General features: G+C 38.4%; 50 protein-coding genes and 1 riboswitch (1 of these 51 running past the window's edge). Of the genes, 40 read left to right on the top strand and 10 right to left on the bottom strand.

Features of this window, described 5'->3' with window-relative positions; translation table 11 throughout:
• Positions 1 to 95 precede the first annotated feature (95 nt).
• Positions 96 to 180, top strand: a riboswitch (cyclic di-GMP riboswitch).
• 42 nt (positions 181 to 222) lie between these two features.
• The 7 genes from ACTWQM_RS02335 to ACTWQM_RS02305 all read left to right on the top strand — a co-directional run bounded on the left by ACTWQM_RS02335 (position 223) and on the right by ACTWQM_RS02305 (position 8,150).
• On the top strand, positions 223 to 399 hold the full coding sequence (locus ACTWQM_RS02335) for a hypothetical protein (RefSeq protein WP_443256554.1): 177 nt from the start codon (positions 223 to 225) through the stop codon (positions 397 to 399).
• A gap of 267 nt (positions 400 to 666) precedes the next feature.
• Entirely contained in the window at positions 667 to 2,403 is a 1,737-nt protein-coding gene (locus ACTWQM_RS02330) for a PrpR N-terminal domain-containing protein (RefSeq protein ID WP_443256553.1), read from the top strand.
• 202 nt (positions 2,404 to 2,605) lie between these two features.
• Positions 2,606 to 3,589 (top strand): 2-keto-3-deoxygluconate permease, encoded by a 984-nt coding sequence (locus ACTWQM_RS02325; protein ID WP_443256552.1) that lies wholly within the window; start codon positions 2,606 to 2,608, stop codon positions 3,587 to 3,589.
• A 30-nt stretch (positions 3,590 to 3,619) separates the two neighbouring features.
• Complete coding sequence (locus tag ACTWQM_RS02320) at positions 3,620 to 4,924, top strand: four-carbon acid sugar kinase family protein (protein WP_443256551.1); 1,305 nt, start codon at positions 3,620 to 3,622, stop codon at positions 4,922 to 4,924.
• Entirely contained in the window at positions 4,914 to 5,909 is a 996-nt protein-coding gene (pdxA, locus tag ACTWQM_RS02315) for a 4-hydroxythreonine-4-phosphate dehydrogenase PdxA (protein ID WP_443256550.1), read from the top strand. Before ACTWQM_RS02320 ends, pdxA begins: the two co-directional genes overlap by 11 nt.
• A 266-nt stretch (positions 5,910 to 6,175) precedes the next feature.
• The gene (locus tag ACTWQM_RS02310) at positions 6,176 to 7,123 is read left to right on the top strand and encodes an LCP family glycopolymer transferase (RefSeq protein ID WP_443256549.1); all 948 of its coding nucleotides are present in this window, start codon (positions 6,176 to 6,178) and stop codon (positions 7,121 to 7,123) included.
• 268 nt (positions 7,124 to 7,391) lie between these two features.
• Complete coding sequence (locus ACTWQM_RS02305; protein WP_443256548.1) at positions 7,392 to 8,150, top strand: transposase; 759 nt, start codon at positions 7,392 to 7,394, stop codon at positions 8,148 to 8,150.
• A gap of 45 nt (positions 8,151 to 8,195) precedes the next feature.
• Here ACTWQM_RS02305 and ACTWQM_RS02300 read toward each other — a convergent pair whose 3' ends face one another.
• From ACTWQM_RS02300 to ACTWQM_RS02285, 4 genes are all read right to left on the bottom strand, one after another.
• Positions 8,196 to 9,377, bottom strand: a complete 1,182-nt coding sequence (locus ACTWQM_RS02300) for a cation:proton antiporter (RefSeq protein WP_443256547.1) — start codon at positions 9,375 to 9,377, stop codon at positions 8,196 to 8,198.
• Positions 9,378 to 9,808: 431 nt separating this feature from the next.
• A complete protein-coding gene (locus ACTWQM_RS02295) occupies positions 9,809 to 10,180 on the bottom strand; it encodes a carboxymuconolactone decarboxylase family protein (RefSeq protein WP_443256546.1) in 372 nt (123 codons plus the stop codon).
• Between the two features lies 1 nt (position 10,181).
• Entirely contained in the window at positions 10,182 to 11,816 is a 1,635-nt protein-coding gene (locus ACTWQM_RS02290; protein ID WP_443256545.1) for a thiamine pyrophosphate-binding protein, read from the bottom strand.
• The gene (locus ACTWQM_RS02285) at positions 11,813 to 14,074 is read right to left on the bottom strand and encodes an EAL domain-containing protein (RefSeq protein ID WP_443256544.1); all 2,262 of its coding nucleotides are present in this window, start codon (positions 14,072 to 14,074) and stop codon (positions 11,813 to 11,815) included. The genes ACTWQM_RS02290 and ACTWQM_RS02285 overlap by 4 nt, the downstream gene beginning before the upstream one ends.
• A 406-nt stretch (positions 14,075 to 14,480) precedes the next feature.
• Here ACTWQM_RS02285 and ACTWQM_RS02280 point away from each other — a divergent pair, with 406 nt between their 5' ends.
• Positions 14,481 to 15,140: a hypothetical protein gene (locus ACTWQM_RS02280; protein WP_443256543.1), complete on the top strand. Its 660-nt coding sequence runs from the start codon at positions 14,481 to 14,483 to the stop codon at positions 15,138 to 15,140.
• Between the two features lie 115 nt (positions 15,141 to 15,255).
• On the top strand, positions 15,256 to 15,597 hold the full coding sequence (locus tag ACTWQM_RS02275) for an ASCH domain-containing protein (protein ID WP_443256542.1): 342 nt from the start codon (positions 15,256 to 15,258) through the stop codon (positions 15,595 to 15,597).
• Positions 15,598 to 15,662: 65 nt separating this feature from the next.
• On the opposite strand, the gene ACTWQM_RS02270 is transcribed toward ACTWQM_RS02275, so the two are convergent.
• Positions 15,663 to 16,082 (bottom strand): hypothetical protein, encoded by a 420-nt coding sequence (locus ACTWQM_RS02270; RefSeq protein ID WP_443256541.1) that lies wholly within the window; start codon positions 16,080 to 16,082, stop codon positions 15,663 to 15,665.
• A gap of 369 nt (positions 16,083 to 16,451) precedes the next feature.
• Complete coding sequence (gene htpX, locus ACTWQM_RS02265; protein WP_443256540.1) at positions 16,452 to 17,366, bottom strand: protease HtpX; 915 nt, start codon at positions 17,364 to 17,366, stop codon at positions 16,452 to 16,454.
• A gap of 652 nt (positions 17,367 to 18,018) precedes the next feature.
• On the opposite strand from htpX, the gene ACTWQM_RS02260 reads away from it, so the two are divergent.
• The 5 genes from ACTWQM_RS02260 (at position 18,019) to arcC (ending at position 24,433) form a co-directional block, all read left to right on the top strand.
• Positions 18,019 to 19,359 carry a uracil/xanthine transporter gene (locus tag ACTWQM_RS02260; RefSeq protein ID WP_443256539.1) on the top strand — a complete coding sequence of 447 codons (1,341 nt, stop codon included), beginning with the start codon at positions 18,019 to 18,021 and terminating at the stop codon, positions 19,357 to 19,359.
• Between the two features lie 182 nt (positions 19,360 to 19,541).
• Positions 19,542 to 21,284, top strand: a complete 1,743-nt coding sequence (gene fdrA / locus ACTWQM_RS02255) for an acyl-CoA synthetase FdrA (protein ID WP_443256538.1) — start codon at positions 19,542 to 19,544, stop codon at positions 21,282 to 21,284.
• 49 nt (positions 21,285 to 21,333) lie between these two features.
• Positions 21,334 to 22,596 (top strand): DUF1116 domain-containing protein, encoded by a 1,263-nt coding sequence (locus ACTWQM_RS02250; protein ID WP_443256537.1) that lies wholly within the window; start codon positions 21,334 to 21,336, stop codon positions 22,594 to 22,596.
• Positions 22,597 to 23,502 (top strand): DUF2877 domain-containing protein, encoded by a 906-nt coding sequence (locus ACTWQM_RS02245; protein WP_443256536.1) that lies wholly within the window; start codon positions 22,597 to 22,599, stop codon positions 23,500 to 23,502.
• Positions 23,495 to 24,433: a carbamate kinase gene (gene arcC / locus ACTWQM_RS02240; protein ID WP_443256535.1), complete on the top strand. Its 939-nt coding sequence runs from the start codon at positions 23,495 to 23,497 to the stop codon at positions 24,431 to 24,433. Before ACTWQM_RS02245 ends, arcC begins: the two co-directional genes overlap by 8 nt.
• A gap of 600 nt (positions 24,434 to 25,033) precedes the next feature.
• Here arcC and ACTWQM_RS02235 read toward each other — a convergent pair.
• Positions 25,034 to 25,885: an alpha/beta hydrolase gene (locus tag ACTWQM_RS02235; protein ID WP_443256534.1), complete on the bottom strand. Its 852-nt coding sequence runs from the start codon at positions 25,883 to 25,885 to the stop codon at positions 25,034 to 25,036.
• An 80-nt stretch (positions 25,886 to 25,965) separates the two neighbouring features.
• Here ACTWQM_RS02235 and ACTWQM_RS02230 point away from each other — a divergent pair, with 80 nt between their 5' ends.
• Positions 25,966 to 26,346, top strand: a complete 381-nt coding sequence (locus ACTWQM_RS02230; RefSeq protein ID WP_443256533.1) for a RidA family protein — start codon at positions 25,966 to 25,968, stop codon at positions 26,344 to 26,346.
• Positions 26,347 to 26,428: 82 nt separating this feature from the next.
• Here ACTWQM_RS02230 and ACTWQM_RS02225 read toward each other — a convergent pair whose 3' ends face one another.
• Complete coding sequence (locus ACTWQM_RS02225; RefSeq protein ID WP_443256532.1) at positions 26,429 to 27,760, bottom strand: allantoinase; 1,332 nt, start codon at positions 27,758 to 27,760, stop codon at positions 26,429 to 26,431.
• A 399-nt stretch (positions 27,761 to 28,159) separates the two neighbouring features.
• On the opposite strand from ACTWQM_RS02225, the gene ACTWQM_RS02220 reads away from it, so the two are divergent.
• From ACTWQM_RS02220 to ACTWQM_RS02110, 23 genes are all read left to right on the top strand, one after another.
• Positions 28,160 to 29,845, top strand: a complete 1,686-nt coding sequence (locus tag ACTWQM_RS02220) for a PucR family transcriptional regulator (RefSeq protein ID WP_443256531.1) — start codon at positions 28,160 to 28,162, stop codon at positions 29,843 to 29,845.
• A gap of 542 nt (positions 29,846 to 30,387) precedes the next feature.
• A complete protein-coding gene (gene allC / locus ACTWQM_RS02215) occupies positions 30,388 to 31,623 on the top strand; it encodes an allantoate deiminase (protein ID WP_443256530.1) in 1,236 nt (411 codons plus the stop codon).
• A gap of 121 nt (positions 31,624 to 31,744) precedes the next feature.
• Positions 31,745 to 32,515 carry a (S)-ureidoglycine aminohydrolase gene (allE, locus tag ACTWQM_RS02210; RefSeq protein ID WP_443256529.1) on the top strand — a complete coding sequence of 257 codons (771 nt, stop codon included), beginning with the start codon at positions 31,745 to 31,747 and terminating at the stop codon, positions 32,513 to 32,515.
• A gap of 33 nt (positions 32,516 to 32,548) precedes the next feature.
• Positions 32,549 to 33,598 carry an ureidoglycolate dehydrogenase gene (gene allD, locus ACTWQM_RS02205; RefSeq protein ID WP_443256528.1) on the top strand — a complete coding sequence of 350 codons (1,050 nt, stop codon included), beginning with the start codon at positions 32,549 to 32,551 and terminating at the stop codon, positions 33,596 to 33,598.
• Between the two features lie 232 nt (positions 33,599 to 33,830).
• The gene (allD, locus tag ACTWQM_RS02200) at positions 33,831 to 34,874 is read left to right on the top strand and encodes an ureidoglycolate dehydrogenase (RefSeq protein WP_443256527.1); all 1,044 of its coding nucleotides are present in this window, start codon (positions 33,831 to 33,833) and stop codon (positions 34,872 to 34,874) included.
• Between the two features lie 428 nt (positions 34,875 to 35,302).
• Positions 35,303 to 36,658 carry an allantoinase AllB gene (gene allB, locus ACTWQM_RS02195; RefSeq protein ID WP_443256526.1) on the top strand — a complete coding sequence of 452 codons (1,356 nt, stop codon included), beginning with the start codon at positions 35,303 to 35,305 and terminating at the stop codon, positions 36,656 to 36,658.
• Between the two features lie 64 nt (positions 36,659 to 36,722).
• Entirely contained in the window at positions 36,723 to 38,117 is a 1,395-nt protein-coding gene (locus ACTWQM_RS02190) for an NCS1 family transporter (RefSeq protein ID WP_443256525.1), read from the top strand.
• Positions 38,118 to 38,776: 659 nt separating this feature from the next.
• The gene (locus ACTWQM_RS02185; RefSeq protein ID WP_443256524.1) at positions 38,777 to 39,520 is read left to right on the top strand and encodes an SDR family oxidoreductase; all 744 of its coding nucleotides are present in this window, start codon (positions 38,777 to 38,779) and stop codon (positions 39,518 to 39,520) included.
• 126 nt (positions 39,521 to 39,646) lie between these two features.
• Positions 39,647 to 40,651, top strand: a complete 1,005-nt coding sequence (locus tag ACTWQM_RS02180; protein WP_443256523.1) for an NADP-dependent oxidoreductase — start codon at positions 39,647 to 39,649, stop codon at positions 40,649 to 40,651.
• A gap of 167 nt (positions 40,652 to 40,818) precedes the next feature.
• Positions 40,819 to 41,532, top strand: a complete 714-nt coding sequence (locus ACTWQM_RS02175) for an FAD-dependent oxidoreductase (RefSeq protein ID WP_443256522.1) — start codon at positions 40,819 to 40,821, stop codon at positions 41,530 to 41,532.
• A gap of 149 nt (positions 41,533 to 41,681) precedes the next feature.
• Entirely contained in the window at positions 41,682 to 42,554 is an 873-nt protein-coding gene (locus ACTWQM_RS02170) for an NAD(P)-dependent oxidoreductase (protein WP_443256521.1), read from the top strand.
• A gap of 4 nt (positions 42,555 to 42,558) precedes the next feature.
• Positions 42,559 to 43,287 carry a copper homeostasis protein CutC gene (locus ACTWQM_RS02165; protein ID WP_443256520.1) on the top strand — a complete coding sequence of 243 codons (729 nt, stop codon included), beginning with the start codon at positions 42,559 to 42,561 and terminating at the stop codon, positions 43,285 to 43,287.
• Between the two features lie 478 nt (positions 43,288 to 43,765).
• Positions 43,766 to 44,662 (top strand): phosphogluconate dehydrogenase (NAD(+)-dependent, decarboxylating), encoded by an 897-nt coding sequence (gene gnd, locus ACTWQM_RS02160; RefSeq protein ID WP_443256519.1) that lies wholly within the window; start codon positions 43,766 to 43,768, stop codon positions 44,660 to 44,662.
• 24 nt (positions 44,663 to 44,686) lie between these two features.
• Positions 44,687 to 45,775 (top strand): TRAP transporter substrate-binding protein, encoded by a 1,089-nt coding sequence (locus tag ACTWQM_RS02155; protein ID WP_443256518.1) that lies wholly within the window; start codon positions 44,687 to 44,689, stop codon positions 45,773 to 45,775.
• Positions 45,776 to 46,021: 246 nt separating this feature from the next.
• Positions 46,022 to 46,558, top strand: coding sequence for a TRAP transporter small permease (locus ACTWQM_RS02150; protein WP_443256517.1), 537 nt, complete (start codon positions 46,022 to 46,024; stop codon positions 46,556 to 46,558).
• 18 nt (positions 46,559 to 46,576) lie between these two features.
• A complete protein-coding gene (locus ACTWQM_RS02145; protein WP_443256516.1) occupies positions 46,577 to 47,857 on the top strand; it encodes a TRAP transporter large permease in 1,281 nt (426 codons plus the stop codon).
• A 1-nt stretch (position 47,858) separates the two neighbouring features.
• The gene (locus tag ACTWQM_RS02140) at positions 47,859 to 48,827 is read left to right on the top strand and encodes a sugar kinase (protein WP_443256515.1); all 969 of its coding nucleotides are present in this window, start codon (positions 47,859 to 47,861) and stop codon (positions 48,825 to 48,827) included.
• 26 nt (positions 48,828 to 48,853) lie between these two features.
• Entirely contained in the window at positions 48,854 to 49,498 is a 645-nt protein-coding gene (locus ACTWQM_RS02135) for a bifunctional 4-hydroxy-2-oxoglutarate aldolase/2-dehydro-3-deoxy-phosphogluconate aldolase (protein ID WP_443256514.1), read from the top strand.
• Between the two features lie 15 nt (positions 49,499 to 49,513).
• Positions 49,514 to 50,662 (top strand): galactonate dehydratase, encoded by a 1,149-nt coding sequence (gene dgoD / locus ACTWQM_RS02130; RefSeq protein WP_443256513.1) that lies wholly within the window; start codon positions 49,514 to 49,516, stop codon positions 50,660 to 50,662.
• Positions 50,663 to 50,714: 52 nt separating this feature from the next.
• Positions 50,715 to 51,707, top strand: a complete 993-nt coding sequence (locus tag ACTWQM_RS02125; protein ID WP_443256512.1) for a C-terminal binding protein — start codon at positions 50,715 to 50,717, stop codon at positions 51,705 to 51,707.
• 18 nt (positions 51,708 to 51,725) lie between these two features.
• A complete protein-coding gene (locus ACTWQM_RS02120; protein WP_443256511.1) occupies positions 51,726 to 51,983 on the top strand; it encodes an HPr family phosphocarrier protein in 258 nt (85 codons plus the stop codon).
• 27 nt (positions 51,984 to 52,010) lie between these two features.
• A complete protein-coding gene (locus ACTWQM_RS02115; protein WP_443256510.1) occupies positions 52,011 to 53,120 on the top strand; it encodes a molybdopterin-dependent oxidoreductase in 1,110 nt (369 codons plus the stop codon).
• Entirely contained in the window at positions 53,107 to 53,826 is a 720-nt protein-coding gene (locus ACTWQM_RS02110; RefSeq protein WP_443256509.1) for a hypothetical protein, read from the top strand. The genes ACTWQM_RS02115 and ACTWQM_RS02110 overlap by 14 nt, the downstream gene beginning before the upstream one ends.
• Before the next feature lie 16 nt (positions 53,827 to 53,842).
• Here ACTWQM_RS02110 and ACTWQM_RS02105 read toward each other — a convergent pair whose 3' ends face one another.
• The gene (locus ACTWQM_RS02105) at positions 53,843 to 55,345 is read right to left on the bottom strand and encodes a gluconokinase (protein WP_443256508.1); all 1,503 of its coding nucleotides are present in this window, start codon (positions 55,343 to 55,345) and stop codon (positions 53,843 to 53,845) included.
• Between the two features lie 149 nt (positions 55,346 to 55,494).
• The gene (locus ACTWQM_RS02100; RefSeq protein ID WP_443257075.1) at positions 55,495 to 56,346 is read right to left on the bottom strand and encodes a MurR/RpiR family transcriptional regulator; all 852 of its coding nucleotides are present in this window, start codon (positions 56,344 to 56,346) and stop codon (positions 55,495 to 55,497) included.
• Between the two features lie 220 nt (positions 56,347 to 56,566).
• Between ACTWQM_RS02100 and ACTWQM_RS02095 the strand changes: the two genes are divergently transcribed.
• Positions 56,567 to 57,328, top strand: coding sequence for a glucose 1-dehydrogenase (locus tag ACTWQM_RS02095; RefSeq protein WP_443256507.1), 762 nt, complete (start codon positions 56,567 to 56,569; stop codon positions 57,326 to 57,328).
• Positions 57,329 to 57,351: 23 nt separating this feature from the next.
• A protein-coding gene (gene rpiA / locus ACTWQM_RS02090; RefSeq protein ID WP_443256506.1) for a ribose 5-phosphate isomerase A crosses the window boundary here: on the top strand, positions 57,352 to 57,671 show its start. Its footprint extends 397 nt past the window's final position; 320 of the gene's 717 nt are visible here — the first part of the coding sequence; its start codon is at positions 57,352 to 57,354; its stop codon lies beyond the right edge, outside the window.

Raw genomic sequence — 57,671 nt, 5'->3', positions numbered from 1 at the left:
TATTGTTCCACAAAGAACCAGATTCTTACAAATAGGTATAAAGAACTATTCAAAACCATGACTATATACACGATAATACAACTAACAACATAAATCGTACGAAAGGGCAAAATCGTTGAAAAACGATGACGCAAAACTACAGGGGCTAAAGTCGGATGACAATGCTTGCCAGATATCGAATACGACCTCCGTCGATTTATGGAATTGCAAGGAGGAATATGTTTGAAAAAATTTTACTATCGTGGTAGATTTTTTTGGCATCAATTAAGACTTAGGGAATTATCAACTATCGTTTCCGATTGTCTTGATGAAAGATTTAAACATAAGCTCAAAAAGAAAATTAATTACCATGAAGAAGCAGCAATGAACTACATAGTGAAAGACAAAAAAAGCGCCTGAATGGTGCTTTTTTTGTTTTTGCCCGCACTTAACATATCCATTGGGGTGTCATGAAAGCTAGAGCGATCTTAACCCGAAACTCGAGTGAGTAGACCGCAGACTCGAGCGAGCAACCTCAGAACTCGAGCGAGCAACCTCAGAACTCGAGCGAGTAGACCTCAAAACTAGAGCGAGCAGCCCCAAAACTCGAAAGTATTTCACATGACATTCAGTCGTCTATATGTAATAATGAAAGTGTTGAAATATGCAACAAGTGAGGGATGTAAGATGATAAAAACACTCCTGATTGCCCCATATCAAGGTCTGGCAGAAACGGCTAAAAAAGTGGATACTCCAGAAGATATAGATCTAAATGTGACAATTGCCAACCTTGAGGAAGGTGTGAAGGCGGCGAAATTAGCAGAGAAACAAGGGTATGAGTTAATTATCAGTCGCGGTGGGACTGCCACAATGATCCAGAATGAAGTTTCGATACCGGTGGTTCATATCGATATTACCGGCTATGATATGCTGCGTGTATTTACACTCATCCGTGGAATAAAAAAAGGAGTTGCGCTCGTTGGCTATGCGAATATTTCTCAAGGTGCAGCTACAATATGTAATATTTTAGAATTTGATGTAAAGATGATCACCATTAAATCCCGAACTGAAGTGAGAGGTCACTTGGAGGAACTCAAGCAACAGGGATTTGGAGTGGTGATTGGCGATGTTATCACGGTTCAGGTTGCTGAGCAGGTTGGATTGCGTGGGGTTCTGATTACGTCCGGAAAAGAAGCCGTTACAGATGCTTTTGAAGAAGGAAAAAGAGTATATAACTTCTTTCGCAGGGTAAACGGGCAATTCTATTATTTTCAGGAAACTTTCAATTCAATGCCTTTCCCGGTTATTTTATTGAATAAAAATGCAAATGTAATTGAGAAAAACTTAATGTACGAACAAAATAGTCAGTGTCATGAGATATTAGAGTCACCTGATCTCTCGAAGGTAATAAAGAGGGTATTGGAAAACGAAACAAATCAGTGGTCTGAAGTAGAAGGTGAACATACTGTATACGAAATACAAGCCTTTCTGGTAAGTAAGTCAGAAGGTATCATAGGAATAACTGTTCATTCCTCACAGGTGAAATCCGAAAATAGAGCGGTTAGAATTATCGGTTCCCCTGTGCATATCCCGATTATTGGAGAGAGTGGAGAAGCCAAGCGTTTACGAGATAATATACAGCAATTTGCACGCGCTGATGAAATGCTGTGTATTATCGGCGAGCCGGGTACAGGTAAATATACGGTTGCGCAAGAATTACATTTTGAAAAATTTGGGCAGGAGTCTCCTATAGTTGTTTTAGAAGGAAGTCACTTAGCGAGTGGAGATAAGATACTATCAAAGCTTACGGCTATAAAGCACGGAACAGTTGTTATAAAAGACATTGAAACACTGTCTGCTGGTATGCAGGATGCTATTAAAAACTTATTACGAAATGTACCAAATACCATGCAAGTTATTGTGCTAGCTAATGAATCGCTGGATCATCTTGTGCACAAAAGAGCATTTGATGAAGAGCTCTATCAGGAAATTTCTGATCATGTCATGCATCTTTCACCATTAAGAGAGAGAAAAAAAGATATTGGGGCTTTTGTTGATTATTTCTTAGCTGAATTTCATGCTGAAAATGGCAATGAAACAATCGGAATGAAACATGATGCGATTGAATATCTTTTGCAGTTTGAATGGCTGGGAAATCTGTCACAGTTAAAAAAGACAATCAGAGAATTGGGCAGGATGACGACGGCAAATTATATAGAACTTTTCCATGTAAAAGAATTGATGAATACATACAAACAAATGTTGACAGCTCATGATAAAAAACTCCCTCTTGATGGAACTTTGGAAGAAATAGAACAACAAGTAATCAGGCAGGTATTGGAAGAAGAAGGAAACAATCAATCAAAAGCAGCAAAAAGACTGAATATTAATCGTTCAACATTATGGCGGAAGTTGAAGCAGTAATTTAATGGAATCCTAGGCAGGGTTCTCTTTTTTTGTGAATTTGTTACAAAATGCAACAATTCATAAGTTTTTTTTGAAATAAATAAAATTTTGATGAAATATGTTGCATTTTATATCATGATATCTTATTATAATATGTGAAAACGCTTTACTTTTTATTTTATGTTTAATTATTAAACAATATATTATGAGGGGGATAAACATGAGAATTAAAGCATCAATAGAAAAAGTTCCTGGAGGTATGATGGTAGTACCATTGTTGCTTGCTGCAACACTTAATACCGTCGCACCTGATTTACTAAGGATTGGTAATTTCACACAGGCATTATTCGTAGATGGGGCAGGCACGCTTATCGCACTATTCCTATTATGTACAGGAGCGCAAATTAATTTGAAAAATGTCGGGGTTAGTCTTGGTAAAGGTGCAACATTGCTGACGACCAAGTGGATAGTAGGTGCAACATTCGGTCTTATTGCATATATGCTGGCTGGTGAAAATGGTCTTTGGTTAGGCTTAGCGCCGATTGCGATTATTGCTGCAATGACTAACAGTAATGGTGGCCTGTATGTAGCGCTGGTTGGCCAATATGGTGATAAAACAGACCGTGCAGCATATTCATTGCTTGCGTTAAACGATGGTCCTTTCTTTACAATGGTAGCATTGTCTATTTTTGGTGCTATGGGATTTGTTGACGGGCTGTTTTCATTCGTTTCATTTATCGCAGTATTATTACCAATCGTTGTTGGTATGGTATTAGGTAATTTAGATGAAGAAATGAGAGAGTTCTTCGATAAAGGAAGTTCCATGTTAATTCCGTTCTTCGCCTTCGCATTAGGTATGGGCATTGACTTTGGCGCAATTATTGATGGTGGATTGTCAGGTATTATTCTTGGACTTGCAACTGTATTCTTAACTGGTACAGCAGGATACTTCATTTTTAAAGCATTTAAATGGAATCCGATTGCTGGTGCTTCAGAAGGTTCGACTGCAGGTAACGCAGTAGCAACACCTGCAGCAATTGCAGCTGCCAGCGCAAGCTTTGCATCACACGTTGATCTTGCAACAGTACAAGTTGCAGCTTCAACTGTTACAACAGCTATTCTGCTTCCGATTTATATCGGCTTTCTTGTGAAGCGGTTAGACAAAAAAGGTGTTAAAGTACCGGACGACTATGTAGTTGAATAATATAAATCTGTTAATAAATGAGGAATCAACATGAAACACAATATAGGTATTATTGCAGACGATTTAACTGGAGCAAATGATAGTGGCGTTCAGCTTACAGAAAAAGGTATTAATACTTCCGTTCTTTTTGATATCCCGAAAGATCAGGATAACCTTGATAGCGGGGTTGTCATCGATACAAATTCACGTGCGTTATCTAAGGATGAAGCGGCTTCTGTGACGAAGCAGGCTGGTCAGTTTTTAAAGCAAGCAGGTTATGTGTCTATTTATAAAAAAATGGATTCCACCCTGAGGGGGCATATTGGAACCGAGTTGCAGGTGCTGTATGATGTGTTTAAACCGGAGTTTGTATTTATTGCTCCGGCTTTCCCTCCAGTTGGCAGAACAACGATAGATGGTATTCACTATGTCAACGGTGAGAAAATAGCTAAAACAGAAATATCAAAGGACCCGAAGCATCCTGTAACGGAATCATCTATTCCTGAGCTTTTGCAAAACGAAATTGGACAACCAGTGGGCTTATTGAAAAAAGCAGATATTGAAGCAGACCTATCTGATTTTCGGGAAAAAATTAATAGCTTTAAGGAAAACAAAGTTAGCTATATTGTTTGTGATGCAGAATCACAGGAAGATTTACAAGAAGCAGCTAAAAAAATGGCTGCTGTTTCTGAAAGGGTTATTTGGTCTGGGTCTGCTGGCTTAGCTGAGGTCCTTCCTGAAGTACTTGGAATCAGTGAAAAGACAGACAAGCGATCTTTTGCCAAATCCAACCGTGTCATGACGGTTTGTGGAAGTTTATCACAGGTAACCCAGAATCAAGTACGTTATGCAGTAAATCAACCCGACGTAACAGCGATGGAACTAGATCCACTGCAAATTTTTGAGGATGATTGGGAAAACCTGAGACAGGATATTATTAATGATTTGCTTGAAGGGTTAGAAATGGGGAATGATATTGTTTTGTATGTTCCTTCTAATCAAGAAGTAAGGGATCAAGTTATGGAAACTGGAAAAAACCTTAATTTAACAGGCTACCAAATTGGGGAACGTATTTCTGGTGCCATCGGTGATATCGTGGCGGCAATAACTGACGTAAATAAAGATCTTACTGGTTTGGTATTAACAGGCGGGGATACAGCGAAAGACACCTCACGTCATCTAGGTGGAATAGGCTTCCGTTTAATCAAACAAGTTGAGGCGGGGATTCCAATGGGCACACTAATCGGTACAGATTCAGAATATACAGTTGTTACAAAAGCGGGAGCATTTGGAAAAGAAGCTTCGATTTATAATGCAATGCAGGAATTGAAGGGAGTTAATAAAGATGAGCAATAAACCAATAGTAGGTATTACGATGGGAGACGCTTCAGGAGTAGGACCGGAGATCATTGTGAAAAGTTTACAGAGTAAGCATGTATATGAACAATCCAATCCGATTGTAATTGGCGATGCAAAAATGTTGAAGCGTGCTGCCGAACTGCTGAATACTGAATTAACGATTAAGGAAGTAGATGGTGATTCTGATTTCACAACAAATTTTGGTGAAATTGCTTGTTATGATCTTGATTTACTTCCGGGTGATCTGCCATTTGGACAGGTTTCTGCAGAGGCTGGAAATGCAGCATTTGAATATTTAAGGACTGCAATTGAACTCGCAAACAATGGTCGAATCGATGCAATTTGTACCGCTCCTTTAAACAAAGAGGCATTGCATAAAGGTGGACATATTTACCCTGGCCATACAGAAATTCTGGCTGAGTTAACGGGTACGAAAGATTTTTCCATGATGCTGTCTTCCCCTAAATTAAAGGTGATTCACGTAACGACTCATGTAGGTTTAATTGATGCTATCAATATGATTAATCCGGAACGTGTTCATAAGGTCATTCGATTAGCACATGAAACACTTACAAATGCTGGCGTAGACCAACCTAAAATAGGTGTGTGCGGAATTAACCCACATGCCGGAGAAAATGGGTTATTTGGTTATGGAGAAGAGGAAGAAAAAATCTTCCCAGCTATTGACCGTGCAACAGAGGAAGGATTAAATGTTGAAGGACCACTTCCGGCTGATACCTTATTTTTCAGAGCGCAGCGTGGTGATTTTGATATCGTTCTCGCCATGTATCACGACCAGGGACATGGACCAATTAAAGTATTGGGACTTGAAGCCGGAGTAAATATTACAGTAGGTCTGCCAATTATCCGAACAAGTGTTGACCACGGAACAGCATTTGACATCGCAGGTACAGGTATAGCAGACGAAAGAAGCATGCTGGAAGCCCTGAGACAAGCAATAGAGCTGGCACCGGAGAAGTAGTTTGGTAGGAGCCTGTCACTTACCGTTTTATGTCGAATAATTTATAAGTGGATTAAATAGAGACGGGTTAAGTCGTTTAAATGACTTGTTCCGTCTTATTTTTTTCCATAAGATAGAGGAGGCAGGGATTAATCTCTGATAATGCTTTTACTGGTATCGTAAACATATGATATCAAAATGTAACTAGTAAACTACCTCTACTGAATGGTATAATGAATGTGTTTTACAATAGAGGATACGAATTTTTCATGGAGAGGTATGTATACATGTCAGAACAAAAGCGTTCCAATAGAAATAAAAAGCCAAGGCGACTTTGGCTTAAAGTTAGTTTAGCAGTTATTTTGATTCTGGGGCTCGGAGTGAGTGCGTATGCTTTTTCCATTTATAATGATGCCAAGGATACTGTAAATGAAAAGATTCATAAGAAAGTTTCATCCATAGATCATGAAATAGGGAAGAAGAAAATTGAGACGCAGGAACCATTGAACATATTGTTGCTGGGTGTTGATAAACGCGCAGGTGACAGTGGCCGTTCAGATGCATTGATGGTTCTTTCGCTTGATCCTAAAAATAATAAGATGAAATTGATTAGTATCCCCCGTGATACGCGAACAACTATTGTTGGGGAAGGCTTTGAGGATAAAATTAATCATGCCTATGCTTTTGGCGGAACGGATATGTCAATTTCTACAGTGGAAAGTATGCTGGATATAAGTTTGGACTACTATGTGCAAATGAATATGGAAGGACTAACTGAAATGGTTGGTGCTGTTGGCGGAATTACTGTTGATAATCAACTGGATTGGTATGATACAGGTTATTACAAAAAAGGGTACCACTATGCCAAAGGTGAGATTTCATTAAATGGGCCACAAGCAATGGGGTATGTCCGTATGCGATATAAGGATCCAAACGGTGACTTCGGCAGAACAAAACGTCAGCGTCAGGTTATTGAAGCCATTATTGATAAAGGTTCCAGCATCGCGTCGGTTAACAAGATTGATAATATGATTGATGTTCTGGGTAAAAATATGGCAACAAACATGGACTTTGACGATATGAAGGACTTGTTATTTAATTACAAGAATGTCAGAAAGAACACAGTCAGTTATATGCTAAAAGGCAGCGGAACTAAAATTGACGGCGTATATTATTACTTAGTTCCAGACGAAGAGATTGCCAAAGTACACGAAATGATAAGTGAAGTGGGATGAGCGGGACAAAGGGGACAGGAACCTTGTCCCGCTTTTCTTTGGCAATTGCTTCTAATCTCTCGTGAATTTCAGATCCCAGCCCCCTTTTTTTAAAATATTACAGAAATTATCTTTCGCTCCTTAACTAGACCTCAATAATTGAATTTTACCTGAAATAAAACTCTATTTTCTATGCCGTATTAGTAGTGAAAATTAAATTCCGCCCAAACATGCGTTCTTGACCATTTCACCTAATTAAATATATGATATTTCTTGAGGTGATTCATTTATGCCAAGAAGCCCAAGGCGGAAAAGTAGCAATGGAATTTATCATATCATGCTGCGAGGAATAAATAAGCAGACAATCTTCGAAAATGATGAGGATAAACTGAGGCTATTAGAAACAATAAAACGATATAAGGATATAAGTAATTTCAAAGTATACTGTTATTGTCTGATGGATAATCATATTCACTTATTAATGAAGGAAACAGACGAGACAATTTCGAAAGTAATCCAACGAATCAGTGCAAGTTATGTATATTGGTACAATACCAAGTATGAACGCTGTGGACATTTGTTCCAGGAACGATTTAAAAGTGAAAATGTAGAAACTGCCCGTTATTTTCTAACAGTTCTCCGATATATTCACCAAAACCCTGTTAAGGCCGGAATAGCAACTAATGTATTTGAATGTAGATGGACAAGCATAGATGAATACTTCCAAAAACCAAAGTTAGTTGATATTGATTTAGGTTTCAACTTATTTTCCCAAGATAGAAATCAAGCCATCCAATTGTTTGCCGAATTTATGCAGGCTACGAATGATGATCATTGTTTAGAGGACCATGTAAAAGTTGGGTTTTCCGATAGCGAAGTAAAGAGTTATTTAGTCAAACTAGGTGTACCAAACAGTAGCACTCTGCAACAAATGAAAAAAGAACAAAGGAATGCTGTAATTTTAGAGCTTAAAGGACTGAATGCGGTGACGATTAGGCAATTATCAAGAATCACAGGCATATCCAAAAGTGTTATTGACCGCATTTGATGAATTGCATGGGGTGGTTGGAAACCGGGACAAGGGACCAGACCCTTATGTCCCTTTGTAGAGTGGATAAATGCCGAGACTCTGGATGACGAGTGATAGTACGACGACGGAAAATGCTAATGAGACTAAATTATCTACACTTTCTGAGCCCATTGTATTAAGACTTAATAATAAAAATATAGACACCGTTCCTCGTACTCCTGACCAGGAAATAAGAAGAGCTTTTTTCCAATCTAGAATATGCTGCCAACCCCTGAATAACTGAATCGTTCCACTAACAATAATAAATCGAACGATAATAGAAAGGCAAAATACAATTATTGCTAACCCCCAATTGGCATGAGCTAAGTAGCTGGTGGCTTCAATACCAATCAATAAAAATACCAGCGTCAATAAGGTGGGTACCACAACATCCCAAAATCCTGCCAATGCTTCACGATAATGGTCTTCTTTAATCGCATGATCAAATTCCCATGATAACATGACACCCGAGGCGACAGTAGCAAGAACACCAGAAAAACCCAAATGTTCCGCGAGTTGAAAACCACCATAAGCAATAATTATACTTAGCATTACTTGATAATCCTTGTGGTGTGTGATATGGATTAATTTACTGAACAGCCAGCCTATTGTTATACCAAGTGCTATACCCCCGAATGATACATAAAAAAATTCTCCTAGGAAATTTGTTAATCTAAACATTTTTTCATGTACATACATACCTGAAAGTACTCCAAATAAAACAATACTTGTACCATCATTAATCATTGATTCTCCATCGACAACATCAGAGATACTTGTATCATTTGCTGATTGTTTCAGAATCGATACAACTGAAACAGGGTCTGTAGGTGTCAGAATAGATGCGACCAATAACGCACCAACGAATGTGATAGGCTGAAATATACCCCCTAAAATATAAATCAGCGTACCTAATAATAAAGCTGTAATAATTAGGCCAACGGTACTGAGCATAGCAATAATTCCCGCATTCTTATGAAGTGCCTTAGCAGAAAATTGGTATGCAGATGTGAACAGCAAACCAGGAAGAAATATATTGTATATCATATGCTCTGTTACCTGGATACTAGAAAAGTACGGGATGAATGATAAGGCTATCCCAATCAGCAGTAAAATAACTGGAACTGGAAAATTTTTTTGCTTTTTGTCAATCGTAAAAATAACATATCCTATACAAAGTAAAATAATAATTATTGTAGTAGACATAGGACCCTCCTCAAAGGATATACTCATACTCGACAACTGGTAAATGTAATTTAAAACCATATTTAGCATGTTCTATTAATAAGTAAAATATTATTCTCCCAAATTTTATGGGTATTTACTTTTACTACTTCTTTTATTTCACTTTAGCGGTAAATTTACACATATGGGGTGGCTATCGAAAAAATACTTTTTATGAAAAGGAGGGTGTGTCTGCGAATTGATAGACTTTAATGTATGGGAAACAGCTATTGGCGGAATTAGACTGGTATGCACTGGAGACCAGTTGTGAGCTGGTTAGCGATAAAATGGAAATATAAAGTAAATCAAGTATACCTGAGAAGGTGAGTTGGTTTGAGTATTACAAAATAACAAGATCGAAGTCCCAGAGATGGTGTGTTTACCTGTGTTGGGCGGGACAAGGGACCTGTCCCTTATGTCCCGTCAAATACTTCGCCGGCGATTCCCATGGCTTGGACGGCTTTGGGGAATCCGGTGTAGGCTGAGCAGTGGATAATAATTTCGGTGATTTCTTCTTTTGTTAGTCCGACTTTGAGAGCAGCCTGCAGATGAACTTTGAGCTGATCAAATGCGCCTTGCGTGATTAGTGCTGTTAGCGTGATGATCTCCTTTTGTGATAGTGATAGTGCTTCTCTTGAATAGGTGTCACCAAACCCAAACGAAACGATCATTTCCCAAAAGTCTGGTGAAATTTGCTTCATGCCTTCCATGCCTTTACGGACTTCTTCTGAAAAGAGTTCCTTCATAACATCCATGCCGGCCTCATAACGTTTGCTGTCTTCCATTTTATTGCCTCCCCATGGTTGGCGGTGTTTCATTCTGATCGACTAAAACTTCCACGACAACCGGTTTTTTGGTTTCTTTTGTAGTATGTAGTGCTTGCTTGATTTGGTCTGTTAAATCAAAGGAATTCTGGCAGGTATACGCTTGTAATCCCATTGATTGAGCAAATAACGCTGCATCTAAAGGTGTTTCATAAACGCCTCCAGTGGATGAACCGGTCATTTTTTTCATACCTTTTTCCACCATATCTAATCTGCCATTATTTAAAACGATGAAAAGTACCGGTGAATCATAATTATATGCTGTAGATATTTCTGTACCATGCATAAACATACAGCCGTCGCCAACTAAACAAACAATCGTTTTGTCAGGAGCAGCTAGTTTTGCCCCAATTGAATAGCCAATTCCATTTCCCATAGCGCCGAAAATGTCATCAAAAAAAAACGTTCCGGGTTTATAAATGTTAAAATTCTGTATTCCGTAGAACGAGTGGCTGCCATCATCTCCAAAGACTATCGTATCATCAGGCAGAGCGTTTCTCATGGCTTTTAATGCTGTGACTGCTGACATTCGTTCATTTGGATGGTTATTTTCCATTTTCTCCGTCTTTATAGGAGTTAAAAACTCAGAACTGTCTTGTTTAGGTATATCTCTTAACATAACGGTTAAATTCGAGCGGATATCCCCAAGAACTGGAGTAGTCGGTACATTGATAGATTTTCCAATAAACGTTGGGTCATAATCAAAATGAATAAGATGTTCTGGATACATTTCCTTTGATAGACCAGGTATGGACATATCACTGAGTTTGGATCCGATTACGATTAATAGGTCTACACCCTGATTAACATAGTCGGTCGCTTCCTCTGTGCCCCCCAATCCGAATGCTCCCAGTGAAAGTTTGTGATTGGAGATAAATGCTCCCTTGCCGCCAGGTGTTGTGATAACAGGTATTTTCCAATGTTCAGCAAGCATCTGAACTTCTTCATATGCTCTGCTTGAATGGACGCCTTTTCCTAAAAATAAAAGCGGACGTTGTGCTGCATCCAATTTTTCAACAACACCGTCAATAGCAGGAGAAATCATTTCGCTTGGGCTTGGTAAACTAAGTTCAAACGGTTCTATTTCTTCTATTAGAATATCAAACGGAATTGATAGATGGACAGGTCCTTTGATACCTGACACGGCTTTTTCCAAAGCATGCTGGAGATAGGACTGCAGCATATCTCCTCTTTCCACCCTGGCACTGAATTTAGTTACGGATTTATACATATCATGTAGATCTGTTCCGAATATGCTTGAATCCTGTCCCATAGCTTTACCGGTATCTTTCATGGATGGATGACCTGTAATAAGCAGCAAAGGCGTATGTGTCGCTTTTGCTTGTCCAGCTGCTGTCAGCAGATTAGTACCTCCAGGACCAGAAGTTCCAAGGGCGACCCCAATCTTCTGGTTCATTATCGAGTAGCCAGCTGCTGCAAACCCACCGCCAGACTCATGCTTACTCAGTACAAACTCTATATCATATTTCCTTAACTCAAATATAATTGGGGAGATAGCTTTACCCGGGATACCGAATAAATGATCAACTCCCCACCTTTTAAAATTTGCAGCTAATACTGATGCAGATGTATTCATATATCTGTTATCCTCTCATTTTTTGACTTAATTTCTCTTTGCAACTGCAGGTAATTTTGTTCGAGTTTTTCAGCTGGAATTGGCTTGCTGAAGAAATACCCCTGTGTTTTATCGCAATCGTATGTTTGCAGGAAGTCAAGCTGTGCTTTTGTTTCAACCCCTTCTGCAATTACCTTCATACTAAGATTGTGCGCTAATGCAATAATTGCTTTTACAATGACAGCATCATTATTATCTTCCATCTCTCCGACAAATGATTTATCGATTTTTATATAATCGATTGGGAAGTCCTTAAGGTATTTCAGAGAGCTGTAGCCAGTACCAAAATCATCAATACTAATACAAATACCAAGAGCTTTTAGCTGTTGCAATACTTTTAGCGAGTAATCATATTCCATTGCCATATACTCAGTTATTTCCACGACTAAATATTTTGGATCCAGTTCTGCTCGCCTCAGAACACTTTCCATAAACTTAACAAGATCCTGAGTCAAAAATTGCTGTGTAGATAGATTGACAGCAATTTTTATTGGCTCCCAGCCATCTTCCTGCCATTTTTTGTTTTGGGTGCATGCTTCACTTATTACCCATTCGCCAATTTGTGTAATTAGACCGCTATCTTCTGCTAACTTTATAAACCTGCCTGGATAAAGTAAACCATGCTTAGGGTGCTGCCAGCGAATTAACGCTTCCAAACCGACTATTTTTCCGGTTTTGTTATCAATTTGAGGTTGATAATGTAATACAAATTCATTATGGTCCAGCGCTTTTCGCAAATCAGCTTCAAGTTGTAACTCCTCAACGGTGTTCACTAATAATTCAGAGGTATAAACCGCATAACGATTTTTACCTTGTGACTTTGCTTGATACATTGCATTATCTGCATATATCATAAGCTGCTCAGGTGTGATCGGATAATCAGGATAAGTTGCAATGCCAATGCTGGCAGTTGTATGTAGTTCGTTTGTTGCAACTTGAAAAGGGGAATTGAACTGGGATAATACCTCCTCAGCCTTTTTAGTGACATAACTGAAATCATCATAGTCCTTAAGCAGGAAAATAAATTCGTCGCCACCCATTCTGGCGAGCACGTCGTTTTCCCCAAGACACATGGACAGCCTCTTGCTTACTTCCGTCAGTAGTATGTCTCCATTTGAATGGCCGAAGTTATCATTAATTATTTTGAATCGGTCAAGATCCAAAAATAATATAGCCAGGTTTCTTTCATGCCCGGACTTAATACTATCTATTAGCGTTTCTACTTCTTTTTTAATATATCGTCTGTTTGACAGATTTGTTAAATCGTCATGGTAGGCTAAGTAATTATATTTTTCCTGCAAAGAATACCGTACAGATATATCTCTGAACTGACCAAATGCACCAACCATTTTCTCTTCTTCATAGATTGGTTGTGCGTCGAATAAACACACAATGCGCTCATCTTGCTGATTTGTAAATTGTATGACTTCATTTTTAAAGATTTTCTCCTGTTCGAGTACCTGTTTAAAATAATCACCCGTCAGTTGCGAATCACAGATGTTTTTTCCTATTACGGAATGTTTACTATTATTTGAGATTTTTTGGGCAAAATCATTAAACTCAGTTGTCATCCCTTTTTCATCTGTTATGACAATACCATTGCTTGTTCTGCTTAACATGATTTGATTCATGATATTAAGTTTTTTATTTTGCTTCCTTAGCAGGAGTTCTCTTTCAATAGAATCTACTGCTTGTGACAGCATCGTCAAAAAGAGCGGATTCTGAAATTGAATCGGCATCATGATTGATACACTGCCAAGTAAATTTTTTTCATCTGTATATTCAAAAGTGTCGCCATAGCATGCTATATTTTGGAGGAACTTGTGGTAATGGTTTTCCCCTATTAAACTTATTGGATGTTTTTGCTGTAATGTTAGACTTACAACATTTGTTCCAGTGTCTTGAAGCGTGAATTGGCTGCCTAATATAATTCCAAACTGTTCAGTGGTAGCCTTTATTGATTCATCGCCATCTATATCCAGGAGGTAGCCATTTGCATCTGAAATGACGACCAATATTGGAGTACCCTCTAATGAATTTAATAGCTTATTTGAAAAGAAACTTACAACAGACAGAATTTCGCTGTAGGATTTTCTTTTTTCTGCTAGTTCATTTTCGGATAAAAATACTTTTGGGCGGGACATCACATCTGGATCCATCCCTCTTTCCTCACACATTTGTTTCGATTCCGTTATAAAGTAGGGTTCATTGTTATGCATTTAATCACTCCGAATTTTTTCAAAAATAACACTTCATTATAAAATAAGAGTCGTAACCTGTCAATTTCAGTAAATGCTTTTAGTGCCGGTATTCAAGCCTCGCAAGTTTATTCAGCGAATACATCTTTCACTACTATTATCGTTTCTGGCAGGAGAAAAGTGTACTCCTATCCAGAAAATATTTATTTTCTTTTTGCGATGCCGCTTTTTTCGCCTAAGTTTCGATTATATGGAGAGTGAATCTTACCGGCTGGTAATTTAAACCTGATTTCCTCTTCATAAAAGTTTTATTTTAGAGGAGATGTGGAAATAATATTACAAAGGATGAGGATTTTGTAATATAAATGAAACATTTGCATATGCTATTTCGTCTATATAGAAAGAACTTAATGGAGAGGGTGTTATTGTGAAACACATTTTAATGATCAGTGCAGCATTTACGTTACTGATCTCAGGTTGTGGTACAGCAGAAGAAAACAGCAGCGGCATAGGAAAATCACCAGAAGATCATCAACAGTCATTGAGTGCGTCTGAGCAGGTTAAGTCTACTGTGCTTTTAGGTGTGAATAGTGGCAGCTCCGGTGATAATGCAAACGAAACAATGAAAAACAACACCTCTGAAAATAAAAATCAAAATGATACTGAATCCGAATCCGATAAAGAGAAAGCCTTTTTAAAGAATCTAGATAACTATAATAATATGTTTGAAAGAATAAAGTCTGATGTGAATTATGACAAATTTAATGAAGAGTATGTTGGATACAAATTTAAAACGATAAAAACGAAAGAGCAGCTTTATAATCAGTTCACGGATTTTATGACAAAAGATATGGCACAAACAATATGGAGTGGCTTTGTTAAAGAAGGGGATGGCAGTCTATATTTGATTCCAAGAGACCTCTATCCAATGTTTAACAAAGATAATCCCTATACAATTAAAAATGTGAACGAAACCACATATAAACTGGTGCAAACACACAAAAGCGAATTACACGGAATATTTGATATGGAATTCGTCTTCACCAAACAAGACGGACAATGGAAAATAAGCAATATTGGGACATAGGGGTCAGGAACCTTGTCCCAGTCGGGCGGTGGGCGAGTGATCCCTTTGCATCTGGAATTATTATTAGCCTTGTAATCTCTTTACGTTTATCCTTAATGAAAGGAGAGGCTACTTAATGACAGAACAAAATAATACTTTACCCACAAAAACATGTACCATTGACAAATTGGTAACAATTGAAGCAGATATAGATAAAGTAATCGATGGTAAAAAAACTGCAACACGACGAAACGGACGTTATGCAGACGTTGGTGAGGTCATGACGCTTAAAGGTCAAGCGTTTATCGTCCGGAATGTCTATGAACAAAAACTTGGGGAAATAACAGATGAACATGCAGTACAGGAAGGCTATCAAGATGCAGAGGGATATAAGAACGCCATCTTATCCATACACCCCGGTATGAAATGGGAACCTAAAATGAAAGTATGGGTTCATGAGTACGAGTTAGCAAAATAATGGGACAGAGGGGACGGGTTTACTGTCCCGGTAAGGGCGGGACGAAAAACCCGTCCCTCTTGTCCCTATTCAATCTTGTGTTTAAAGTTTGTTAGCTTTTCTAGTGTTTGGTTGGATAAGTCTTGAAGCTGTTTTTTGTTGGATGTTTCTTTTTTAGCCATTGCAATTAACGGATAGAGACTTTTCTCGATATTTGTATAATCTTCCGGGTACTCTTTTTCGACTTTCTTTTCAATCCGGTCCCATCTATTTTCAATTTCTTCCCCGAGTTTGTTAATTTCACTGGTGTTCTCTTCCTCTGACGCTGTTATCTTTTTTAATTCTTTTGTCGTGGTAATCACTTCGTTGGTCCCTCTTAAAATATCTTCCTTATTGCTAGGCTCATGCATCCCGCGCATATCAGATTGCTGTTCCGCGTTATTAAACCCGACTAACACGAAGCCGATAATTGAAATAACCCCAATGTAAAGCAAAAATTTTTTCATCGTATTTTACCTCCTTGTTTTTTTTACCTTTCCCAAGATTTACTAGGCTATTCATATATTGCTAAGTATATTATGATAATATAACTATGAAGCGGATCCTCGTTCCGTTATTCGCTTGAAATTTCTCGTTTTGGGCTTAGCTTAGGATCCTCATTCCGCTATTTGTCCTTTTAACCCTCATTTTAGGTTAATTTAGTACCATTAGCGGAACGAGGATCCGCTTCATGCCTGTTGGAGCAGTTTTTCCTGCATTTAGCGGAATGAGGATCCGCATCGCAACCGAGTTTAGATATGCCAACAAAAAAGGGTACAAATCCACGTGGATTTGTACCCTTAATTCATATGCGATTTTATTGATTACCAGTTAAATTAGCGCTGTTCCAATCGTTTAATTCTCTCATCAATATCAGGGTGGGATGAAAAGAGTGCGATTAGACCGCTTTTACCATTTATTTTCATTGTCTGTACGGCTGAATCGTCGGTGCGATCTTTAACACTAGCTCGGCCTACGTTATTTTTCAATGAACGCAGCGCATGGGCCATTTTGTCGCGGCCAGCTAAATCTGCGCCTCCACGGTCGGCATGATATTCCCGGTGACGTGAGTAGGCACTGACGACAATACTTCCAAGAATCGAGAATAGGATTTGGAAAATAATAATCGCCGCGAAACGGACGACAAATTGCATTTCTTCACGCACAAATCGTGATGCGATAATTGCTGCAATCCTTGAGAAAAAGACGACAAACGTGTTAACGATTCCCTGTAATAATGTCATGGTTACCATGTCGCCGTTAGACACGTGGGCTACCTCATGGGCAATGACACCTTCAACCGCTTTATCGTCCAAGTTGTTCAATAGACCAGCTGAAACAGCAACAAGCGACCGTTTCTTGGTAGGACCAGTTGCAAATGCGTTTACTTCGCCAGATTGGTAGATTCCAACCTCAGGCATATGGACTAATCCAGCTGCGCGAGAAAGTCGATGAACCTTTTCAACCACAGCGCGTTCAGCTGCTGATAATTGATCATCTGGATTAAGGACTTTAACTTTCATCATTTTCTTGGCAATCCAGCGTGATATAGCCAGTGAGAAGAACGATCCTATGAAACCTACCAGCAAGCTGAATACCATTAGTGATGTATAATCAATTCCCAAATAACCACTGCTATTTTCAAAAGAACCGCTGATCCCTGTATAAGTTGTAATTAGTGACCAAGCGATTACAATTGTCGTTAAAACCAGGATGTTTGTAATTATAAAAAGTAATATTCGTTTACCCAATTTTCATTTCCCCCATTTCAAGATACACTCGTCTATTTTAACATGGTTAGACAATTATAGAGAAGCGTTTGGATTGTAAAATTTCTGAAGTACGTTGTCGAGAGGGGCCATGTCAGGTTGATTGGTTCCATACGTATTCCATATTGCGTTCCTAAAAGTATTCCTTAGGATATCCGGGGTCATCTGCAACCCTTCGTAATGTCTCTTTTCACCGTTTTTAACAACGACTAAATTCAATCTCTTCATATCAACAACCCTTTCCGAAAAGAGTCGCATTAAAACCTTAAATTAATCTATAGATGTGATTTTTAGCTTATGTGCCAAAATAGACAAAAAACAACATGCTATTTAGTTACTTTGGATAATGACTTAGGCTGTTTTATCCTATAAACTAGAGATTGTGAATTAAGATATTCAAATACTTATTCTGCGTATTGAGAGTTATTGTTTTGTTTAACATCTCTTTGGGGAGGGATAATAGCATCAAAAAATAATAGTCCCTGGCTGCTTGCAATAATGGTACCTGGGAGATGGAAATCCTCGACGGAAGACAGCTTTATTCGTTAACAATACTGTCTGTATTTTTTTTGTATGATACCAAATACTAATTAAATACTTACTACACATTTTACTAGAAAGATGAAGTGATACGATGAAAAATGAATTAAGAAGTATGGAGAATTGGCTCGGCGGACTTCAATGGTTAATGTATATTTTCGTTAACACCGTTGTCGTTCCGATTACTATTGGAGCTGCTTTTGATTTGAGTCAAGCTCAAATTGTAAGCACAATGCAATTCTCCTTCATATTAGGTGGAGTTGCTTGTTTACTGCAAGTAATTATCGGACATAGAAGACCAATCATGGATGGTCCTTCAGGGCTATGGTGGGGTGTAATTATTTCCCTGTCATCCGTGTCAGCCGCACAAGGAATTCCGATCTCGGTAGTAGGCGGAAGCATTGCGGTAGGTGTTATTATTTCAGGAATACTAATCATTCTCGTTGGTGTTACTGGTTTTGGGTACTATTTAGAGAAACTGTTTAAACCGAGCGTAATGGGAGTATTCATGCTCTTGTTCGGCGTTTCCTTATGTATTAAATTCTTTAAAGGAATGGTTGGAATTCCATTTGGCGGCCAAGCTGGTGACATTGCCATAAAGATTGGGCCAAGTATTTTATCGATTGGAATTGCAGCACTAGTACTGTTCTTAACTGTTAAAGCGAAAAAGAAAATTGCTCAATATTCCATGTTAATCGGTATTATTGTTGGATGGCCGCTATTTACCTTGCTGTTCGATTCTGAAAGTCAGTTGGGTGGCGGTGGTGTTCCATCATCATTGGAAATATTCTGGTTCCCGACAGGTTCTCCGGATTGGAACCTTGGAATAATTGTAACGGTAGTTGTAACGGGGATTCTTAACTTATCGAAGCAATATGGCTCAATTAAAGGTACAGATATCATTTATACAGAAAGCCCTTCAACGAGTAAAGATTACCGTAATTCTTTCAGTATCACAGGTGTTATGACAATAGTATCAGGGTTACTAGGATTAGTGCCTTATTCACCATTTGTATCATCCATTGGGTTTATTCAACAAACCAGAATTTTTGATCGGATGCCTTTTATATTTGGTTCAGTTATGTTCTTTATAATGGGACTGATTCCTCAAGTTGGATACTTCTTCACGTTGCTTCCATTAAGTATTGGTTGTGCGGTTCTGTTTGTATCTTATGTGGCGTTGTTTGGTTCAGCATGGGATTGGTTGAGTCAAGTATCATTTAACAACACGAATATATATCGTGCAGCTATGCCGGCATTTATTGGATTAGTACTGATGGCTCTGCCAAGTGAATCATTCGCAAGTTTACCTGATTATTTACAGCCATTGCTTTCAAGCGGACTATTAATGGGGACAATAATCTCCATTCTGTTTGAAAATCTAGTAGATTGGGATAAGGTAGGTGCTGCCAAAGAAGTATTTAGCAGAGAATAGCTTTTTACTTTTTAGCAGGTAAGAAGGTTTAAATCCTTTCTTACTGCATAAATGCAACGAAGGCTTATCTATATCATGGCATGGCGACAAGCTAAGTTTTCAATGCTTTTGTTAGTTTGAATGTGTACTGTGCATTCAGGTTAATTTATAGGTGAAAACAAAAACTATATTGAGGTGAGGATATGTTATATACAATTATTAATAAAAATTCGTATCAAGATTCAATCAACTTAATGTTGTTGACAAACGAATTGTTAACAATTGAAGGTGTTAATAAAGTCCAGGTAATGATGGCTACACCTTCAAACAAAGATCTTTTCAAGGATGCAGGTCTTTACACAGATGAACTGGAAGAAGCAGAATCAAGTGACATGGCGATCGTGGTTGATACAGAAAGCGACGATAAAGTAAAAGAAGTAAATGACAGAACGGAACAATATTTGAAAGACCAATCTATTAGCGCGGGGGCAGAGTCATTCCAAACTGTCCGTACTTGGAATAAGGCTTTAGAAACATTGCCAAAAGCAAACGTTGCGCTTATCTCTGTGCCAGGTGAATATGCTGCTGAAGAAGGGGAAAAAGCTTTAGACAATGATCTGCATGTATTCATGTTCAGTGATAACGTTCCAATGGAAGATGAAGCAAGATTGAAACAAAAAGCGAATGAAAAAGGTCTGCTATTTATGGGACCGGATTGTGGTACAGGAATTTTAGATGGTGTTCCTATGGCATTTGCTAATAAAGTAAATCAAGGCCAAATCGGAATCGTTGGAGCTTCTGGTACAGGAATTCAGGAAGTTTCTGCAATTATTGATCGTCTTGGCGAGGGAGTAAGCCATGCAATTGGTACTGGCGGACGTGACCTGAAAGATCCAATCGGAGCAACTACGATGATGGATGGAATTAAAGCACTGGAAAATCACCCGCAAACAGACGTGATTGCTATCATTTCCAAGCCGCCTGCAAAAGAGGTTAGAGATAAAGTTGTTGATTTGCTGCACAGTGTAAGTAAGCCTGTAGTAGCTATTTTCCTAGGCGAAAAACCAACACAACATGAAGGTAACGTACATCATGCGTATACCTTAGCTGAAACGGCTCATATTGCTGTGGATTTATTACATGGCGATGAAATCCGTCAAGATAACTATGTTGGTGATTATAAGATTGAAGGTTCTGAGCTAAAAGAAAATCAACATGCAATAAAAGGGCTATACTCTGGTGGTACGCTTGCATCAGAAGCAGCAGTGTTACTTTCAGATGCATTAGGACTTGGATCAGAAATTACAAACGAAGAAGGTTATGTATTCCGTAAAGACGGACATGAGATTGTTGACCTTGGTGATGATAACTATACACAAGGTAAGCCACACCCAATGATTGACCCTGAAACTCGTGCTGATTTTATCGCGAAAGCTGCAAAAGACGAACAAACTGCTGTTATCCTGCTTGATTTCGTTTTAGGGTACGGTTCACATGATGATATGGCAAGTGCGCTGCTTCCTGCAATTAAAGATGGAATGGCACATGCGAAATCTGAAGGCAGAGAGCTTTATATTGTAGCTTCTGTGTGCGGTACAAAGAATGACCCTCAAGACTATCAAGGACATATTTCACGACTTAAAGAAGCTGGAATTATTGTGAAAGATAATAATGATGAAGCAGTTCGCGCAGCATTAGACATTATCGGACTTGAAGTTAATGATGTAGCAAAAGAACATAAAGAAGCAGACAAAACAAACAACGATCTTTCCATTTCTGAAAACATAGCAAGTCTGGTTAATAACCGCCCAAGTATCATTAATGTTGGTTTGAAGAGCTTTACAGATGCAATCGTTTCTAACAATGTTCCGGTTGTGCAATATGATTGGAGACCAATAGCAGGCGGAAATCCAAGAATGAGAAAAATCCTTAGTCTTTTAAAATAATTAATACAAATGATAATTATTTTTCATTTTATTCGAGGAGGAAATTAAGATGAAATACAATTCAATTGATGAAGCAAACAGAGCCGTCATTGATAAAGTTTCTGGATCATCCCCATTTTTAATTGATGTTGTACCAGCAAAAGAAAAAATCAAGGAATTTAATGATCGGAAGCTTTTATTACATGCTGGTCCGCCTATTAAATGGGAAAACATGACCGGCCCGATGCAAGGTTCGTGTATTGGCGCAGCTTTATTCGAAGGCTGGGCCGATGGTGAAAAAGAAGCAGAAAAAATGCTTGCAAACGGTGAGGTTGAATTTATGCCTTGTCATCATGTCCGTGCAGTAGGACCGATGGGTGGAATTACTTCAGCAAACATGCCTGTACTTGTTGTTGAAAACCGTTCGGAAGGCAATGAAGCATATTGTACAATGAACGAAGGCATTGGTAAGGTATTGCGTTTCGGTGCGTATTCAGATGAAGTTGTTACTCGCCTGCAATGGATGAAAGATGTCTTGGGGCCAACAATCGCAAAAGCAGTAAAATTAACCCCGGATGGACTTAATGTGAACGTATTAATCGCTAAAGCAATTACAATGGGTGACGAATTCCACCAACGTAATATTGCAGCGTCACTTATTTTCTTAAAAGAGATTACTCCATATATCATGCAAGTAGATATGGATGAGCAAGACCGTCGAGAAGTCGTGCAATTTTTAGCTGATACAGATCAATTTTTCCTAAATATTATGATGGCTTCTGCAAAGGCTGTTATGGATGGGGCAAGAACAATTGAAGAAGGCACAGTTGTTACAGCAATTTGCCGTAACGGTGAAAACATAGGTATCCGTATTAGCGGCATGGGTGATGAATGGTTCACTGCACCGGTTAACACACCTAAAGGATTATATTTCACTGGATATTCACAAGAGGATGCAAACCCTGACATTGGTGATAGTGCCATTACAGAAGTATTCGGTGTTGGAGCGATGGCAATGATTGCTGCTCCTGGTGTTACTCGTTTCGTAGGCTCCGGTGGCTTTAATGATGCATTAGAAACAAGTAATGAAATGGCTGAAATTTGTATTGATCATAATGGTAACTTTGCAATTCCTACATGGGATTTTAAAGGAACAACATTAGGAATCGATTCACGTAAAGTCGTTGAAACTGGTATTGAACCTGTTATTAACACTGGTATCGCACACAAAAAAGCTGGAGTTGGCCAAATTGGTGCTGGTACTGTTCGCGCACCAAGAGAATGTTTTGAAAAAGCAATTGAAGCATATGCAATTAAATTAGGCTTGATCTAAATGAGCGAAAAATCTCAGTATAAGGTAGAGGAATATAATTGTAATATTCCTCTCCTTTTTTCGGAGTTTAATAAAGGTCATGTTCATAGTAAATTCAATAATGGGTTTAACTTGCAAATAGGAAACAATCTTGTTTTTATCGGCAGCAATCGAGGAGGACGACTTCCGTTTTCGTTACTATTATCAATTGATGACGTTCGTGATTTATTATCTGCAATCAATGTGAATGATCCAGTTGTTTGGGATAATACGAAGGGAATATTAGCAATTAGTGAAAGTTGTGATATCGTGCTTTTAGAAGGAGAACCTTATGATAACAAACTGGATGTGACTCCTGGGAGTGAGCAAAAATTAGTGAACAGCCTCGAAACTTTCCTGCTTACAATGTCAGCAAATGATGAACCAACTGGAATAAACCTCGATATCAATGATTTTATGGAGCATTATGTAACATATCAGGATAAGACTGGAAATCAATATGATGTTTATTATGAACTGATGGACAGCCTATATATTTCAGATGAAACAGAAATTGAAAGCATACTTCGTCATTTTCTTGGAAGAGGAAAAGGCGGAACACCGGCAGGAGATGACCATATTATTGGTCTGATGGCAATTCACGCTGTTTCTCAAGCGTGGACACCATTGTTTCCGGATGTTCTTTCGCGATTGATTGAAAATGAAAAGATAACGACAGATGTAAGTATTGAGTATTTAAAATACGCATTAAATAATCAGTTTGGATCACCAGTTATTGAGTTGATTCAATCGATGATAAATGGAAATGAACAAGATATTCAAGAAAAGATAGTTAATTTGTTGTCAATGGGTCACAGTTCTGGTCTAGATACTACATTTGGCATTTTGCTGGGTCTTTTGGCAATAAGGAGGAAAATTAATGGGTGAAAAAATAGTTGTAGCATTAGGTGGGAATGCAATTCTGCAACCTAATCAAGAGGCAACATTTGAGATTCAAAATGAAAATGTACGAAAAAGTGCTGAAGTAATTGCAGGTATCATTAACAATGGTCACACTGTAGCTGTTACGCATGGTAATGGTCCACAGGTAGGTAATATTTTAAGGCAAAATGAAGAAGCGAAGCATGTTGTTCCAGCATTGCCATTAGAAGTTTGCAGTGCAGAATCTCAAGGATTTATCGGATATATGTTCGAGCAAAACTTAAGAAATGAGTTACTTAAAATAAATAATGAAACGCCAGTTGTTGTTACGTTAACGCAAACAGAAGTATCAAGTGATGATCCTGATTTTCAAGATCCTTCCAAGCCAATTGGTGTATTCTATAGTGAAGAAGAAGCCAATAGACTGGCTGAAGAAAAAGGTTGGGTTGTTAAAGAAGATGCTGGAAGAGGTTATAGACGTGTCGTGCCTTCACCTGAACCTAAAACCATTCTTGGCTCCAATGCAATCAGTCAATTAACGGATGCTGGATCAATTGTAGTTGCCAGTGGCGGTGGCGGCGTGCCAGTTGTGAAACAAAAAAATGGTACGTTCAAAGGGATTGACGCAGTAATCGATAAAGACCGAAGCGGTTTCAAATTGGCTGAAGAAATTAAGGCAGACGTATTTATGATTTTAACTGATGTAGAGCATGTTTTTGTTAACTATGGTAAGCCAAATCAAAAAGCACTAACTGAAATTACTTTGTCTGAAGCGAAAGGATATGTCGAAGAAGGGCAATTCTCTGCAGGTAGTATGGGACCTAAAATGGAAGCTGCAATTAATTTTGCTGAATCAGGTGGAAGAGCAGTTATCTGTTCTCTTGATAAAGCTAAAGAGGCGATAGAAGGAAAATCAGGTACGCATATAGTTGGATAATCTTAAGGCAGAAGTTTAAAGCTTCACGATAAGCCGAATTAAAAAATTGCATACTTGAACAAGGCGATAAAAAAGATGAGGTTTATTTAATTTACCTCATCTTTTTTATTACTACTTTCGCAATCTAGACATAAACTGCGACGTACTTTTTATGAAGTTGGAGTGCTATTAAGTCGCTCCGGAAATACACTTCGCGCACCTAGGGCGGCTGATGAGCCTCCTTGCTCCTACGTCGCTGCGAAGTCTCATCTAGGCCTCAGCTCCCACAGGAGTCTACGTGTATTTCCTCCGCTGGATTGTGTATTACAATTTTAAAATAAACAACTGTTATTGGATGGACAAAATAGACTTAAATTATTTAAATTAGCAACTCCAAGAAACGCGCAGTTCTTTATAATTCCAACTGCAGACAAATACTTACTTTCACCGATCCGGATACCAAGGCGGCATTTACTCAAGCTTACAAACGAATAATTGATTGTTCGTCAATTCAAAGTTGATTGGTACGGAAAACGTCTTGCACCTGCAGTGGATATCAACTTGCTTAGCACTGTTACAAATATTGCTTTATTATTGGATTATCAAATTTATCAAACAAAATTATACGTCTTTAAGAAATTGCAATACATTGTCAAATGCAGCTTTGACAGCAGGATCGCTCATATTTTCATCAAATTGATGCTTTCCATTAGGAATCGTGATCAACTTATTTTTTACTTGATGTTCATCCAATGCCTTTTGCATGTTAACAGATTCCTCAAGTGGCACATCTTCATCCGCATCACCGTGTAACAGTAATGTTGGCGGATATTCTTGATCCACGAGGTTTACAGGGCAATATTGTGTTAAATCTGTAGTGGATGGATTTGTTACATATTCCGGCCAAACCCCTTGCTGGCGACAATACAAGTAAATTGCATACCGTGCTGTTATTGGCGCTTCTGCTGTTTCAGTTTTTTGAATAAGCTGCTTTGCCAGGGATTCATTTACTTTTGGCATTTTGTTGAAATAATCACTTGGAGTGCTGTACCAATCACCAAGAATATTGCCATATCCATAGAAGGAAATAATCGCATCCGGTCTGTTCTCAAAAGTACCGGACATTAAAGCGAGATAGCCTCCAGCAGAATTACCCATGACAATGACTTTGTTATGGTCAAAATCAAGATGCTGTGGTAATTCTTCTTTAACCCAAACGAGACTGTCTTGAATATCGTTTATAATTTTAGGTATCTTTGTTTCTGGTGCTAAGCGATAGGCGATTGATAGCACATGATAACCGTTATCATTAAACAGTTCAACTTGTTCTTTATTGATATCATTTTGAGTTCCCCAAATCAAGCCACCACCATGAATATACAGGATTAATGGTGCAGCCTCTTGAGTTGTAGGGAAAAGTTCTGCTTTGATTTCAAGATTGTTTAGTTGTTTATAGGTATAGGTTGTTGACATTTCATTACCTCCACTAGGTGTTTTTGCGATGTCGTCGAATTGATGACAGAACGGATAAAAATTTAAAAGGGGTTTTAATCATGCGAAAAACGTATATTGCAAAGAATGTATCAGCTTCAGGACCATACTCACATGCAGTAGATGCAGGATCGTACATTTACCTTTCAGGACAAACAGCGAAAAATCGTCTGAATCAAGAAGATATTCCAGCAACTGAAGATATTTCTAGCCAAACGAAACAATGTTTTGTACATTTAGCGTCTGTATTGAAGGAAGCGGGCCTTACTGAAGCTAATGTTGTTAAAGTGAATGTATATTTAACGAGCATGAAATACTTTGATGAGATGAATAGTGTATATGAAGCCTTTTTTCAAGAACCATATCCATCAAGAACTTGTGTAGCTGTTTATGAACTGCCGCTTGGTGCGGATGTTGAAATTGAAATTGTTGCTAAAAGGTAAATTGCACATGCGGCTAACCATTAAAAGATAATAAAAACCAGTCCAAATAGAGAGGATTGGTTTTTATTATCGATTTGCCCTGTTATTTATCAGCTAGGATTTTGCCGTTTTCATAAACGGTATTTCCACTGACAATTGTTGTTTTTATATTCCCTTTAAAGGTTTTGCCGATATATGGTGAATGCTGATGCCGATAAAATAGATCTTCTTCTTTTAATTCAAAGCTTTCATTTAAGTCGACTAAAATAATATCAGCGTCATAATCAACTTCTAAAGCACCTTTACCTTCTAGGCCAAAGAGTTTTGCAGGGTTAGAAGCTGTAACCTGAACAATTTTATTTAATGAAAAGTTACGTTTGTGATAGCCCTCAGTCAACAGGACGTTCAATGTTGATTGTGCGCCAGAGATACCTCCCCAGCCTTCAAAGTAATTTTCTGTGATAGTTTTCATATCTGCAGGAGCAGGAGAATGGTCAGAAGCAATCATATCAATTTCATCATTTGCTAAAGCTTTCCATAAACCATCAACCTCTTCCTGATCGCGAAGTGGAGGCATACATTTAGCCACGCCTCCTTTTTCTTCTAAATCTTCCACTGTTAAGGCTAAGTAATGTGCACATGTTTCAACAGAAGCATCTACTCCACGTTTTTTAGCATCATTAATTAAATCAGTAACCTGCTTACTGCTTGCATGAACAACATGAAGTTTACAGTTTGTTGCTTCAGCATACGAAATAATTCTTCTGACCGCTTCCATTTCAGAAACAATCGGACGGGATGCTACAAAATCTCTCGCGCTTGTATGACCTGCTTCTAATTTTTCTTCTTGTAATTGTGCACATATTACCGTACTTTCTGCATGTACAGCAAGAATTGAACCGAAAGAAGCGATTTTCTGCATACCTTTATATAATGTTTCGTCATTTGCATTATCGAAGTCATCAATACCACTTGGTGACATAAACGCTTTAAACCCAATAGCACCATTGTCGTTTAGATCTTTTAAGTCAGCGAGGTTTTGTGGTACAAGCCCTCCCCAAAGGTATGGATGTACAACAGCTTTTTTATCAGCCAGCTCGTTTTTATTATCAAAACTATCTTTGTTAATAACAGGTGGTGTGCTGTTTAATGGCATATCGAAAAATGATGTTGCTCCACCTGCAGCTAAGCTTCGACTTCCAGTAGCCAAACCTTCCCATTCTGTTCTTCCTGGTTCATTGAAATGCACATGTGTATCTATCACGCCTGGCATAACGTGTAAGCCAGCTGCATCTATCTCGTTTGAAGCTTCCTCCGTTAATGCTGTAGTAGAAACTTCAGTAATTTTCCCATCTTTTACACCGATATCACCTTTGAACACGGAATCTTCCGTTACAATCTGTCCATTACGGATGATTAAGTCATAAGAATTCATTTAATTTCCTCCTTGTCCGGTTGTCTAGCTATGCTTGTACACGATAACCTATCTATGGTTGCGTGCTCCAAATCTATTAAGTTGAACAGGAAACGCCAATTAGTATCCTACACTTCAATTGTAAACTTTTTCACATATATGTCGTTGGAAGAAATGGATAAAAAAACTTTGCATTGTTTAGGTATTTCCTGCTATTACCTTTTGAATACGAAGTTAATAAGAGAATAGTCTATATACCAGACGGTGATAATTACGTGTCAGTGTATTATTGTGTATCATGCAGTTCATAAATGTTATAATTATGGAGTGATTTAACACGTTATTATAGTAAAAAATTCCCTTTGCAGTGGTATTTGAAATGAACGTAACCTTATAAAAACGTAAGAAAAAAATGGATTGATGAAAAGGGGTGATCATGTGGACTATACAATAAAAGATTTATTAAAAGTTGATGCCTGTAAGGATGCTGTTTTTATTGGTGATAGAGAAGATTTAGCGAATAAGATATCTGGTATTACCGTTATTGATTCCCCTGATATCTCCTCTTGGATAAAAGGAGGAGAATTAATCTTAACCAGTTTTTATCCTATAAAAGGTCTTTCTGAAAAGGAAAAGGGTACATGGATGAATGAACTTGCAGATAAGGAAATTAGCGCTTTAATTGTAAAGGTTCCAAAGGTATTCAATGAAATTCCCGACATTGTTTTGGAGGTTTGTAAAAAGCGCTCAATCCCTATTATCAAAATCCCTAAAGACATAGCTTTTATCGAGATAACATACCCGGTAATGGGACAACTATTTAATCAACAAGCTGAGAAACTTAAATATTTTAAAGAAATTCATAGCCGTTTTACAGAATTATCATTGCAAAACGTTGGCAGTGATAAGATTATAAAAACACTTGAAGAATTGATTGGTAATCCAGTGACGATTTATAATGAATCGTTTCAGAAAATCGCCTCAACAAATGATGATGTAGAATTATTTTATGATCTTGATAAAGAAGAAATCGAAGAAAAAAACATGGATACAAAATTTCCTTTCTATCGTAGAAAAGTTATTTTTCCAAAACTGCAAGAGCGGGAATGCGAGCAAATTCTTGTGCCGATTAGAACAGTTAATCATACAAAGATCTATCTCATCGTCAGTGCAGTGAACAAAGAAGTGCTGGAATATGACTTTATTACGATTGAGAATGCCGCTACTGCTCTATCGCTGGAATTAGTAAAACAAATTGCAGTTTCGGAAGTTGAAAAGAAATTTAAAAATGACTTAATTGACGATTTGATTTCAGGGAAAATTAAATCGATGAATACAATTTATGATCGTGCAACAACAACCAAATTTGATACAGAAGCAAAATATGCAGTCGTTATTTTTAATTTGAAATCAATTAAACCGGCAAAACATAAAGAAAAAGACCTTGACAACCATCAAAAAATGCAAAAACATTATGCGTTATTAGCGAACTCAATCGATTTTTATCTGAACGGAGCGATTATCCGTGATCGGGTAGATGAAATCATCGTATTGTGGAAAGTAAATGAGAAAAAAGAGGATCATAATGCAGAAATAAATAAAATTAAAGAAACGTCTAAGCATATTCTTGGGAAATTTAAATCGAATGTGAAAGGTTATGCTGTCCAGATTGGGATCGGCAATATTTCAAATTCTATTTTAAATTTGGCACAAAGCTATAAAGAAGCGCAAGACACATTAAATATCGGACAAGCTTCAAATCAGGAGGATTTTATTATTACCTTCAATGATTTGGGGATTTATCGTATGCTTTATAAATTTAATGATCTTAATCAATTAAAAGGTTTTATTCCTTCAAGTCTGCAAAAATTACTTGAATATGGAAAGACGAATAAAGATACATTACTTGAAACGTTAAATGTATTTTTGCAATGCAAGCAAAATATTGCAAAATCGGCACAGCTACTATATGTGCATTATAAGACAGTAACATACAGGCTGGAACGAATTAAAGAAATTACCGGAATGAATTTGGATGACCCAGAAGAAATGCTGTCTGTGCAAGTAGGGTTAAGGATTATTGATGTGATTGAAAGAAATGAATAATTTTTTGGCATAATTTGAAGGCATAAACCTTGAAAGGCTTTCATTTAGTTGCTCTGCGGGGTCTTCGGAACGTGCTATTCCCGCAGGAGTCACGGCCCTCGGCTCACCCGGACTAGTGTAGCTGTCACACATTTATTCTATAGCGATTCCTACTCCAGTCAATAGCGGAGGAAATATACTAGGTACCTGTGGGAGCTGAAGCCTAGATGAGACTACGCAGCGACGTAGGAGCAAGGAGGCTCATCAGACGACTAGGTGCGCAAAGTGTATTTCCGGAGCGGCTTATACTTCGCAGTTTATAATTGTATAAAAACAAAGCATGTAAAAACAAATAACGAAAAACAACCTGGAAGATGGTTGTTTTTTTGTTAATTGGGAAAAGTAACTAGAAATGTGTTTAAACTAATAAATCTTACCTAAGTTTGATAAAAAAACGCGCATTATTTATCTTAGTACTACATAGAAACTGAGGCTGGCAAGAATTACAATAATTAGTAGAGGATATTATATCATTTTATGCTTTTTTAGAAAGGAAGAGAATATTGCAGCTAACTGAAGAAGTAATTGTGGATATGTTAAATAAGCTTGGCTCATATGGTGAAGATCCCAGCGGTGGAATATCACGCTTTTTGTATTCTGAGGAATGGGTACAGGCACAGCAATTTTTGAAAGAGGAAATGGAGAAAGAAGGATTAACCACGAGATATGATGAAATTGGGAATTTATTCGGTAAATTCGAAGGTACGAAATATCCTGATGAAACTATCCTTTCCGGTTCACACGTTGACACTGTGCGAAATGCTGGACACTATGATGGTCAGTATGGAATCATAACTGCATTTTTAGCAATTAAATACTTAAAGGCAAAGTACGGTCAACCGCTTAGAAACCTGGAAGTCGTTTCTATGGCGGAAGAAGAAGGCAGCCGTTTTCCTACAGCTTTCTGGGGTTCCAAAAATATTGTAGGGACTGCAAAGAAAGAAGATGTTGCAGGGAAATTAGCTTTTGATAATGGTATTCCATTTGAGGAAGCAATGCGTAAGGCTGGGTTCGATTTCAGAGATGAAACCAAAGAGCTAAGAAAAGATATAAAAGCATTCCTTGAAATTCATAATGAACAAGGTAATGTACTAGAAAAAGAAGGAAAGTCTGTTGGTGTTGTTCAAAGTATTGTTGGGCAAAGACGGTTTACAGTTGAATTAACTGGTCAGGCAAATCATGCTGGCACAACACCAATGGGATATCGTAAAGATGCGGTTTTCACTGCAGGTAAAATTATTACGGAAGTACTTACAGAGGCGAAGCAAGTTGGGGATCCGCTTGTTTGTACTTTTGGCAAGATGGAAGTAACTCCAAACGTGGTAAACGTTGTACCCGGCAAAGTATTGTTAACGATTGATACACGCCATACGGATAAGGAAGCACTCGTTTCATTTACTGATTTTGCCGAAGAAACAATGAAGCGGATAGCGAAGGAAGACGAAATCGGCATTTCAATTGATATGTGGATGGACGAGGATCCGGTACCTATGGATGAAAATATTGTCAATGTAATAGCCAACAGCTGTGATAAAGAAGGTTTAAATTATAAATTAATGTACAGTGGTGCTGGTCATGATTCACAGGTTTTGGCACCGTATTACCCAACAGCAATGCTGTTTGTGTCAAGTGTTGATGGTATTTCACATAATCCTGATGAATACACAAAACCGGAAGATTTACTTGAAGGTGTAAAAGCAATGGCTGCCTCACTTTATGAATTAGCTTATAAAGAATAATAAGTGATAGGTGTTCCAAGAAATTGGTTTAAATTTGGTTGGAATATCAACGAACAAATGGATCAATTCTGTGATTTTTTTCTGAATCACATCAATAAAATTATAAAAGGAGAGGTATCAAATGGGATATCCAGAAAACTTACTTTCGTCAAGATCGATTATTAAGCAAGGTTTATATGCATTAATCTCACCAGAAGGCCTAGTTAACAACAGTGTGCCAGGTTTTGAAAACAGCTATGTTTCCATTTTGGGTTCACCAAGACTTGGAGCAAGCTTTGTCGACTATATTATTACCATGTATGAAGGCGGCCACAATCAAGAAAGAGGCTTTGGCGGTGACGCAAATGTTGAAACATTCCTCTATGTTGTTGAAGGTGAAGTGAAAGTAACGGTAGAAGATAAGGAATATAATTTCACAGAAGGCGGTTATATCTATTGCCCGCCAGGTACAAAAATGTATATGAAAAATGTGAAAAAAGGCGATTCGAAAATTTTCCTTTATAAACAAAAATATAAAGAGCTTGAAGGACAAGAAAAGCCATGGTTGGTAACAGGTAATGCAAATGACATGGAGGAAGAACCATACGGTGGCGTTAAGGAAATGCGTATTAGAGATTTATTACCCTCAGACTTAGCTTTTGATATGAACTTCCATATTTTAACCTTTGATCCTGGAGCAGGTCATCCATTTATCGAAACACATGTACAAGAGCACGGCGCATATTTACTTTCAGGTGAAGGTCTTTATAATCTTGATAACGATTGGGTTACAGTCAAAAAAGATGATTATATCTTCATGGGACCATACGTGCAACAAGCGTGTTATGCAGTAGGCAGAGAAAAACTGACTTACGTTTATTCTAAAGACTGTAATCGTGACGCCGATCTATAAATAAATAAAAATATAGATGAGAAGGTGCAAAAAATGAGAGTTCAAAAAGAAAATTTAAAAGAATTAATGAAAAATAAAGTAGTGGCTGCAGGGTTAGCTGAGGAACATGCAGAGGTGCTTGCCGATGTATTACTTCATGCAGACTTAAGAGGAGTTCATTCGCATGGAGCAATGCGGGTTGAGTATTATGCTGAACGTATTGCTAAAGGCGGCATTAACTTGAATCCGGATGTGAAATTTGAAAAAACCGGACCAAGTACAGCGGTGTTAGATGCGGATAACGGTGTAGGTCATTATTTTGCAAAACAGGGAATGGATGAAGCAATTAACATCGCCAAAGAAAATGGTATTGCTGTTGTTGGCGTACGTAATATCAGCCATAGTGGTGCACTTTCTTATTTTGTACAGCAAGCGGCCAATGAAAAGATGGTAGGAATTTCAATGTGTCAATCTGACCCAATGGTAGTGCCATTTGGCGGTGCAGAACCTTACTATGGAACGAATCCAATTGCGTTTGCAGCACCTAGCAGCTCTGGCAAGAACATTATTTTTGATATGGCAACAACTGTTCAAGCATGGGGCAAAGTACTTCATGCACGCTCGAAGAATGAAGAAATCCCTGATAACTGGGCAGTTGATGAAAATGGTGAACCAACCACAGACCCGTTTAAAGTGAAATCACTTGTTCCAATTGCTGGACCAAAAGGTTATGGATTAATGATGATGGTTGATATATTAGCCGGAATCTTATTGGGCTTGCCATTTGGAAAACATGTTTCATCCATGTACGAAGATCTTACAGAATCACGTAAACTAGGTCAGCTTCATATTGTTATTAATCCTGAGTTCTTTGGTAACGGAGAAGCATTCCTTGAGTCCATTACGAAAAAAATGAGTGATTTACATGAAATCAAACCGGCAAAAGGTTTTGATAAAGTTTTATATCCAGGTGAGCCAAATGACATACAGCAAGAAGCTTATGAAAAAGAAGGCATCGAGGTTGTAGATGACATTTACGAATACTTAGAATCGGATGTTGTTCATAATAACAATTATAATCATAAGGATCCATTTGCGAAGTAAGTATTATGTTTGATGCGCATCAGTTGAATGAAAACGAAATGACTTATACGGTATGAAATTCAAATAGAAAAAATGAAAATAGGGGCGTCTCTTTCCAACAAAAATTTGTAGCTGATGATAATCACGCAAGCAGATTATTTTTGACAAAGCAGACGTCCCTTTATACTTATTTTTCATTTTTAACAGGAATAATTTTGGAATTGAATATGAAATAGAAGGGCCGTGTTGACAAATGAAAGTAACTGTACAAGAACTTGAAACGTTAATTAGTAATAAATTAATCAAAGCAGGATTAAATGAAGAACATGCAAATGTTGTCACAGATGTACTTGTACATGCAGATGCAAGAGGATATCATTCCCATGGTGCAATGCGTGTAGAATATTATGCCGAACGAATTGCTAAGGGCGGAATTAATAATGATCCAGCCATACAATTTGAGAAAACCGGCCCATCGACAGCCCTTTTTGAAGGGGATAATGGTGTAGGGCATTATATGGCAAAGAAGGCAATGGAAGAAGCTGTTGCTGTTGCGAAAGAAAATGGCGTCGCTGTTGTCGGTGTGAAAAATATTAGCCATAGTGGAGCATTATCCTATTTCGTTGAACAAGCAGCGGACGAGGGGTTAGTTGGATTATCGATGTGTCAATCTGACCCAATGGTAGTGCCATTTGGCGGTGCTGAGCCTTATTATGGTACAAATCCAATTGCATTTGCAGCACCGAGCAGCTCTGGCAAGAAGGTAATTTTTGATATGGCAACAACAGTTCAAGCTTGGGGTAAAGTACTTCATGCACGATCGAAGAATGAAGAAATTCCTGATGATTGGGCAGTTGATGAAAATGGTGAACCAACTACAGACCCATTTAATGTAAAAGCACTTGTTCCGATTGCCGGACCAAAGGGTTATGGATTAATGATGATGGTTGATATTCTATCAGGTCTCTTACTTGGTTTGGAAAGCGGAAATAAAGTAACTTCTATGTATGAAGATTTAACAGAGCATCGTAAGCTTGGTCAACTCCATCTAGTAATTAATCCGGAATTCTTTACTTCCGCTGAAATATTTAAAGAAAATATTACAAATACGATGAATGAATTAAACCAAGTTAAGCCTCGTGCAGGTTTTGACCGCGTATCTTATCCGGGTCAGCGCAGTGAAGAAAGAGCAGAGAAGTCAGAACATATTGAAATTGTTGACGATGTTTATGAATATTTAACTTCTGAAGCTGTTCATCATAATAAATATGATCACAAAGATCCATTTGCAAAATAAAAGCCAAATACACTCCGATTTATAGGAAGAAGATATAAATTGGAGTGTATTTTTTAGTGATTTTTATCCAACCTAAATAAAATAGAGTGTTATTTTTAGAAAAGCGGAAGTTAATTTAAATAATGCGATGAAATAGGATAAGTTTTTAGTCTGATTATAGGAACTTAGTATAATAAATAGATTTTTTAAAAGAAAAATTATCTAATAAGGATAAATACTTCTGGAGAAATCCGATATATAATGAATTCATAGGGTGAAAGCGCTTTGGCTATGCCCTTTTACCCAATTCTATTGAAAGTAGTGATATGTATTCATTTGGATCAATGAAGCTTCGATGTTCTATCTGTCATTTATACAAAATCTGTGTGGTGTATGGCGAGTCGTCGTTTGCTCTAAATGAATGGATATTTAAATTAGGAGGAATCACAGTGTTGGATTTAATCATAAAAAATGGTGAAGTCATATTAAGTGATGGTCCGAAAAAAGTCGAAATTGGTGTTAAAGATGGAAAAATTACTGCTATTGCTGAAAATATAATTGATGATGCAAAAGAAGTAATTGATGCGTCAGGCCAATATGTTTTACCAGGCATGGTAGATACCCATGTTCATATTAGTGAACCAGGCAGAACAGAATGGGAAGGATTCGAAACTGGATCTAAAGCATTAGCTGCAGGCGGTACAACAAGCTATGTGGAAATGCCATTGAATGCACTTCCTGCGACAACAAATAAAGCAGCATTAGACTTAAAGCTTGAGGCTGCCAAAACACAAAACTATGTGGATTATGCTTTTTATGGTGGACTTATTCCAGGTAACATCGATGACTTAGAGGACCTGCACAAAGCTGGGGTGCCTGCATTTAAAGCATTCATTTCTAATGTTGGAAGTGATATTCCAGGGGACTTTGAAAGAGCTGATGACTTTACTTTATATAAAGGTATGAAAAAGTTAGCTGAACTCGATCAAACACTCTGCCTTCACTCGGAGAATCCTGTCATAACTTCAAAATTAGAAGCTGAATTTGTTAGTGAAGGTAAAGTATCTGCGATGGATTACCCTGATGCACGTCCAGTATTTACTGAGGTTGAAGCAGTTCAACGCGCATTACTTTTTGCTAAAGAAACAGGATGCAGACTTCATATTGTTCATATCAGTACTTCAGAAGCTGTACAGGAAATTCTAAAAGCACGAGCAGAGGGGCTTGATGTAACAGTCGAATCTTGCCCGCATTATTTTGCAATGTCTGCTGAGGATGTTGAGGAAATTGGCAATTATGCAAAATGCCAGCCGCCAATTCGAAAGAAAGTAGATCACGATAAATTATGGGAAGAATTATTAAATGGTAATATTGATTGGTTAACATCTGACCACTCACCATGTACGGAGGATTTGAAAACAAACGCAGATAACCTCTTTGAAGCATGGGGAGGGATTAGTGGTGCACAAAATAATGTTGATTTAATGTTCGACCTTGCTGTAAAACAGCGTGGTTTACCAATAGAAAGGTTTGTTGAACTAATTGCAACAACTCCTGCAAAACGCTTTAATTTAAAGGATAAAGGAGAAATTGCAATTGGGAAGGATGCAGATATCATTTTTGTAGATCCAAACCAATCCTATACTGTCAAAAGAGAAGATTTATACTACAAAAATAAACACAGTGCATACGAAGGAAGAACGATTAACTGTCGTGTCACAAAAACTATTTTACGTGGAAATGAAGTCTTTGATCTTGAAGAAGGTATTCTAGGTCAGCCAAAAGGCGAATTAATGAAGAAGTAGAAAAAAACTAAGCAAAAAAAGTATATGATTCAAAACTTACTTATACTCTAGGAGTTGAACAAAGATGGCCGATAAAAAAAACAATAAAACTTCGCATGAAAATGTTGATGCAGCGGCTCAAACTGATTCACTTAGATCTTTTGGACCAGAAGATAGAAAAATAGGTGCATTAGGTTACATGACACTGTGGATTGGTGACGGAGTGAATATGGGTAATATGACATTGGGTGCCAGTGTTGTTGTTGCAGGGATTGCAACCCTTAATATTTGGCAAACAATGTTAGCTGCTTTCATAGCAATTGGAATTATTTCTACATTATTTGCATTAAATGACAGAGTGGGATACCGTACAGGGATTCCTTATGTATCACAATTAAAAATATCATTTGGTGAAAAAGGTACTTTAATTTCTTCTCTGCTTCGTGCAGTGCCAGCTGTAATTTGGTATGGTATTCAGAGTTGGATTGGGGGTACAGCCCTAAATGAAATATTTAAAATAGTATCTGATGGTAGTTTTGATAACCCAGCAATTACATTCGTTATTCTATTAATAATTCAAATCCTGCTTTCAATGAAAGGTTTTGAAAGTATTAAATGGGTTGAATCCGTTGCATCAGTTGTTTTGATGGGAATTATTGCTACAGTATTCGTTGTTTTAGTTAAAGACCATGGACAAGCAGTTAGTGATATATGGGTTAATTCTGAAGGATCCTGGGGTCTTCCGTTCTTTGGATATGTCATGGTATTCTTAGGTAATTATGCCGCTATTTTCCTTAGTGCAGCAGATTACTCCAGAGAATTAAAAACAGGTTACAGTGATAAAAAGAGAGGTTTATTATACTTTGCTCCAATCTTAATTGCTTATGGATCCGTAATAATGGTTGGTGCTATGCTGGCTAGTGCAACAGGCTATACAAATCCAGCTTTAGGTTTACCTGCATTATTTGATAATCTGTATATTGATATATTCATTTCAGTATTTATCGTATTTGGTTCAATCGCAGTGAACATGGTAGCAAATATTGTTACGCCGACTTATGTAATTCAGCTATTCACGAAATTAAATTATAAAATTTCCGTTACAATTACAGGGTTACTTGCAATGATATCGTTCCCTTGGTTACTTGTACAAGATTCAAATGCGAAGGGTCTGGATATGTTCGTATTAATTTACTCTGCATTCTTAGGACCTATGGTAGCAATTATGATTATGGAGTACTACTTACTAAGAAAACAAAAAGTTGATGTAGATGAGCTGTACAAGAAAAATGGAGATTTCTCTGGTTTCAACTCTGCTGCAATCATAGCAATGCTCGTTTCTGCAGGACTCGCATTTATTTTTGTGGACTTAGCATGGATTATCGGATTTGTTTCTGCTTTAATCCTTTATCCTCTAATTACAAAGTTTGCTTTCAAAGGTTCTAAGTTCAAAAAAGGAACAATCTTTGAAAAGAACTAAAGATAAACAGCAAATGTAGCTGGGACAAAAATATTTAATTCAAAGTAAAATCCGAACTATGATTCAAATTCTTGAGATAGAATTCGAATTAGTTCGGATTTTTTTGCTGTTTAGATATAACCTGCGATGTACCTTTTAAAGTTTGAGTGCTATTATGCCGCTCCGGAAATACACTTCGCGCACCTAGGGCGGCTGATGAGCCTCAACTCCCACAGGAGTTTACGTATATTTCCTCCGCTGTTGACTGGAATAGGAATCGCTATAGAAGAAATGTGTGATAGCATTACACCATTCCGGGTGAGCGGAGGGCGGGTGACTCCAGCGGGAATAGCACGTGTCCGAAGATTCCGCAGTGCGATTAAATGAAGGCCGACTAAAACCGTCCTTTACGGACAATGTCGGCATACCCCTTGCCGGGGAAAGGAGGCTGAGGCCGTGCCCTAAGGTGCGCATCCGCCCGTAGCGAACCTTGGACGGTGGGGCGAGAGATTTTTAGTTATGTCTCAACCTCTTTTTTTTGCGGGTGAAGTATAGGGGCGATACGCACTCAAAAGTATAGGCAAATGGGGGGACAAGGTTCCTGTCCCTGTTTGTCCCTTCGATTAAAAATGGCTATGCAGGGGAAGATACTATTTAGACTAGTTATTGGAGTGATGAATATGGGTAATATGAAAGGAAAAACAATCGTGATTACTGGTGCAAGCAGTGGTATTGGTGAAGCAACAGCTGAAAAACTTGCGAATGAGGGCGCTAATGTTGTCCTTGCTGCACGCAGAGAAGAACGATTAGAAGAAATCAAAAATAGAATCAGCTCTGAAAATGGCACCATTTCAATAAAGAAAACAGATGTTACATCGAGAGAACAAATGCAGGAACTTGCTGATTTTGCTATCAAAGAATACGGACAGATAGATGTTCTTTTCAACAATGCAGGGTTAATGCCATTATCCTTTATGAAAAATCTGAAGATCGATGAGTGGGACAAAATGATTGATGTTAACATCAAGGGTGTACTTTATGGTGTAGCAGCAGTACTTCCACATATGCTGGAAAAAAATACTGGCCATATTTTAACAACATCTTCCGTTGCCGGACATGAAGTCTTTCCAAGCAGTGCTGTGTATTCAGGGACAAAGTTTGCAGTTCGTATTATGATGGAAGGACTGGCAAAAGAAGTGGCAGAAAGTAACATCCGTACGACATCGATTTCTCCAGGTATTGTCCAGACGGAGTTAACAGATACGATTACGGATGAAGAAGTTCTTTCTAATTTCAAAAAAGGTGCTGGGTCAATGACGCCATTGAATAGTGAGGACATTGCTGAAGCTGTCTATTATGCTGTGAATCAGCCGGAAAATGTAGATGTTAATGAAGTGATTGTTCGCCCAAATAATCAAGGATAAGCGATAATTTGGTTAAGCTGTCAGTCTTTTAACAGGATGACAGCTTCCTTATTGGTATATATAGGGTTAGATGCGTGTTATTATTTAAATAGATTAAAGTTGATAATCAGGAAAGGATGACTCATATTGCAACAACAAATTAAACTTATAAATAGACCGTCAGGAACACCTACAAAGGACGATTTTGAATTTGCCGAAGTGCCGACCGGAGAGCCTGCTGAGGGTGAAGTACTTATCCGTACGAATTACATATCGGTCGATCCTTATTTAAGAGGAAGAATGAATAATGTGAAGTCTTATGTCCCGCCATTTGAATTGGACTCTGTTATTACAAGTGCTGTGATTGGGCAAGTTATTGAGTCGAAGTCCGCACATTTTGAAAAAAATGATGTTGTAACAGGGGGCTTAGGATGGCAGCAATATTCGGTTGTGAAGGAAGCCGAGGTACGAAAAATCGATACGAGTCTTGCCCCGGCGTCTGCATATTTAAGCGTGTTAGGTATGACAGGCCTAACAGCTTATTTCGGACTGCTTGATATTGCTGATCCTAAAGAAGGTGAAACGGTTGTTGTGTCAGGAGCGGCAGGTGCTGTCGGTTCAGTTGTAGGCCAGATTGCCAAAATTAAAGGTGCTTATGTCGTTGGTATTGCTGGTTCAGAAGAAAAAATAGAATACCTCAAAAATGAACTCGGATTTGATGCTGTGATTAACTATAAAACAGTGGATATTAAAACGGCGTTGGCGGAAGCGTGTCCTAATGGAATTGATGTTTATTATGAAAATGTTGGCGGGGAAATCGGTGACGCCGTTCTTCCGTTATTGAATAAGTTTGCGCGTATCCCTGTTTGTGGAGCGATTTCTGCCTATAATAACAAGGAGGCCGATATTGGATTACGTGTCCACAGCTACCTGATTAAATCAAGCGCATTAATGCAAGGCTTCACTGTTGGTGATTATGCATCCCGTTTTAAAGAAGGGGCTGAAGCGTTAGCAGGATGGCTTCAGGAAGGGAAAATTCAGTACGAAGAGACCATTACAGAAGGGTTCGACCAAACAATCGATGCATTTCTGGATCTGTTTCAAGGTGCGAACCTAGGCAAAGCAATTGTGAAAGTTTCCGATATAGAGTAAGTGATAGAGGGGTGTGTTTCCAAGATGGGACGCATCCTTTTCAGTTTCGGTTCGACATATATTGACAAAAACCGGGTAGTGACAGGCACGACGTTTCAGATTGAAATTTGGTTGTATTGGGTAAAACTATATAAATTGTTGATTGAGATGGAAGGGAGCTGAATAATGTGTCTGCTAGTAAGATTAAATTAATTAAAAAGGAAGTTATTGCGAATGATACGATGCTGTTTCACTGGGGAAAGCCTGAGGGGATGGCGTTTAAGGCAGGACAATTTGGTGAGTTTAATTTAATTGAACCAAGTAAGACAGATGAAAAAGGGAATTCAAGAGACTTTTCATTTGTATATGCGCCAGCTGAAAATAAATTGGCGATAGCTACAAGAATACGTGATTCTGCTTATAAGCAGGTACTAAAGGATTTACCGGAGGGTGCAGAGGTTGAATTCAATGGACCATTTGGCGATTTTTCCCTGCATAAAACGGAATCAACACCTGCTGTATTTATCATTGGAGGTATTGGCATTACACCAGTACGGAGTATGATTGCCCAGGCAACCATTGATAAATCAGCACACGACATGACGTTGCTGTATTCGAATAAGACACCTGATGACGCACCATTTCTGAATGACTTTGAAGCATTTGCAAAGAAAAATGATAACTTCACATTTGTTCCGGTAATGACTCGAACTGACTCAAATTGGAATGGGGAAAGTGGTTATATTGATGCTGATATGCTAAGAAAGTATATTTCAGATGTGAATGTGTCAATTTATTACCTGTCTGGTCCACCCGGTATGGTCTGGGATATGCGGGAGATGCTGCTTGAAGCTGGGGTGAAAGATAGTAATATCATTACTGAAGAATTTCCGGGGTATTAAACGAGAAAGCTAGTTCTGTCCTTAATGGTCAGAACTTTTTATTGTAATTAAAAAAAAGTGAAAGTAGCTTTAATCATTGATCGTGGTGATAAACCAAGTTTTCTAATATAATGGAAACAGTTAGTAGAAAGGGAGAGGTGTGTGAAGTTATGCTTACAAAGAAGTCAGTTATTGGGGTTATTGGAACAGGCGTAATGGGGAAGAGTATGACGTTAAATCTGCAAAAGGCAGGTTATTCCATCAATCTCTATACCCGGACAAAAGAAAAAGCACAGGACTTATTGGAAAACGGCGCTCAATGGAAGGGCTCTGTTGCTCAATTAGCGGAGACATCTGATGTTATTATTACAATGGTAGGTTATCCATCAGATGTGGAAAGTGTCTATTTTGGGGAAGACGGAATTATTGAAAATGCCAGGCCTGGTACATATATTGTTGATATGACTACATCCAAACCAGCACTTGCCATTTACATTAGTCAAAAAGCAGCAGAAAAAAATATTCATGTATTAGATGCGCCGGTATCAGGCGGTGATGTCGGTGCGAGAAATGGTACACTTGCCATAATGGCTGGTGGTGAACAGCATGTATTTGATGAAGTTTCCCCTATTTTTCATGTGCTTGGAGAGAATATCATTTTACAAGGGAAAGCCGGTGCAGGTCAGCATACAAAATTAGTAAACCAAATTGCCATTGCATCGAATATGATTGGGGTTTGTGAGGCAATAGCCTATGCCAAAAAATCAGGGCTTGATCCTTCCCGTGTCCTGGATAGCATTACAACCGGTGCAGCAGGCAGTTTTTCTTTATCAAAGCTAGCCCCGCGGATGCTTGCTTATGATTTTGACCCAGGATTTTATGTGAAGCATTTTATCAAGGATATGACCATTGCGCTAGAATCGGCACAAGAAATGGGCCTATCCACACCAGGGCTTTCACTTTCGCTGGAACTGTATAAAGAGCTTGCCGAAAAAGGAGAAAACGACAGCGGAACACAAGCATTGATAAAACTATTTCAATAGCGAGATGCCTGTAACTACCAAGATAATACATATAAAGGCTGGTGATCTGATGAAATTAGAAGTCATTGTACAAAATGGACAGGAAGCAGTTCAGGCTGAGAAGCTTGGAGCGGATCGGCTTGAACTCGTTTCTGCTATGCAGGAGGGCGGCTTGACCCCGAGTTATGGAACAATCAAGCAAGTAATGGAGAGGGTAACCATCCCTGTGCAGGTGATGGTCCGCCCGCATAGCTATCATTTCTGCTATACAAATGAGGATTTGAAGATTATTCGTGACGATATCGATGTCATTCAAAAACTTGGCTGCAATCGCATTGTTTTTGGGGCATTAAATGAGGACCTTACAATTAATACATCTATGCTGGAGGAACTTATCCGGCTTTATCCTAAGTTGGATGTCACATTTCACCGGGCATTTGACGAGGTACCATCACAGCAGGATGCATATGAAACATTGGCAAAATACCAGCAGAGCGTGAAGCGGATCCTCACGTCAGGTGGTAAAGCAAACGCTGAAGCAGGAAAACAACAACTTCGAGAACTTGTAGAAAAGGGAAGTGGGCCTGTCATCATGCCAGGTTCAGGACTTACACCTGCAAATATCAAGGAAATTCATGAGGCTGTAGGTGCTAATCAGTACCATTTTGGAAGATCAGTGCGAAAGGGTAGTTCGTTTGGAAGTTGTTTTGATCCGGATGTAATGAAGGATGTTCAAGAGAAGTTAGGGGTGTAGCGCCTAAAAAGGATTAAGTATAATGGAAGAAAAACCGTTTGCCATCATAATAGGGCTCTGATTATTACAGATATAATAATGTGAAATGACCATCATTTTGGACTGATGGTCATTTTTTTGTAGGTATTAGCATTTTTGGGTTAATGGGATAGCGAAATAGAGGAATACCTATAATTTTATTTCGCGGACATCAGTTACATTATTTGGTATAACCCCCTTTTTACGTATGAAAAAATCCCCTCAAATAGAGCAATTGTCCGCAGAATGCTTTTTAAACAAACCTTGTAATCTATTTTTTTCTGGTAGGTTTCATGATTAATTAGTCCAAAAACCGTGCTACATCAACAACGCAAAAAGCGAATGCCTTCTTAAATAAAATTTTTTTCATATATTAACTAAAAAGTATTGAATAAAATTTCTTTTCATATATAATGAATTTAAGAAATATTTTTTCAAAATTTTGAAAGGGGTTACAAGGATGAAACTTTCACTACTTGGTCTAGGTAAAATGGGTTACAACTTAGCACTTAACTTAATTGACCAAGGTCATGAAGTTATCACATATGACATCAATCACGAACAGGTGAAAGAAATTTCATCTGAAGGTGCCATTCCGGCATATTCAACCGAGGAAGTAATACAACAATTAGAAAGTCCTCGGATAATATGGGCGATGGTACCTGCTGGCGAAGCTACAGAAGCGCTGGTAAGTGATCTGCAGGATAAACTTGACCCGGGTGACATTATTATTGATGGGGGGAATTCAAACTATAAAGATTCTATTCGTCGAGGAAATCAATTGAAGGAGAAAGGAATTCATTTCTATGATGTAGGTACTAGTGGTGGGATAAATGGCGCTAGAAATGGCATTTGCGCAATGATTGGCGGTGAACAAGAAGTATTTAAAGAAATTGAGCCAATTTTCAAAAGTGTCACTGTAGAAAATGGATATTTATATACCGGTCCACTGGGGAGTGGCCATTTCCTAAAAATGGTACATAATGGCATTGAATACGGAATGATGCAATCTATCGCAGAAGGTTTCGATATCCTCAGTAAAAGTCCATTTGATTTTGATTATGAAAGCGTATCCAAAGTTTGGAATCATGGTTCTGTTATCAGTTCGTGGCTAATGGAACTGACAGAGGGTGCATTTGCTAAAGATGCTAATCTTGATGGTATCAAAGGAGTTATGAATTCTTCAGGTGAAGGAAAATGGGCTGTTGAGTCAGCACTTGATATGCAGGTTGCAGCACCGGTAATTGCCCTATCACTCATGATGCGATATCGATCGCTAGAGGAAGATACATTTACAGGTAAGGTTGTTGCTGCTTTACGAAATGAATTTGGTGGACATGACGTTATTAAAAATTAATCAAAAAACAGGGGGATTTATAAAATGAAGAAGATTTTAATGTTTGCAGTTGTAGCTCTAATGATTATTTTTCTTGGTGCATGTAGCGGTGATGGTGATGAAACATCGTCCGACAATTCCAGTGACAACAACGCTGAAGCAACAGATGGTACTGAAGAAACAGAAGAAGCTGAGTCTTCAGGAGAAACAAAGACAATTCGTGCAGGAATCGGTCTGAATGAGGATCATCCACAGTATAAAGGACTATTAAAGTTTAAGGAAATTGTTGAAGAAAAGACCGATGGAGCAATCGTTGTTGAAACATATGCAAGTGGACAACTTGGTGATGACCGTACAATGACGGAAGCACTTCAGTTAGGGTCTCAAGAAGTAACAATTCCATCAACGGCTCCTCTTGCTAACTTTGTACCGGAATATAGTATTTTTGACTTTCCATTCCTATTCCCGGATGAAGAAACAGCTGATGCAGTATTGGATGGAGAAGTTGGGCAAAAGTTCCTTGATATGCTTGAAGATCAGAATTTAGTAGGTTTAGCTTACTGGGAAAATGGCTTCCGTGATTTAACGAACAGTCAGCATGAAGTAGCAACTGCTGCAGACTTTGAAGGATTAAAAATTCGTACCATGGAAAATGACTTGCATTTAGATGCTTTTCGCGCATTAGGTGCTAACCCAACTCCAATGGCATTTACAGAATTATTCACTGCGATGCAGCAAGGTACAGTTGATGGTCAGGAAAATCCGGTTGCAACAATCTACTTGGAAAAATTCTATGAAGTTCAAGATTATGTATCTAATACACACCATGTTTACAGTCCATTTGTATTCCTTATGAGTAAAGAATTTTATGATGGATTAACAGATGAACAACAAACTATTGTAAGAGACGCTGCTCTAGAAGCTGGGAAATATGAGCGTAAACTAAATCGTGAAGCAAATGAAAAGTATGTAGAAGAACTACAAAATGAAGGAATGACATATACTGAAATTACTCCAGAAGCTCGTCAGGAAATGGTAGATATTATTCAGCCTGTCCTGGATGAGTATACAGAAAAGATTGGTGAAGATCTGGTACAGGAAGTCTATGATGCTATTGATGAGGCATCGAAGTAAGTAATAAGAATCTAATAGGTTGTGATTTATTATCCTGCTCCTATGACAATTCCCTTAACAACATAAGGTGTGGTATTTTTAAATCTTATGTTTATATGGGGCAGGTATTGTGGATGTGCATTACATGAGAAAAGACTTTGGGGAGTTATTCTTCAGAGTCTTTTTCCACTAAAATATACTCGGAAAAAGGCTTTCAACTCAAAATCATGATTTTCATGATTTGAAAGATGAAGAGGTGAATACCACATGAAAATTATAAAATGGATTGATGAATATATTGAGGAAGTCTTACTTGTCATATTATCAGTTGTAATGGTTGTAGTTATCTTTCTGCAAGTTGTTATGCGGACCTTCGATAATTCGCTATCCTGGTCGGAAGAACTAGCACGATTTAGTTTTATATGGCTTGTTTATATTGGGATTAGTTTAGGTGTGAAAAAGCAAAGACATATAAAGATTGATGTTTTACTGCATCTGCTAAAAGAAAAAAGTGGAGTTATTCTTACCATTTTTTCTAATTTACTATTTTTGGCATTTGCAGTATTCACAATCATTTATGGTTATTCCATTGGAGAAAAGCTTTTAGCATTTGGTCAACAATCACCGGCATTACATATACCGATGGGTTTAGTATATATGGCGACACCAGTTGGCATGACTTTAACTGCAATTCGTCTGATACAGAACCTCGTGAAGAATTTCACTGCTTTATTTGGATCAAAAGAGGTTTCAGATGTAGTTACACTTGAGCGTGAAAGAGCGTGGAAGGGTACTATTGAATAGGTTGGGAGGTTACACAATATGGTATCGGGTGTTTTATTTGGTAGTTTTGCAGTTCTTTTAATTTTAACTGTACCAATTGGGATTTCGTTGGGAATAGCAACATTAATCACTATTTTTTATTCTGGGACCCTGCCGATTGAATTTCTAATGAAGGAATTAGTAACTTCAGTAGATTCCTTTCCATTAATGGCTGTTCCATTTTTTATTTTAGCTGGAGAAATCATGGGTAAAGGTGGAATTTCAGAACGTTTATTTAATGTTGCAAACGCTTTAGTAGGTAATAAAACAGGTGGATTTGCGATTGCTACAATAATTACGTGTATGTTTTTCGCGGCAATTTCCGGATCTGGTCCAGCTACAGTTGCCGCTATTGGAAGTATTATGATACCTGCAATGGTAAGGAATGGTTATGATAAGAAGTTTTCCACGGCTGTTGTTGCAGCAGCAGGTTCTTTAGGGGTTATTATTCCACCGAGTATTCCGATGGTTATTTATGGTGTTGTTGGGAGTACGTCGATTGGAGATTTATTTATTGGGGGAATTATACCTGGTTTGTTTGTTGCTATAGGGCTGATGGTCTATGCATATTTCTACTCTAAGAAAATGGGCTTTAAAGGTATGGATGAACCCACTTCACTCAAAAAGATTTGGACAGCAACTTGGGAAGCAAAATGGGCTCTGTTAATTCCGGTTATTATTTTGGGCGGTATTTATGGTGGTTTCTTTACACCAACAGAGGCTGCAGTTATTGCGGTCGTCTATGGGCTGATTGCCGGTATGGCTATTTATCGTGAACTGTCATTCCGCATGCTTCCAAAGGTATTAACAGATGCAGCACTGATGACTGCAACAATCTTAATTATTGTAGGAACAGCAACTGCGTTTGGCAGATTTCTAACCATCGAGCAAATACCTTTAAAGGTAGCGAATGCAATGATGGCAGTTTCTGAAAGTCCAATCATCATTATGATGTTAATTACATTACTGTTATTAGTTGTTGGTTGTTTTATGGATACATTGGCGGCTATTATCATTTTGACGCCTATATTATTGCCAATTGCAGTTCAAATTGGTTATGATCCAATGCACTTTGGCATCATTATGGTCGTTAACCTTGCAATTGGATTTATCACGCCACCATTAGGTGTTAACCTATTCGTTGCTTCAGGGATTTCTGGTTTGCCTATTGAAACAATTGCAAAGGCAATTATGCCGTTTTTCTTTGCAATGCTGATTACACTTATTATTATAATTATTTTCCCGCAACTATCATTATTCTTGCCGAGTCTTGGGGGTTAATATGGAAAAGCATTTGGACGTCGTCACATTTGGTGAAACAATGGTCTTATTTGAACCAGTTCAGATGTTTCCACTGGAATATGTGAATCAGTTTCATAAACATATAGGTGGAGCCGAATCGAATGTAAGTATTGGGCTTAAGCGGCTCGGTCATCACGTCGGATGGTTTAGTAAGCTTGGAAACGATCCCTTTGGCCGCTATATTCTTCAATTTATTAGGGGAGAGGGAGTTGATACCTCAGCATGCCTTCAAACGGATGTGGCTCCAACTGGGCTTCTTTTTAAGGAAAAAAAGTCACCTGAGAATATGAATGTGTTTTATTACCGAAAACATTCAGCTGCAAGTTTAATGGCGCCAGAGGATTTGGATGAGTCATATATAGCTAATGCAAAATTTCTTCATGTAACAGGTATTACGCCAGCATTAAGCGAAACATGTGAGCGGACAGTTTTTAAAGCAATGGATATTGCCAAAAAGCATAATACAACAATTGTCTTTGATCCAAATATCAGAATGAAGCTCTGGAAGACGGAAGGTGCGCGAACGGTTCTTCTGAAAATGGCTAAGCAAGCAGATGTCATCCTTCCAGGTCTTGATGAAGGAACATTTTTAACAGGTGAAACCAAGCCTGAGGCAATAACTGCTGCCCTAAATAAAAATGGAAAGAAAACAATTGTCGTTAAGCTTGGAAGCGGGGGTGCTTATTATCAAACAGATGAAGAAAGCGGGTATGTCGCGGGTTATCCTGTTTCTCAAGTAATTGACCCGGTTGGTGCTGGCGATGGATTTGCTGCCGGAATCATAAGTGGTATGCTGCGTAATGATTCTTTACCTAAGACAGTGGCACGTGCAAATGCAATTGGAGCTATTGCTGTAGGGATGCATGGTGACGTGGAAGGACTGCCAAGGGAAGATGAACTGGAACGGTTCTTAAACACTGACTCAGAGAATAAGGATGTTAATCGATAACGGGAGTGGCAGGAGGAAAAGAGCCGATGAATAAATGGGAACAGCTACAATTCTTAAAAGAATCTGGTCTTGTTGCAGTACTCCGTAAACTTGAAAAAGATAAAATAAACAAGATTTGTAATGCTTTAATCAAAGGTGGAACAGGATCATTAGAAATAACAGTTGATTCAGATGGGTCATATGAGACGATAAATAGGCTGAAAAATGAGTATGGAGATCACGTACTTATTGGCGCCGGAACAGTTCTAGATGCGGAAACTGCCAAAACTGCCATTCAGGCGGGTGCTGATTTCATTTTTTCACCGATTTTTAATAAAGAAATGATTCAGCTGACTAACAAGTACGGAAAAATTTCAATCCCTGGTGCCATGACCCCTACTGAAATAGTAGGGGCATATCAGGCTGGTGCAGACTTAATCAAAGTATTCCCAGCCAATTCGCTATCCATAAATTACATCAAGGATTTACAAGGTCCATTAGGCCACATTTCAATGATGCCAACTGGCGGGGTATCACTTGATAATGTTGAGCATTTTATACGTACGGGTTCAGCAGCTGTCGGTGTCGGAGGCTCTCTGACGGATGCAGAGGCAATTGCAGACGGGAACTTTGAAAAACTCACGGAAATTGCAGAACAGTTCGTTATGCGGATTAAACAAGCAAGAGTGTAGTAAAGGAGTCTAACAATGAAAATAACAAAATTAGAAACCTTTGTAGTTCCCCCAAGGTGGCTATTTCTTAAAATAGAGACCGATCAAGGGATTTCGGGATGGGGTGAACCTGTGGTTGAAGGAAGAGCAGCAACAGTCAAAACAGCTGTCGAAGAATTAGGCGATTATTTGCTAGGAAAAGATCCACTTCTAATTGAAGATCATTGGCAAGTAATGTATCGCTCTGGATTTTACCGTGGCGGTCCGATTTTAATGAGTGCTATTGCAGGGATTGATCAGGCGCTATGGGATATTAAAGGCAAATATCATAATGCACCTGTTTCAGAACTGATGGGCGGGGCATGCCGTGATGCTATAAAAGTCTATTCATGGATTGGCGGAGACCGCCCAACTGATGTGAGTCAGACAGCCAAAGAAGCTGTTAATAAAGGATTTACCGCTGTCAAAATGAATGGAACTGAAGAATTACAATATGTTGATTCATATGAAAAAGTTGATGCAGCAGTCGAAAGAATTGCAGCCGTTCGTGAAGCAGTTGGAAATCAAATTGGAATCGGTATCGACTTTCATGGTAGAGTTCATAAACCGATGGCTAAAGTATTGGTGAAAGAGCTCGAGCAATATCGTCCAATGTTTATTGAAGAACCAGTATTGCCGGAAAATAATGAAATACTTAGAGATATCGCTGGTTTAACCAATATACCAATAGCCACAGGTGAAAGAATGTTTTCGCGCTGGGATTTTAAAGATCTATTTACGGGTGGCCATGTAGATATTATTCAGCCCGACTTGTCCCATGCAGGCGGCATTACGGAGTGTAAAAAAATATTTTCAATGGCTGAAGCTTATGATGTAGCTGTAGCTCCACACTGTCCACTTGGACCGATTGCCTTAGCTTCATGTTTGCAGGTAGATGCTACATCGCATAATGCATTCATTCAAGAACAAAGCTTAGGAATTCACTATAACCAAGGTAACGATTTATTAGATTACTTGTCTGATTCATCTGTGCTGGAGTACAAAGATGGTTATGTAGCAATGTTAAAAGGTCCTGGGCTCGGAATCACCATTAACGAGGAATATGTACGTGAACAAGCAAAGATAGGACATAATTGGAAAAATCCGGTATGGCGCCATAAAGATAACTCGGTGGCTGAGTGGTAGTGTAGTAAAGGATTGTGTATATCAATCCTACAAATCCTCAGGAGGTAAAACGATGGGCAGATTTAAAGTAGTTGTAACAGATTTTAATTATGACACGATAGCACCAGAAATTGAACTATTAGAGCGTATCGGGGCAGAAGTTGTTTCTGCCCAATGTAGGACAGAGGAAGAAGTCATTCAAGCAGCTAAAGATGCTGATGGGATCATTAGTCAGTACGCACCAATTTCCCGAAAAGTGATTGAACAGCTCACCAACTGTAAAGTAGTGTCCCGGTATGGAATAGGTTATGATGTCATTGATGTTGATGCTGCTACGGAAAAGGGGATTTTAGTTTGCAATGTAACCGACTATTGCATTGAAGAAGTATCGGATCATGCATTTGCTCTTCTGATGGCTTCTGCACGGAAAATAGTGGAGCAGGATAAGTGTGTTAGAAGAGGAGTTTGGGACTATAAAGCTACAGCCCCAATCTATCGGTTAAGCAACCAGATTTTAGGCCTAGTGGGCTTTGGCAATATTCCGCAACAGTTAGCTAAAAAAGCACAGGCCTTTGGGATAACGGTGATTGCTCACGATCCTTTCATTCCTGTTCAGGTAGCGGGACAATTAGACGTCGAACTGGTGGATCTGTCAACACTGTGCCAACGATCTGATTTTATCTCCGTTCATGCTCCGCTTAACGAACAGACAAAAGGGATGATTGGGAAAGAGCAATTTAAACAGATGAAAGAACAAGCATTTCTTATTAATACCTCGAGAGGACCAGTTGTCGATGAACAATCGTTAATTGAGGCTCTAAGCGAAAACGTGATTACCGGGGCTTCCTTGGATGTACTTGAAACGGAACCTATAGACCTTAATAATCCGTTGCTTGAGATGAAGAATGTTACTCTAACCGCGCATATAGCGTGGAATTCAAAGGAAGCTGAATTAGAGCTTAAAAGTAAAGTAGCTCAAAATGTAGCAGACGTATTAACAGGTTATTATCCAACATATTTAGTTAATAAAGAGATTAAAGGGAAAGTTCTGCTTAGGGATAAATAGAGAAAGGAGGAGGAGGTAATGAACGAAATCACGCAAGAAGTGGTGGTTAATATTACGGAAGAGGAGACAATTATTGACCTGAGTCAAATGACACAAAAATATCACTCGGAAATTTACCTAAAGAAAATAGTCGGAGGATCTGTTCTAGAGATCAGTCTGAAAAGTTTTTTAGGATTAATCACGCTGCAATTAAAAAATGGTGATCATCTTACAGTTAGAGTTGTAGGGGAAGATTGCAAAGAAGCTCTTGATGAAGTTGTTCGATTCCTTTCGTGACTTGAATAAAAGTAAGGGGATATGAAAATGAATCGTAAACAATTAGCTTGGATTCATCATATACACGCGATTGTTATTATTTTGCTTTTACTTACTGGCATTAGCTTATATGTTTCATTTTTCAGGACACTATTTAATGAGTGGAAAATACCCCTTGTGGCGATTCATATACTAATCGCCATTTTTTATATTGGAATTATGCTGTTTTCTGTTTATTATGCTTTTCGGTACAGTGAAAAACGTGCTCCGATTAAAAAGTTTAATATATGGTTATTTATCATTCTCTTTTCAATGTGGCTTATTTCCGGTATTCTGATGTATTTTCAGCAGCTCGTTCCAGTATGGGTGCGGAACAATAGTGTAATCATCCATGATTGGTCAACTTGGATTGTCATTCCTTGGGTCTTATTTCACGGGTTTGGGCATCTATTTAAGGTAAGGATTCCATGGCCGAATTGGTGGAGAGGCCGCAAACAAGTACCTGATTGGATAGCTGAGAACAAATTAGACAGACGTGAGGTTACAAAGTCGCTTCTGTTATTTCTCGCTTTTCTTTTTCTAGGTGGATTCATACGCTGGGTTTCCCCTATACTGTCTACCCCAGAGAACGAAGAGAAAAGAAGGGGCTATTTTCGGATCTATAATGTAACTAATGATTATCCACGGTATGAGAATGAAGACTGGAAAATGACCATCGAAAGTCTTAATCAGGTAATGGTAGAATTAACGATGAAAGATATGCGAAAGTTACCTTGGCATTCAATTGTTGATAATTTTCATTGTGTTACAGGCTGGAGTGTTAGGGGCGTGGAACTGCACGGCATTTATCTAAAGGGTCTGCTAGAAACGTATTATACGAATCTGCCAAAGGATACTTATGTAACGGTTTATTCAGGTGATGGAATATACTATGACTCCTTCACTATTTTCCAACTGCTTGATGAAGAGGCCATGCTTATATTTGAGCTTGATGGCTTGCCATTGAAAAAATCACAGGGATTCCCTTGTCGGCTTTACCATCCAAATATGTACGGATATAAATCAGTGAAATGGGTTACCAGAATTCAATTGACTGCTAGCCGAGAACAAGGTTACTGGCAAACGAATGGGGACTATGACTTAGATGGCTACTTATAAACCTATCAAAAAATGGCTTCTGCCACTTCTGTCTATTACTGTCGGATTGTCCATTGGCTACGCGTTGTTCCTAAGCAAACAAGACTATCACTATAGTCAATGGGTTACATTGCTTGAAGACAATGAAAGAAATAGGTACAAGATTGAATCAGCCTACAAATGGGACAATAAAGTATATTCTGAAAGCCAGGGAGTCTGGTCAGAAAAAAATTCCTATTATCAAATTACCACACCAGTATCAGATGGGGATGAATTTTCCTTTGAAGCTTATGTATTTGAGGAACAATTTTACTTAAAAAGCAGCGATCAATGGTTTGTTGGCACGTTTCCCCATAGTTTCACAGAAGAACTCGCACCACTTGATAATCCATTTGAATGGACAATTGATTTATTAAAAAATGCAGAGCAAATCAATAAAGATAAAAATGGGGACCATGTCACATATATAGCCATTTTCAAAGCGTTCCCATCAATCGACTTTAGGGGTACATTACTTAGTAAACAAGACGACACATATTTAGAGATGACTTTTAAGAGAGGAGAACCATTTTCTCTTGAATGGGTGGTTAATCCAATACATCCTGATACCTTAGGGCCACTTGTTTCTTATCCAGAAACGCTAACTTATCACCTCTCTTTTGATACTAGCAAGGATGCTGTTCCCACTCTTCCAGCAGAATCGGAGAAGGCGGAAGAAATTGACTAACTAATCTGTAAAACTATTAAGTCCTCCGCAGGTTATCCAAACTGGTATAGGTTGTATTAATTTGTCCATAAACGTCTTTGAATATCTCATATAAACGTTTATATAATAGATGATTGTTTAAATTAGGTTCTATTGTATCCTTCATTGGGACGACCTTTTTAATATCTGAAAGGGAAGTAACTTCATTAAGACTAAATAAAGCTAACCAAGCAGCGCCCCAGGCTGAACTTTGATGACTCTCAGGTAAATGTACGGGTTTTCCGAAAATGTCGGCAAGAATACTGACCCAAATATCGGAATGACTGAATCCGCCATTAGCAAAAAGATTTATATGTTGATTACCTAGTCTGTCCAGAGCCTGCCCAATTTGGTATACATTAAGAATAACACCTTCCATCGCAGCTCTAATTAAATCTCCCTTTTTATGGGTGGACGTCAGTCCTATAAATGTTCCCTTGGCCTGTGAGTCCCAGACAGGAGCCCTTTCCCCAGTAATGTATGGAAGAAATAATAGATTGTTAGCCCCGGGCGGTGAGGATGCTGCCAATTGACTCATGTCCTCCATGGAAAGTTCGTTACCATCCGTACTAAACACTGACTGAAGCCAAGCCAAAACAATCCCTCCGTTATTTGAGGCTCCCCCAGTTATCCATGATTTCGAATCGAATCGATAGGTGAAGATTTCTTCTTTTTTATCTAACAGCGGTTTGGCTGTAAACTGTCTGATGGCACAGCTTGTTCCAATTGTGATTGCGGTATCACCGGGTTCTAATGCTCCTACACCTAAATTTGCTAAAGGTCCGTCAGATGCACCGATAGTAAAAGGAATCTGTTGGTCAAGGCCAATCTCTTCAGCAATACTAGATTTCAATCCTTTTAATAGATAAGTTGGAGGTACTGGCGAGAAGAGGTTGTCTTTTGTTATGCCAGCTTCAGTAAGTGCTTCCATATTCCAATCCAATTTATCCACGTCAAATAAACCAGTTGAAGCTGCTATGGAGTAATCAACCACTTCTTCATTAAACCAACGTTTCACAATAAACTCTTTAATAGATACATATTTTTTAGCGTCTTTGTATGGCTGCCAATCTAGCTCTTTCATCCAAATCAGTTTTGCTAAGGGAGTCATCGAGTGAAGAGGTGTACCTGTTTTAAAGAATAAATCTGGATTTGTTCTTTTAAGTTGATCTGCCTGACTTTGACCTCGTGAATCGGCCCAGATAATTGAATTTGAGAGAGGTTCTCCATCGTCTGTGGTGCAGATTAGAGAGTGCATAGCTGAAGAAATCCCAATTCCCTTCAGTTGTTTTATCGTGATGTTAGATTCCTTTAATACTGTTTTTAAAACGTGGATAGTTGCCATTTCAATTTCAAGTGGATTTTGTTCAGCAAAATTTAACTCGGGGTACAGGATTGGGTATTTCTTTTCATGCTCAGCTATGATTCTCCCACTGTAATCAAACATTAAAGCTTTGGCACTCGTAGTACCTATATCAAGCCCGATAATATAAGAGGACATGCTTGACTCTCCTTTTCATAAGTGAAAGTTGATTATTCATGTTGATTACTTTGTAACCACGTTAGACCCTACATACAGGAAGTGGCGTTTTTACCGGCCAGCACACATTGCCTAGTGCCTTCCAGGTAGGGCTCCTTGCCTTTGTTTACTTATAATCGTTTGCTTGAAATTGCATCTCGCATTTTGGATAAGGACTCTTTTGTTTGATCCTTTTTTTGCAGGCAGTAGTTGACATATAAGGCATCGATAATACTTAACTCAGCAATTCGTGAGGCAAGTGCCTCTGATCGGTACTCCGTTTCCTGGGCTGCAGTAAACAGACTAATATCAACTACTTTGCTTAGTGGCGATTTAGCAAAGTTAGTAATTCCTATTGTCTTGGCATTCCTCTTTTTTGCCACTTCAATTACGTCGAGCAAATCTTTATTGGAACCAGAGTGTGAAATGAATATGGCAACAGAATTTTCATTTAATTGTGATGCAGACATGAGCTGTAAATGACTGTCCGTATATGCCTGGCTAATTAGCCCTGTTCTTATAAACTTATGCTGTGCATCTAAGCCGACAATCCCAGAACCGCCGTTTCCGTAAAAGCTGAGATTATTGGCTTCGGTCAAAAAGCCAACTGCTCGCTGAATAGAAGCCTGTGACTGCAAATCTCTTGAATACTCAATGGCTTTTATATTCGACTGGAATACTTTTTTAGTCACTTCCAGCTCTGAATCACTCTCATTGATAGATTCGTGAATATCTTTGATGGGGTTGACTATTTCAGAAGCTAATACAATTTTAAGCGATTGATACCCTTTAAAGCCTAACCGTTTACAAAAACGAAAAACAGTAGCATCTGCTATCATCAAATCATCGGCAACCTGATTAATTGTTGCATGAATAATTTTTTCTGGTTTTTCCAGAATGTAGTCGGCAACCAGTTTTTCTTTTTCACTAAAAGAACTATAAGCTGAACGGATTCTATTTAATACGTTTGTGGCTGGAGTAATTGTATTCACTAATAACCCACTTCCTTAATTTGTGTGTATGCGTTTAATTATAATTTTATATGAAAATAAGTTTAAAATAAAGAGAAAAGGTGAAAATTTTTTTCTTTTAATTATTATCTAATTCGACTATCATTAGAAGTATACGAAACGTAGGAAGCTTGTATTCAGGAAGTATTACGATCATGACTTGCAGTTTCTACTAAAAATGAGGGGGATTTTCGTGGAAAATTTATTTCAGTTAACTGGAAAGATTGCAGCTATTACGGGGGCTACAAGGGGAATTGGCCGGTCAATGGCTTTAGCCTTAGCAAATGCAGGTGCTGATATCGCTGTGTTGCAACGAAACACTGAACAAACGGACGTTAAGGAAGAAATAGAAACAACGACAGGTCAAAGGTGTGAAATTGTAGCCTGTGACTTGGAGAATCCAGACCAAGTAAAAAATGCTGTTAATGAAGTTGTTGAGCTCTATGGAAGAATCGATATTTTAGTGAATAGCGCTGGGATACAACGTCGCTCACCATCTGTTGATTTCACAGAGGAAGATTGGGACGATGTGTTAAACATTAATCTTAAAACTGTATGGACTTTATGCCAACAAGCTGGTCGGTATATGGTTGGACAGGGTAGTGGAAAAATTATAAATATCGCATCTTTACTATCATTTCAAGGTGGCATAACCGTTCCTGCATATGCTGCAGCCAAAGGGGCGATAGCCCAACTGACTAAGGCGCTTTCAAATGAGTGGGCAAAAGAAAATGTAAATGTAAATGCAATTGTTCCAGGCTATATAGCGACAGACATGAATACGGCTTTAATAGATGATCCTGTTAGGAGTAAACAAATACTTGATCGAATACCTGCAGATCGTTGGGGAAACCCGGAAGATTTTAATGGTACTGCAGTATTTCTTGCTTCAGAGGCATCAACATATATTCATGGCCATTTATTAGCAGTGGATGGCGGATGGCTTGGCCGCTAATGCATTAGATTGGGAGTGATATAATGCTAAAACAAATAGACAGGAATAAAAAAAAGGTCGGTGAAGAGGCTGTCACATATATTAAAAACGGAATGACTGTAGGTTTGGGATCTGGGTCAACTATCGACTGGATGCTTAAAAAGCTTGGAGAAAACGTGAAAGAAGGATTGGATATTAAAGGTATACCAACTTCATATAAAACAGAAAAATTAGCAAGGGAATACGGTATTCCCTTAACTGACTTCTCAAACGTACATGAAATTGATTTGGCTATTGATGGGGCTGATGAAATAGATGGCGACTTAAACCTTCTAAAAGGTGGAGGCGGATCCCTCGTTAGGGA

It is taken from the genome of Virgibacillus sp. L01 (assembly GCF_052246775.1).
GTDB lineage: Bacteria > Bacillota > Bacilli > Bacillales > Amphibacillaceae > Lentibacillus.
Note: the sequence above shows the minus strand (reverse complement) of the source record. Positions and strands in the feature narration are given on the sequence as shown.

Bases quoted from the DNA above. Each gene is read 5' to 3' on its own strand.
- ACTWQM_RS02330 (WP_443256553.1), top strand. From the start codon at position 667: ATGATAAAAACACTCCTGATTGCCCCATATCAAGGTCTGGCAGAAACG.
- ACTWQM_RS02325 (WP_443256552.1), top strand. From the start codon at position 2,606: ATGAGAATTAAAGCATCAATAGAAAAAGTTCCTGGAGGTATGATGGTA.
- ACTWQM_RS02320 (WP_443256551.1), top strand. From the start codon at position 3,620: ATGAAACACAATATAGGTATTATTGCAGACGATTTAACTGGAGCAAAT.
- pdxA (WP_443256550.1), top strand. From the start codon at position 4,914: ATGAGCAATAAACCAATAGTAGGTATTACGATGGGAGACGCTTCAGGA.
- ACTWQM_RS02310 (WP_443256549.1), top strand. From the start codon at position 6,176: ATGTCAGAACAAAAGCGTTCCAATAGAAATAAAAAGCCAAGGCGACTT.
- ACTWQM_RS02305 (WP_443256548.1), top strand. From the start codon at position 7,392: ATGCCAAGAAGCCCAAGGCGGAAAAGTAGCAATGGAATTTATCATATC.
- ACTWQM_RS02300 (WP_443256547.1), bottom strand. From the start codon at position 9,377: ATGTCTACTACAATAATTATTATTTTACTTTGTATAGGATATGTTATT.
- ACTWQM_RS02295 (WP_443256546.1), bottom strand. From the start codon at position 10,180: ATGGAAGACAGCAAACGTTATGAGGCCGGCATGGATGTTATGAAGGAA.
- ACTWQM_RS02290 (WP_443256545.1), bottom strand. From the start codon at position 11,816: ATGAATACATCTGCATCAGTATTAGCTGCAAATTTTAAAAGGTGGGGA.
- ACTWQM_RS02285 (WP_443256544.1), bottom strand. From the start codon at position 14,074: ATGCATAACAATGAACCCTACTTTATAACGGAATCGAAACAAATGTGT.
- ACTWQM_RS02275 (WP_443256542.1), top strand. From the start codon at position 15,256: ATGACAGAACAAAATAATACTTTACCCACAAAAACATGTACCATTGAC.
- ACTWQM_RS02270 (WP_443256541.1), bottom strand. From the start codon at position 16,082: ATGAAAAAATTTTTGCTTTACATTGGGGTTATTTCAATTATCGGCTTC.
- ACTWQM_RS02260 (WP_443256539.1), top strand. From the start codon at position 18,019: ATGAAAAATGAATTAAGAAGTATGGAGAATTGGCTCGGCGGACTTCAA.
- fdrA (WP_443256538.1), top strand. From the start codon at position 19,542: ATGTTATATACAATTATTAATAAAAATTCGTATCAAGATTCAATCAAC.
- ACTWQM_RS02250 (WP_443256537.1), top strand. From the start codon at position 21,334: ATGAAATACAATTCAATTGATGAAGCAAACAGAGCCGTCATTGATAAA.
- ACTWQM_RS02245 (WP_443256536.1), top strand. From the start codon at position 22,597: ATGAGCGAAAAATCTCAGTATAAGGTAGAGGAATATAATTGTAATATT.
- arcC (WP_443256535.1), top strand. From the start codon at position 23,495: ATGGGTGAAAAAATAGTTGTAGCATTAGGTGGGAATGCAATTCTGCAA.
- ACTWQM_RS02235 (WP_443256534.1), bottom strand. From the start codon at position 25,885: ATGTCAACAACCTATACCTATAAACAACTAAACAATCTTGAAATCAAA.
- ACTWQM_RS02230 (WP_443256533.1), top strand. From the start codon at position 25,966: ATGCGAAAAACGTATATTGCAAAGAATGTATCAGCTTCAGGACCATAC.
- ACTWQM_RS02225 (WP_443256532.1), bottom strand. From the start codon at position 27,760: ATGAATTCTTATGACTTAATCATCCGTAATGGACAGATTGTAACGGAA.
- ACTWQM_RS02220 (WP_443256531.1), top strand. From the start codon at position 28,160: ATGAAAAGGGGTGATCATGTGGACTATACAATAAAAGATTTATTAAAA.
- allE (WP_443256529.1), top strand. From the start codon at position 31,745: ATGGGATATCCAGAAAACTTACTTTCGTCAAGATCGATTATTAAGCAA.
- allD (WP_443256528.1), top strand. From the start codon at position 32,549: ATGAGAGTTCAAAAAGAAAATTTAAAAGAATTAATGAAAAATAAAGTA.
- allD (WP_443256527.1), top strand. From the start codon at position 33,831: ATGAAAGTAACTGTACAAGAACTTGAAACGTTAATTAGTAATAAATTA.
- ACTWQM_RS02190 (WP_443256525.1), top strand. From the start codon at position 36,723: ATGGCCGATAAAAAAAACAATAAAACTTCGCATGAAAATGTTGATGCA.
- ACTWQM_RS02185 (WP_443256524.1), top strand. From the start codon at position 38,777: ATGGGTAATATGAAAGGAAAAACAATCGTGATTACTGGTGCAAGCAGT.
- ACTWQM_RS02170 (WP_443256521.1), top strand. From the start codon at position 41,682: ATGCTTACAAAGAAGTCAGTTATTGGGGTTATTGGAACAGGCGTAATG.
- ACTWQM_RS02165 (WP_443256520.1), top strand. From the start codon at position 42,559: ATGCCTGTAACTACCAAGATAATACATATAAAGGCTGGTGATCTGATG.
- gnd (WP_443256519.1), top strand. From the start codon at position 43,766: ATGAAACTTTCACTACTTGGTCTAGGTAAAATGGGTTACAACTTAGCA.
- ACTWQM_RS02155 (WP_443256518.1), top strand. From the start codon at position 44,687: ATGAAGAAGATTTTAATGTTTGCAGTTGTAGCTCTAATGATTATTTTT.
- ACTWQM_RS02150 (WP_443256517.1), top strand. From the start codon at position 46,022: ATGAAAATTATAAAATGGATTGATGAATATATTGAGGAAGTCTTACTT.
- ACTWQM_RS02145 (WP_443256516.1), top strand. From the start codon at position 46,577: ATGGTATCGGGTGTTTTATTTGGTAGTTTTGCAGTTCTTTTAATTTTA.
- ACTWQM_RS02140 (WP_443256515.1), top strand. From the start codon at position 47,859: ATGGAAAAGCATTTGGACGTCGTCACATTTGGTGAAACAATGGTCTTA.
- ACTWQM_RS02135 (WP_443256514.1), top strand. From the start codon at position 48,854: ATGAATAAATGGGAACAGCTACAATTCTTAAAAGAATCTGGTCTTGTT.
- dgoD (WP_443256513.1), top strand. From the start codon at position 49,514: ATGAAAATAACAAAATTAGAAACCTTTGTAGTTCCCCCAAGGTGGCTA.
- ACTWQM_RS02125 (WP_443256512.1), top strand. From the start codon at position 50,715: ATGGGCAGATTTAAAGTAGTTGTAACAGATTTTAATTATGACACGATA.
- ACTWQM_RS02120 (WP_443256511.1), top strand. From the start codon at position 51,726: ATGAACGAAATCACGCAAGAAGTGGTGGTTAATATTACGGAAGAGGAG.
- ACTWQM_RS02115 (WP_443256510.1), top strand. From the start codon at position 52,011: ATGAATCGTAAACAATTAGCTTGGATTCATCATATACACGCGATTGTT.
- ACTWQM_RS02110 (WP_443256509.1), top strand. From the start codon at position 53,107: ATGGCTACTTATAAACCTATCAAAAAATGGCTTCTGCCACTTCTGTCT.
- ACTWQM_RS02105 (WP_443256508.1), bottom strand. From the start codon at position 55,345: ATGTCCTCTTATATTATCGGGCTTGATATAGGTACTACGAGTGCCAAA.